Annotated in this window: 55 protein-coding genes; 4 read left to right on the top strand and 51 right to left on the bottom strand. The window is 29.6% G+C overall.

The features are described 5' to 3' along the window. The 6 genes from BM119_RS13260 to BM119_RS13235 all read right to left on the bottom strand — a co-directional run. A partial coding sequence (locus tag BM119_RS13260; RefSeq protein ID WP_090042174.1) for a transposase occupies nucleotides 1-254 on the bottom strand: 254 nt, incomplete at its 3' end. A gap of 225 nt (nucleotides 255-479) precedes the next feature. After that, a complete protein-coding gene (gene codY / locus BM119_RS13255; RefSeq protein ID WP_090042173.1) occupies nucleotides 480-1,256 on the bottom strand; it encodes a GTP-sensing pleiotropic transcriptional regulator CodY in 777 nt (258 codons plus the stop codon). A gap of 202 nt (nucleotides 1,257-1,458) precedes the next feature. After that, complete coding sequence (gene topA, locus BM119_RS13250) at nucleotides 1,459-3,561, bottom strand: type I DNA topoisomerase (protein ID WP_090042171.1); 2,103 nt, start codon at nucleotides 3,559-3,561, stop codon at nucleotides 1,459-1,461. 55 nt (nucleotides 3,562-3,616) lie between these two features. Continuing rightward, nucleotides 3,617-4,690 carry a DNA-processing protein DprA gene (gene dprA / locus BM119_RS13245; RefSeq protein WP_177199422.1) on the bottom strand — a complete coding sequence of 358 codons (1,074 nt, stop codon included), beginning with the start codon at nucleotides 4,688-4,690 and terminating at the stop codon, nucleotides 3,617-3,619. 188 nt (nucleotides 4,691-4,878) lie between these two features. After that, nucleotides 4,879-6,408 (bottom strand): YifB family Mg chelatase-like AAA ATPase, encoded by a 1,530-nt coding sequence (locus BM119_RS13240; protein WP_090042168.1) that lies wholly within the window; start codon nucleotides 6,406-6,408, stop codon nucleotides 4,879-4,881. 41 nt (nucleotides 6,409-6,449) lie between these two features. Then, nucleotides 6,450-7,691, bottom strand: a complete 1,242-nt coding sequence (locus tag BM119_RS13235) for an MFS transporter (RefSeq protein ID WP_090042167.1) — start codon at nucleotides 7,689-7,691, stop codon at nucleotides 6,450-6,452. A 127-nt stretch (nucleotides 7,692-7,818) separates the two neighbouring features. On the opposite strand from BM119_RS13235, the gene BM119_RS13230 reads away from it, so the two are divergent. Next, a complete protein-coding gene (locus BM119_RS13230; protein ID WP_090042165.1) occupies nucleotides 7,819-8,190 on the top strand; it encodes a YraN family protein in 372 nt (123 codons plus the stop codon). Here the strand turns inward: BM119_RS13230 and BM119_RS13225 are convergent. The 20 genes from BM119_RS13225 to pta form a co-directional block, all read right to left on the bottom strand. Further along, nucleotides 8,187-9,008 (bottom strand): ribonuclease HII, encoded by an 822-nt coding sequence (locus tag BM119_RS13225; RefSeq protein ID WP_090042164.1) that lies wholly within the window; start codon nucleotides 9,006-9,008, stop codon nucleotides 8,187-8,189. The genes BM119_RS13230 and BM119_RS13225 overlap by 4 nt on opposite strands. 13 nt (nucleotides 9,009-9,021) lie before the next feature. Next, the gene (gene ylqF / locus BM119_RS13220) at nucleotides 9,022-9,867 is read right to left on the bottom strand and encodes a ribosome biogenesis GTPase YlqF (protein ID WP_090042162.1); all 846 of its coding nucleotides are present in this window, start codon (nucleotides 9,865-9,867) and stop codon (nucleotides 9,022-9,024) included. 154 nt (nucleotides 9,868-10,021) lie between these two features. Then, nucleotides 10,022-10,366 carry a 50S ribosomal protein L19 gene (gene rplS / locus BM119_RS13215; RefSeq protein ID WP_090042160.1) on the bottom strand — a complete coding sequence of 115 codons (345 nt, stop codon included), beginning with the start codon at nucleotides 10,364-10,366 and terminating at the stop codon, nucleotides 10,022-10,024. A gap of 119 nt (nucleotides 10,367-10,485) precedes the next feature. After that, entirely contained in the window at nucleotides 10,486-11,196 is a 711-nt protein-coding gene (gene trmD, locus BM119_RS13210) for a tRNA (guanosine(37)-N1)-methyltransferase TrmD (protein ID WP_090042159.1), read from the bottom strand. Continuing rightward, nucleotides 11,186-11,686: a ribosome maturation factor RimM gene (rimM, locus tag BM119_RS13205; RefSeq protein WP_090042158.1), complete on the bottom strand. Its 501-nt coding sequence runs from the start codon at nucleotides 11,684-11,686 to the stop codon at nucleotides 11,186-11,188. Before rimM ends, trmD begins: the two co-directional genes overlap by 11 nt. A gap of 57 nt (nucleotides 11,687-11,743) precedes the next feature. Continuing rightward, nucleotides 11,744-11,974 (bottom strand): KH domain-containing protein, encoded by a 231-nt coding sequence (locus tag BM119_RS13200; RefSeq protein WP_090042156.1) that lies wholly within the window; start codon nucleotides 11,972-11,974, stop codon nucleotides 11,744-11,746. A 58-nt stretch (nucleotides 11,975-12,032) separates the two neighbouring features. Continuing rightward, the gene (gene rpsP, locus BM119_RS13195; protein WP_090042154.1) at nucleotides 12,033-12,278 is read right to left on the bottom strand and encodes a 30S ribosomal protein S16; all 246 of its coding nucleotides are present in this window, start codon (nucleotides 12,276-12,278) and stop codon (nucleotides 12,033-12,035) included. Between the two features lie 32 nt (nucleotides 12,279-12,310). Further along, nucleotides 12,311-13,663, bottom strand: a complete 1,353-nt coding sequence (ffh, locus tag BM119_RS13190; RefSeq protein ID WP_090042153.1) for a signal recognition particle protein — start codon at nucleotides 13,661-13,663, stop codon at nucleotides 12,311-12,313. Between the two features lie 20 nt (nucleotides 13,664-13,683). Beyond that, complete coding sequence (locus BM119_RS13185; protein ID WP_090042151.1) at nucleotides 13,684-14,031, bottom strand: putative DNA-binding protein; 348 nt, start codon at nucleotides 14,029-14,031, stop codon at nucleotides 13,684-13,686. Nucleotides 14,032-14,104: 73 nt separating this feature from the next. Continuing rightward, nucleotides 14,105-15,019 carry a signal recognition particle-docking protein FtsY gene (gene ftsY, locus BM119_RS13180; protein ID WP_090042150.1) on the bottom strand — a complete coding sequence of 305 codons (915 nt, stop codon included), beginning with the start codon at nucleotides 15,017-15,019 and terminating at the stop codon, nucleotides 14,105-14,107. Nucleotides 15,020-15,037: 18 nt separating this feature from the next. Beyond that, complete coding sequence (smc, locus tag BM119_RS13175) at nucleotides 15,038-18,595, bottom strand: chromosome segregation protein SMC (RefSeq protein WP_090042148.1); 3,558 nt, start codon at nucleotides 18,593-18,595, stop codon at nucleotides 15,038-15,040. Between the two features lie 264 nt (nucleotides 18,596-18,859). Continuing rightward, on the bottom strand, nucleotides 18,860-19,120 hold the full coding sequence (locus BM119_RS13170) for a stage V sporulation protein S (protein WP_090042147.1): 261 nt from the start codon (nucleotides 19,118-19,120) through the stop codon (nucleotides 18,860-18,862). Nucleotides 19,121-19,176: 56 nt separating this feature from the next. Then, on the bottom strand, nucleotides 19,177-20,292 hold the full coding sequence (locus BM119_RS13165) for an elongator complex protein 3 (RefSeq protein ID WP_090042145.1): 1,116 nt from the start codon (nucleotides 20,290-20,292) through the stop codon (nucleotides 19,177-19,179). Next, entirely contained in the window at nucleotides 20,282-20,986 is a 705-nt protein-coding gene (gene rnc / locus BM119_RS13160; protein WP_090042144.1) for a ribonuclease III, read from the bottom strand. Before rnc ends, BM119_RS13165 begins: the two co-directional genes overlap by 11 nt. A 110-nt stretch (nucleotides 20,987-21,096) precedes the next feature. Next, complete coding sequence (acpP, locus tag BM119_RS13155; protein ID WP_090042142.1) at nucleotides 21,097-21,330, bottom strand: acyl carrier protein; 234 nt, start codon at nucleotides 21,328-21,330, stop codon at nucleotides 21,097-21,099. A gap of 173 nt (nucleotides 21,331-21,503) precedes the next feature. Beyond that, the gene (gene plsX, locus BM119_RS13150; protein ID WP_090042140.1) at nucleotides 21,504-22,499 is read right to left on the bottom strand and encodes a phosphate acyltransferase PlsX; all 996 of its coding nucleotides are present in this window, start codon (nucleotides 22,497-22,499) and stop codon (nucleotides 21,504-21,506) included. A gap of 58 nt (nucleotides 22,500-22,557) precedes the next feature. Then, nucleotides 22,558-22,740: a 50S ribosomal protein L32 gene (gene rpmF / locus BM119_RS13145; protein ID WP_090042138.1), complete on the bottom strand. Its 183-nt coding sequence runs from the start codon at nucleotides 22,738-22,740 to the stop codon at nucleotides 22,558-22,560. Nucleotides 22,741-22,753: 13 nt separating this feature from the next. Then, nucleotides 22,754-23,251: a YceD family protein gene (locus BM119_RS13140; RefSeq protein WP_090042137.1), complete on the bottom strand. Its 498-nt coding sequence runs from the start codon at nucleotides 23,249-23,251 to the stop codon at nucleotides 22,754-22,756. Nucleotides 23,252-23,387: 136 nt separating this feature from the next. Next, the gene (locus BM119_RS13135) at nucleotides 23,388-24,581 is read right to left on the bottom strand and encodes an acetate/propionate family kinase (protein WP_090042135.1); all 1,194 of its coding nucleotides are present in this window, start codon (nucleotides 24,579-24,581) and stop codon (nucleotides 23,388-23,390) included. 55 nt (nucleotides 24,582-24,636) lie between these two features. Continuing rightward, the gene (pta, locus tag BM119_RS13130; RefSeq protein WP_090042134.1) at nucleotides 24,637-25,638 is read right to left on the bottom strand and encodes a phosphate acetyltransferase; all 1,002 of its coding nucleotides are present in this window, start codon (nucleotides 25,636-25,638) and stop codon (nucleotides 24,637-24,639) included. A 199-nt stretch (nucleotides 25,639-25,837) separates the two neighbouring features. Here pta and BM119_RS13125 point away from each other — a divergent pair, with 199 nt between their 5' ends. Both BM119_RS13125 and ylbJ read left to right on the top strand, forming a co-directional pair. Further along, nucleotides 25,838-27,058: a nucleotidyltransferase gene (locus BM119_RS13125; RefSeq protein ID WP_090042132.1), complete on the top strand. Its 1,221-nt coding sequence runs from the start codon at nucleotides 25,838-25,840 to the stop codon at nucleotides 27,056-27,058. A 429-nt stretch (nucleotides 27,059-27,487) separates the two neighbouring features. After that, the gene (gene ylbJ / locus BM119_RS13120; protein ID WP_090042131.1) at nucleotides 27,488-28,648 is read left to right on the top strand and encodes a sporulation integral membrane protein YlbJ; all 1,161 of its coding nucleotides are present in this window, start codon (nucleotides 27,488-27,490) and stop codon (nucleotides 28,646-28,648) included. Here the strand turns inward: ylbJ and BM119_RS13115 are convergent. The 6 genes from BM119_RS13115 to BM119_RS13090 form a co-directional block, all read right to left on the bottom strand. Beyond that, nucleotides 28,631-29,155 carry an ATPase gene (locus BM119_RS13115; RefSeq protein ID WP_090042130.1) on the bottom strand — a complete coding sequence of 175 codons (525 nt, stop codon included), beginning with the start codon at nucleotides 29,153-29,155 and terminating at the stop codon, nucleotides 28,631-28,633. The two genes, ylbJ and BM119_RS13115, sit on opposite strands and share 18 nt — an antisense overlap. Nucleotides 29,156-29,172: 17 nt before the next feature. Beyond that, nucleotides 29,173-29,652: a pantetheine-phosphate adenylyltransferase gene (gene coaD, locus BM119_RS13110; RefSeq protein ID WP_090042128.1), complete on the bottom strand. Its 480-nt coding sequence runs from the start codon at nucleotides 29,650-29,652 to the stop codon at nucleotides 29,173-29,175. A gap of 2 nt (nucleotides 29,653-29,654) precedes the next feature. Then, nucleotides 29,655-30,212, bottom strand: coding sequence for a 16S rRNA (guanine(966)-N(2))-methyltransferase RsmD (rsmD, locus tag BM119_RS13105; protein ID WP_090042127.1), 558 nt, complete (start codon nucleotides 30,210-30,212; stop codon nucleotides 29,655-29,657). Nucleotides 30,213-30,285: 73 nt separating this feature from the next. After that, nucleotides 30,286-32,319 carry an ATP-dependent DNA helicase RecG gene (gene recG / locus BM119_RS13100; RefSeq protein ID WP_090042125.1) on the bottom strand — a complete coding sequence of 678 codons (2,034 nt, stop codon included), beginning with the start codon at nucleotides 32,317-32,319 and terminating at the stop codon, nucleotides 30,286-30,288. 180 nt (nucleotides 32,320-32,499) lie between these two features. Beyond that, complete coding sequence (locus BM119_RS13095; protein ID WP_090042124.1) at nucleotides 32,500-34,143, bottom strand: DAK2 domain-containing protein; 1,644 nt, start codon at nucleotides 34,141-34,143, stop codon at nucleotides 32,500-32,502. 13 nt (nucleotides 34,144-34,156) lie between these two features. Further along, on the bottom strand, nucleotides 34,157-34,504 hold the full coding sequence (locus BM119_RS13090; protein ID WP_090042122.1) for an Asp23/Gls24 family envelope stress response protein: 348 nt from the start codon (nucleotides 34,502-34,504) through the stop codon (nucleotides 34,157-34,159). Between the two features lie 200 nt (nucleotides 34,505-34,704). Between BM119_RS13090 and rpmB the strand changes: the two genes are divergently transcribed. Continuing rightward, nucleotides 34,705-34,896 (top strand): 50S ribosomal protein L28, encoded by a 192-nt coding sequence (rpmB, locus tag BM119_RS13085; RefSeq protein ID WP_090042120.1) that lies wholly within the window; start codon nucleotides 34,705-34,707, stop codon nucleotides 34,894-34,896. 162 nt (nucleotides 34,897-35,058) lie between these two features. Here rpmB and BM119_RS19930 read toward each other — a convergent pair whose 3' ends face one another. The 19 genes from BM119_RS19930 to BM119_RS12990 all read right to left on the bottom strand — a co-directional run bounded on the left by BM119_RS19930 (nucleotide 35,059) and on the right by BM119_RS12990 (nucleotide 53,345). Next, nucleotides 35,059-35,223, bottom strand: a complete 165-nt coding sequence (locus tag BM119_RS19930) for a hypothetical protein (protein ID WP_090042119.1) — start codon at nucleotides 35,221-35,223, stop codon at nucleotides 35,059-35,061. Nucleotides 35,224-35,295: 72 nt separating this feature from the next. After that, nucleotides 35,296-35,934: a thiamine diphosphokinase gene (locus BM119_RS13075; protein WP_090042117.1), complete on the bottom strand. Its 639-nt coding sequence runs from the start codon at nucleotides 35,932-35,934 to the stop codon at nucleotides 35,296-35,298. Further along, a complete protein-coding gene (gene rpe, locus BM119_RS13070) occupies nucleotides 35,934-36,587 on the bottom strand; it encodes a ribulose-phosphate 3-epimerase (RefSeq protein ID WP_090042115.1) in 654 nt (217 codons plus the stop codon). Before rpe ends, BM119_RS13075 begins: the two co-directional genes overlap by 1 nt. Continuing rightward, complete coding sequence (gene rsgA, locus BM119_RS13065; RefSeq protein ID WP_090042114.1) at nucleotides 36,581-37,450, bottom strand: ribosome small subunit-dependent GTPase A; 870 nt, start codon at nucleotides 37,448-37,450, stop codon at nucleotides 36,581-36,583. The genes rpe and rsgA overlap by 7 nt, the downstream gene beginning before the upstream one ends. Nucleotides 37,451-37,479: 29 nt before the next feature. Then, nucleotides 37,480-39,486 (bottom strand): Stk1 family PASTA domain-containing Ser/Thr kinase, encoded by a 2,007-nt coding sequence (gene pknB, locus BM119_RS13060; RefSeq protein ID WP_090042112.1) that lies wholly within the window; start codon nucleotides 39,484-39,486, stop codon nucleotides 37,480-37,482. Further along, on the bottom strand, nucleotides 39,458-40,204 hold the full coding sequence (locus BM119_RS13055) for a Stp1/IreP family PP2C-type Ser/Thr phosphatase (protein ID WP_090042111.1): 747 nt from the start codon (nucleotides 40,202-40,204) through the stop codon (nucleotides 39,458-39,460). The genes pknB and BM119_RS13055 overlap by 29 nt, the downstream gene beginning before the upstream one ends. Before the next feature lie 19 nt (nucleotides 40,205-40,223). Continuing rightward, entirely contained in the window at nucleotides 40,224-41,255 is a 1,032-nt protein-coding gene (gene rlmN, locus BM119_RS13050; RefSeq protein WP_090042109.1) for a dual-specificity RNA methyltransferase RlmN, read from the bottom strand. Nucleotides 41,256-41,269: 14 nt separating this feature from the next. Continuing rightward, the gene (gene rsmB / locus BM119_RS13045; protein WP_090042107.1) at nucleotides 41,270-42,586 is read right to left on the bottom strand and encodes a 16S rRNA (cytosine(967)-C(5))-methyltransferase RsmB; all 1,317 of its coding nucleotides are present in this window, start codon (nucleotides 42,584-42,586) and stop codon (nucleotides 41,270-41,272) included. A 21-nt stretch (nucleotides 42,587-42,607) separates the two neighbouring features. Further along, on the bottom strand, nucleotides 42,608-43,288 hold the full coding sequence (locus BM119_RS13040; protein WP_090042106.1) for a zinc metallopeptidase: 681 nt from the start codon (nucleotides 43,286-43,288) through the stop codon (nucleotides 42,608-42,610). Nucleotides 43,289-43,299: 11 nt separating this feature from the next. Next, a complete protein-coding gene (fmt, locus tag BM119_RS13035) occupies nucleotides 43,300-44,226 on the bottom strand; it encodes a methionyl-tRNA formyltransferase (protein ID WP_090042105.1) in 927 nt (308 codons plus the stop codon). Between the two features lie 13 nt (nucleotides 44,227-44,239). Beyond that, the gene (def, locus tag BM119_RS13030) at nucleotides 44,240-44,683 is read right to left on the bottom strand and encodes a peptide deformylase (RefSeq protein ID WP_207647685.1); all 444 of its coding nucleotides are present in this window, start codon (nucleotides 44,681-44,683) and stop codon (nucleotides 44,240-44,242) included. Nucleotides 44,684-44,732: 49 nt separating this feature from the next. Beyond that, the gene (gene priA, locus BM119_RS13025) at nucleotides 44,733-46,940 is read right to left on the bottom strand and encodes a primosomal protein N' (RefSeq protein WP_090042102.1); all 2,208 of its coding nucleotides are present in this window, start codon (nucleotides 46,938-46,940) and stop codon (nucleotides 44,733-44,735) included. Between the two features lie 242 nt (nucleotides 46,941-47,182). Further along, nucleotides 47,183-48,373: a bifunctional phosphopantothenoylcysteine decarboxylase/phosphopantothenate--cysteine ligase CoaBC gene (coaBC, locus tag BM119_RS13020; protein ID WP_090042101.1), complete on the bottom strand. Its 1,191-nt coding sequence runs from the start codon at nucleotides 48,371-48,373 to the stop codon at nucleotides 47,183-47,185. A gap of 2 nt (nucleotides 48,374-48,375) precedes the next feature. Then, nucleotides 48,376-48,594 (bottom strand): DNA-directed RNA polymerase subunit omega, encoded by a 219-nt coding sequence (gene rpoZ / locus BM119_RS13015; RefSeq protein ID WP_090042099.1) that lies wholly within the window; start codon nucleotides 48,592-48,594, stop codon nucleotides 48,376-48,378. Continuing rightward, on the bottom strand, nucleotides 48,575-49,207 hold the full coding sequence (gene gmk / locus BM119_RS13010; RefSeq protein WP_177199421.1) for a guanylate kinase: 633 nt from the start codon (nucleotides 49,205-49,207) through the stop codon (nucleotides 48,575-48,577). The genes rpoZ and gmk overlap by 20 nt, the downstream gene beginning before the upstream one ends. Continuing rightward, the gene (gene remA / locus BM119_RS13005) at nucleotides 49,207-49,479 is read right to left on the bottom strand and encodes an extracellular matrix/biofilm regulator RemA (RefSeq protein ID WP_027634161.1); all 273 of its coding nucleotides are present in this window, start codon (nucleotides 49,477-49,479) and stop codon (nucleotides 49,207-49,209) included. Before remA ends, gmk begins: the two co-directional genes overlap by 1 nt. A gap of 18 nt (nucleotides 49,480-49,497) precedes the next feature. Continuing rightward, nucleotides 49,498-50,382: a YicC/YloC family endoribonuclease gene (locus BM119_RS13000; protein ID WP_090042095.1), complete on the bottom strand. Its 885-nt coding sequence runs from the start codon at nucleotides 50,380-50,382 to the stop codon at nucleotides 49,498-49,500. A gap of 119 nt (nucleotides 50,383-50,501) precedes the next feature. Beyond that, nucleotides 50,502-51,635: an aminotransferase class I/II-fold pyridoxal phosphate-dependent enzyme gene (locus BM119_RS12995; RefSeq protein WP_090042094.1), complete on the bottom strand. Its 1,134-nt coding sequence runs from the start codon at nucleotides 51,633-51,635 to the stop codon at nucleotides 50,502-50,504. Nucleotides 51,636-51,989: 354 nt separating this feature from the next. Then, complete coding sequence (locus tag BM119_RS12990; protein ID WP_090042093.1) at nucleotides 51,990-53,345, bottom strand: NCS2 family permease; 1,356 nt, start codon at nucleotides 53,343-53,345, stop codon at nucleotides 51,990-51,992. Between the last annotated feature and the right edge of the window lie 692 nt (nucleotides 53,346-54,037).

Here is a 54,037-nt window from a genome sequence, read left to right as displayed (position 1 = left end):
TCTTGGTCTTTAATCTTTTCAATAGCTTTTTTATACTCTTTTTTATAATTAGGTATTATTTCATTATTCTTAGGCTCTTTTGGCTCTAATGTTTGAGAATAACGACGATAATTATTAACCCATCTACTTAATAATTGGGGATTTAAGTCGTACCTTTTAGCAATTAAAATATTGCTTCCTGATTCTAAAACTTCCTTAACAAATGAAACTCTTTGATCTTCTGAAAACTTTCTTGTAAATCTTTTTTTCTCCATGCCTTAGACCTCCTAATCATCTTAAAACTATTTTACTTTGTTTGAGTAAACATTGTCCATTCTAATTAAGGGGCCTATAGGCTATAGGCTTGTCACTTACCACTTGCAACTTATAACTGTTTTAAAAATCTCTTTAGCCCTAAGTTTTATAAGTATTTTAGCATCAAAAATTCCTATACATAAATAAAAACATAGGATTACTTTAAAAGTAATCCTATGTTTTTATTATTTTATCTTTTTTAATTCATCTATTAATTTTTCATTTAATATTCTTATATGTGTACCCTTCATACCTAGTGATCTAGATTCTATAACTCCAGCACTCTCAAATTTTCTTAGTGCATTAACTATAACTGATCTAGTTATTCCAACTTTATCAGCTATTTTAGAAGCTACAAGTAATCCCTCTGGACCATCTAATTCATTAAATATATGTTCAACAGCTTCAAGTTCTGAATAAGATAGAGTTCCAATAGCAAGTTGAACTACCGCTTTCTTTCTTGCTTCCTCTTCTATTTGATCTTGTTTAGCTCTTAACATTTCCATTCCTACTATAGTAGCACTATATTCTACTATTACTAAATCTTCATCAGTAAATGGTTCTCCAAATCTAGCTAATAATAATGTACCTATTCTTTCCCTATTTCCAACTATAGGTACTATTGTTGATAACTTTCCTTGGGTATCACATTCTCCTTCCATTTCAAAAACACATTCGCCTTTGTTTGGAAGATTAGCTAATGTATCATTTACATTTAATAACTTAGAATTGTACTCTTCTGGAAATCTTCCTTCTGATAAAACCTTGTTTTTTACTACTTCGCACTCGAATCCATTTGAAAAATTATGTCCTAAGATCTTACCTTTTCTGCTTACTATATAACCGTTACAATTTAAAACTTCACTTAGTAATTTGCAGATGTCATCAAAAACCACTGGCTCTGTACCTGATTTTTGTAATATTTTATTTAACATTCTTGTTTTGTATAATAATGTGGACATTTTTTTTCCTCCTTGCTCTCCTTAGTTTTACGATTAATGCTGTTTCTAGCTGTATGTCATATGTGTACCTCAAATTAATACACAATTCCGAATCTTTAAAAATAATCAAATTTTTAGAATTGTTTTTCGCTCACCTAACTATGATAACATAACAACATTTCTATTTCAACTATATTTTTTTATTTTCGACAATTTATTTATATTAACTATTACTTTTTTTATCCTCACTATTATTTTCTAAAAATTCTTTGTTTTTACATTCACTATTTGCACACTCTAAGTACTCACCTTTTGCCTTGCTATATTTTTTCAACATATAAGTACCGCAAACTTCACATTTTTTTGTAGAAGGTTCTTGCCAACTTACAAAGTTGCATTCTGGATAATTAGAACATCCATAAAACTTTCTTCCCTTTTTACTTCTTTTTAAAACTACTTTACCATTGCATACTGGACAAGGAGCTTCTATTTCTTCTACTATAGGCTTAGTATTCTTACACTCTGGATAACCCGGACAAGCCAAGAATTCTCCAAACCTTCCTTTTTTTATAACCATAAGTTTTCCACATTTATCACATGGAACATCACTTACCTTATCTTCTATAGTAACTTTAGAAATTTCTTTTTCAGCAATCTCTAAATTAACTTTTAATGGAGTAAAGAACTCATTAACTACATTTTTCCATGTCTCATTTCCTTCTTCTATATGATCTAGTTTAAGTTCCATTCCAGCTGTAAATTCTACATCTACTATTTGTTTAAAATACTCTTCCATTATATTATTTACTATTTTCCCTAGTTCTGTAGGTATTAAAGTCTTCTTTTCTCTTTCTACATATCTTCTTTGTAACAATGTAGATATTGTAGGCACATAAGTACTTGGTCTACCTATTCCCTTTTCTTCTAAAAGTTTTACAAAACTAGCCTCTGAAAATCTTGCTGGTGGTTGAGTAAAGTGTTGTTTTTCTTCTATTTTGTTGCTCTTCAAGATTTCTTTTTCTTCTAATTGTGGTAGTTTCGTACTTTCTTCTTCCTCTTCATTAGCATAATCATATATTTTCATAAATCCTTCAAAATTTAATGTAGATCCACTAGCCTTAAACTTATATTCTCCATTCTGAACATCAATTCCATATGAGTTTAATGTTGCAGATGCCATTTGGCTTGCTATAAATCTATTCCAAATAAGGGTATATAATTTATATTGCTCATCCTTAAGACTAGCTTTAGCTATTGCTGGTGTAACCTCTATATAACTTGGTCTTATAGCTTCATGAGCATCTTGTATGTTCTTTTTTGCTTTATATACTCTAGGTTCTTTAGGTAAATATTCCTTACCATAATTATTTTCTATAAAATTCAAAGCATTATTTTGAGCTTCTTCTGATATTCTCACAGAATCTGTTCTCATGTATGTTATAAGTCCTAATGTACCATGCCCTTTTATGTCAACTCCTTCATAAAGTTGTTGAGCTACTGACATAGTTCTTTTAGTTTGAAAATTAAGCTTTTTATATGCATCCTGTTGAAGAGTACTAGTTGTAAATGGTGCTAAAGGATTTTTATTTTTTATTGATTTTCTTATTTTACTTACTTCAAAACTTTCATTTTCAAGTTCCTTAACAATAACCTTACTTTCTTCTTCATTATTAATCTCTATTTTTTTTCCACATTTGCTATGTAGCTTAACTTTAAATTTGCTTTTTCCCTTTTGAAGCTCACATTGTATAGTCCAATACTCTTTAGCTTCAAATTTTTCAATTTCCTCTTCTCTATCACATACAATCTTCAATGCAGCTGATTGAACTCTTCCAGCACTTAATCCCCATTTTACATTTTTCCATAATATAGGGCTTATTTCATATCCAACCAATCTATCTAATATTCTTCTGGCTTGTTGAGCATCAACTAAATTTTTATTAATTGTTCTTGGACTCTTTATAGAATTTTGTACTGCGTTTTTTGTTATTTCATTAAATTCTATTCTACAAGTGTCATCTTCATTTATCTTTAGTACATTTGCTAAATGCCATGAAATAGCCTCTCCCTCTCTATCAGGGTCAGTTGCCAAATAAATTTTTTCACTTTTTTTAGCAAGTTTTCTTAGTTTATCTAATAGTTCTCCTTTTCCTCTTATAGTTATATATTTAGGATTGTATTCATTTTCTATGTCAACTCCTAATTGGCTCTTAGGAAGATCTCTAACATGTCCCATTGAAGCTTCTACAACAAAATTTTTGCCTAAATACTTACTTATTGTTTTTGCCTTTGCTGGTGATTCTACTATTACAAGTTTTTGTCCCATAAACTACTCCGCTAAAATTTTTACGGAGTATTCACCCCCCTGTACGTCTTATTAACTAAATTGATTTCACGTAAAAATTTCCATTTATACACAAAATTTTTTCTTCAAATTGCAACTCAAATAATAACTCATATAATACCTTTATGTCAATATTAGCTATTTTAACTATTGAATCTATATGAAGAGGTTCATTATTTAGTATATTGTATATTTTGTTCTTTAATTCACTATTCTTATACTTTCTTTCAACATTGTCAAATAATTTTTCTTTTTTGGTTATTTTTAATAGTTGAAAAAGATCTTCTATTTCTGTAAATGGGTATGCGCCATCTCTTATTAATTTATTGCATCCCTTACTAAGATTTGAATATATAGGTCCTGGTACTGCCATTACATCTTTACCTTGGCTTAAGGCGTGGGATACTGTTGTTAACGTACCACTTTTTTCCCCACCTTCAATAACTATAACTATTTCACTTAATCCACTTATCAATCTATTCCTTCTTGGAAAATTATAACTGAATGGTTGGGTTCCAGGAGTAAATTCACTTATTAACACTCCATTATTAATTAAATTTTCAAATAATTTATTGTTTTCTTTAGGATATATAATATCTATCCCACATCCTAATATAGCTGTTGTAAACAATTTATTTCTAATACATTGTTCATGGCAAATTGTATCTATACCCCTTGCCCCACCACTTATTACGTTTATATTATAATCACCTAATTCATTAATTATATACCTACTAACTTCTTTTCCGTATTGAGTACAATTACGTGCCCCAACTATAGCTATGTTTTTCTTGCTGTATATTTCCTCTAAATTACCTTTGTAAAACAATATAAATGGTGGTTCATCTACATTATAAAATTCTTTAGGGTAATTTTCATCTCCATAAATAGTATATTTAATATTTTCTTTGTTAATCGTATAGATTATATCATCAATCTTTTTTTTGTTAAAGCTTTTCAATAATTTTTCTCTTTCTTTTTCTGTTACCAAATTGTTTTTATTATTTATAATATCATAACATAATTTTTCTTTATCTTCATAAGCATTGTATAAATGAATTTTTCTTGAATTATTTAAAAGTGTTAAAGCAAACCATAAATCTAAATTCACATTATACCTCCTAATTATATAAATATTTTTCATTTTTAAAATTTTACTGATGAATTATAGAATACCAGCTAAAGAAGATTCGTTTCATAAACCCATATTAATTAAAAATACATTAAAGCCCTTAAATTTTAAATTTAAGAACTTTATACTTAAGTTGTTTTAATTTTAATAATTTAAAGTTTATAAATTCAAATTATTTCTTTATTAATAAATCTTCGATATTGCAATGCTTCTATTACATGACTTCGATTTATACTTTTACTTTCATCTAAATCTGCAATAGTTCTACTTATTTTTAATATTCTATCATAAACCCTAGCACTTATATCAAATTTTTTATATATTTTATCTAATAGATTCAGTGCATCACTACTAATATTACACTTATCCATTATATCTCTATGACTCATTTGCCCGTTGCAGAAAATTCTTTTATCTTTAAATCTTTCTAACTGTATTCCTCTAGCCTTTTCAACTCTAATTTTTATCTCCTTAGAACTTTCACTTTGTAAATTTTTATTTTGTAAGTTTTCAAGGGGAACCGGGGGAACAAAAACAAATAAATCCATACGTTCTAAAAGTGGCCCTGATAATCTACTTAAATATCTTTTTTTCTCATTTTCACTACATTTACATTGCTTAAAATAAGAATTCGACATTAAATACCCACATGGACAAGGATTCATTGAAGCTATAAGCATAAAATTAGCTGGATACTCCACTGTTCCTGTATTTCTTGATATAATTATTTTCTTTTCTTCCAACGGTTGTCTTAATACTTCTAATACATCTTTTTTAAACTCTAAAATTTCATCTAGATATAACACTCCATTATGAGCTAATGTTATTTCCCCTGGTTTTAATTTTGAACCACCACCTGATAAAGTAACCGTTGATGCTGTGTGATGAGGACTCCTAAAGGGTCTTTCTTCCCTTATTCCTTCATTTTCTTTTAATCCACCACAAACACTATATATTTTTGTAACTTCTAAGGCCTCTTCATAGCTTAAAGTTGGTAATATAGTAGGAACTCTATTAGCAAGCATTGATTTTCCACACCCTGGTTCTCCATATAAAAGAACGCTATGTCCTCCTGCACATGCTACTTCTAATGCCCTCTTTACACTTTCTTGTGCCACTACATCTTTAAAATCTATACCATTATCAATACTCTTGCTTTTTTCTTCTTTACTGTATGGCATAACATCTTTATATGTTATAAAACAAACTACTTCTTTTAATGTAGAAAAAGCATAAACTTTGCTTTCCTTTATAATTGAGGTTTCTTCTGCATTTTTTAGTGGTACTATAAAATTTTTTATTCCATTATCCCTTGCCTCAATTACTATTGGTAAAATGCCATTCACTTCTCTTAGTTCTCCATTTAGAGATAATTCTCCTAAAACCACAAAATCGTTTATCTCGAAATTATTTATTTGCCCTGTTATAAGTAAAATAGCTAATGCTATAGGTAAATCAAAATAAGTTCCTTCTTTTTTTATGTTTCCAGGTGCTAAATTTACTACAACTCTCCCTAAAGGAAATTCAAAACCACTATTAACTATAGCGCTCCTAACTCTCTCTCTTGATTCTTTAACAGATGCATCAGGAAGACCTACTATGGAAAAGGAAGGTAAAGACTTTATAAGATCAACCTCAACTTTAACCATCACTCCATCAATTCCTCTTATAGTTGCACTGTTTAAACTAATAGACATCTAATCACCTCATTGTAATTATTGCCATTAAATTTACTTTTCTAATCATTATTTTTACATCTTACAACCACATTTACCATAGTCAATAAAAATATTGATAATATACCACTAAAGATAAAAGCTTTTTGAGGCCCAAAGTTATTACAAATGGCTCCTGTAAACAGGCTTCCTATTGGAGTTACCCCTGAGAACAACATACTATATACACTCATAACCCTTCCTCTATATTCATCTTTAGAATTTAATTGTACTCTAGAATTTGCATTTGTAGAAAACATTACGTTAAAAACACCTATTAAAGCAAGAAACATTGCTAAAGTATAATATGATTTCAATATGCCAATAATTATTAATAATATAGACACCATATAAGATACAAACTGGATAAACTTTTCTTTTGGAGCCCCTTTTCTTTTAGTGGCCATAGTTAAAGCCCCTATTAAAGAACCAGCTCCCAAAGAAGACATTAAAAATCCATAAGATTTACTATCTAGACCTAACACTTCTGTAGAAAAAATAGGAATTAATACATTGTAGTTAAATGCAAATATACCCATTATTGTTATAACAGCAAAAGTTCTAACAAGTATTTTATTTTTAGAAATATATCTTAATCCTTCTTTTACATCATTTAATATATTTCCCTTGAAATTTTTCTTTGTTACTTTTGCTTTTATTCCTTGCATTTTATATATACCATAAAGTACTGGTATAAAACTAAACGCATTTATAAAATAGCAATATGCTATACCAAAATATCCTATTAAAAGACCACCTATTCCCGGTCCAACAATTCTTGCAGCATTAAATACTGTAGAATTTAGAGCTATTCCATTCATAAGGTCTTCTTTACCAACAAGCTCTACAACAAAAGATTGTCTAGTTGGAAAATCTATAGAATTTAGGCATCCTACTAAAAAAGCTATTATCATTAAATGCCAATATCTTATAGCATTTGTTTTAACTAATACACCTTGAAGAATAGCCATAAGCATAAGTCCACTTTGTGTAAATAACAATAATTTCTTTTTACTAAATCTATCTACTATAACTCCTGAGAATAACGAAAATAACAATAAAGGCGTGAATTGTAAGGCACTGATTATGCCTAAAAGAAGTGACGCATTCTTTGATGTAATTTGAAGTACTAACCACCCTTGAGTAGTATTTTGAATCCATGTCCCAATTAAAGATAAACATTGCCCAAACCAAAAATATCTAAAGTTTTTATGGGTTAAGGCTGGAAAGCTTTTCTTTGCTCCTATAGATACATTTTCTAGCATGTAATTTCCACCTACCATTCATAATCTTTACATTTAAATATTACCATAAAATAGAGTGGTTTTTATTGTTTAATACTAAAAGTGATATGCGTAAATTAAAATCTGTATAGTAAAGGAGGTGATTTTTGTGAAACAACACTTTAATAAATCTATTGGCTTTTATGGAGAATCTTTAGCATGTACTATACTAAAGTCCAATGGATATAAACTTTTAGAAAGAAATTTTTCCTGTAAATTTGGTGAAATAGATATCATTGCTTTAAAAGATCATATACTTTGTTTTATAGAAGTTAAAACAAGAACTTCCTCTAAATATGGCTTTCCATGCGAATCAATTAACTACTATAAGCAAAAAAAACTTGGAAGACTAGCTCAATTTTATGTAATAAAAAAAGGGCTAACCAACCATTTTTTAAGGTTTGATGCCCTTGAAATTTTCTTAAATTCAATTGATAACAACTATGATTTTAATTTAATTGAAAATGCAATATACTTTTAACCTATATAGTCTATGTTTTTTAAAAAACTTTCTCTATGTATAGGTGTTATTCCGTGTTTTTTTATTGCTTCTATATGATTTTTAGTTCCATACCCTGCATTGTTATAAAAATCATATTCAGGGTATTTTTTATGATATTCTTTCATTAGATTATCTCTATATACTTTCGCTATTATTGATGCACATGCAATAGATGCACTATGAGCATCACCTTTGATAACAGACTTGTTATCTATATCAAATCCTTTTATTAAATAGCCATCTGATAATACTAAATTAGGTTTTATAGTTAAAGATTCACACGCATCTTTAAAAACCTTGTTATTACAATAAGCTATCCCCTGAGTATCTATTTCTTCATTTGTACACAATTTAATACTATAACTTAAAGCTTTTTCTTTTATTATAATACTTAATTCTTCTCTTTTTTTCTCATTTAAAACCTTTGAATCATTTATGTAAAGTATAATATCACTTAAATCAACATTAATATCCAATATAACAGCTGCTGCAACTATAGGCCCTGCTAAAGGTCCTCTCCCAACTTCATCCACTCCAGCAACCATTAAGCCCATTCCATAGCTCTTATCAAAATCATAAAGTTTTTTTACCCTATTAATCTCATTAATATGCTTTTGAAATGCTTTTTCTAGTTTCATTCCTAATGAAAGCACATTTTTCCTGCTATCTTCATTAATAGTTTTTATAATTTTATCTATATCCTGCTTTTCTATTATTTCTACATTAACTTTATCTACAGCTTCCTTTAAATCCTTAAATTTTATTCCTTCAGTTGTTGTTAAATTTAATAAATCCATGCTGTTCCCCGCCTTATTGTGGATTTTCTAAAGATATATTACCAATTTTTCCGCCTCTAAACTCATCCAAAAGTATATTAGCTAATCTATTATAATCTATTACTCCACCTGCCATTATTGTTCCTCTCTTTTTACCTATAGCATCAAGGTTTTCAAGAGTATCTTCACTTAATTCTGTCAATTTATATCTTTCCATTAACTGCTTAGGATAAGTACTTTGAAGTCTTTCTACCAATTTTAATGAAAGCTCCTCTATATCCATAATTTCATCCTTTATAGCTCCTGTGAAAGCTAAATTTAATCCAACTTCTTGATCCTCAAATTTAGGCCATAATATTCCCGGAGTATCCATAAGTTCTATTCCTATTTTAGTTTTTATCCATTGTTTACTCTTAGTAACTCCTGGTCTATCTCCTGTCTTTGCAATATTATTTTTTGCCATTTTATTTATAAAAGATGATTTTCCTACATTAGGTATACCAACAACCATAGCTCTTATTGTTATATTTTGTAGGCCTTTTGCTCTAAGTCTATCATGTTTTTCTTTTAATAATTCTTCCATCATAGGCTTTATACTTTTAAGACCTTCACCTTTTACACAATTTACTTCTATAGCTCTAACATCATTTTTTGTTAAAGAGTTTAACCATTTTCTTGTTGTGTTTTTATCACATAGATCACTCTTGTTTAAAAGTATTATTCTAGGTTTATCCTTACATAATTCTTCTATTTCAGGATTTGAACTAGATTTTGGTATTCTAGCATCTCTAATTTCTATAACAGTGTCAACTAATTTTAAATTTTCTTTTATCTCTCTTCTAGTTTTAACCATATGCCCTGGAAACCAGTTTATAGCCATGATATTTCACATCCTTTTTATCTTTTTATATGAATGAATATTCGTTCTATATCATATATACATAATATAATAATTTTTTTATTGAAAGCTAAATATTAAAAAAAGGGGTGTTAAAAACCCCTTTTCATAAACTTAACTATGTTAAATTTTTAAACTAGATTAATTCTTTAACCTTAGCAGCTTTTCCTACTCTGTTTCTTAAGTAGAATAACTTAGCTCTTCTTACTTTACCTCTTCTTGCTACTTCTATCTTCTCAACGATAGGAGCGTTTATAGGGAAAGTTCTTTCAACTCCAACACCGTAAGCTAATCTTCTTACTGTGAAAGTTTCTCTAACTCCACCGTTTTGTCTCTTTATAACAGTTCCTTCGAACATTTGAGTTCTTTCTCTGTTACCTTCTTTAATTTTTACGTATACTTTAACAGTATCTCCTATGTTAAAGCTTGCTAAATCACTTCTTAATTGTTCTGCTTCTATAGCTCTTATTAATTCGTTCATCGTGCATTCCCTCCTTGAATATAATAATTTGACGTTCATGCAGCTATCTACTGTAGAGGATCGCCCGTACTAGCACAAAGTTGATTATATCATATATTAAGTCAAAAGTTCAACATATTTTATTTATTTTGCAATAATTTCTTGTCTTCTTTTGTAAGTTCAACTTTTCTGTAAAGATCTGGTCTTTTTTCCTTTGTTATTTGTAAAGATTTAATTCTTCTCCATTTTCTTATATTCTCATGATGTCCAGAACAAAGCACCCTTGGTACTTCTGCTCCTTCAAAAACTTCTGGTCTTGTATATTGTGGGTATTCTAGTAATCCATTATAATAAGATTCTTCCTGAAAACTTTCCTCTTTTCCAAGTACTCCTGGTATTAATCTACATATACTATCAACTATAGGTATGCATGCCATTTCTCCCCCAGTAAGTATAAAATCTCCTAATGAAATTTCTAAATCAACATGTTCATAAACTCGTTCATCTATACCCTCATAATGACCACATAAAAATATAATTTCTTCCTCATTGCTTAATTGTTTGGCCATAGAATGATTAAAGGTCTTTCCTCTTGGTCCTAAAAACACAACCTTACCCTTATTATGTTTTTTTACTTCCCTGATACAGTCAACTATAGGTTGTGGTGTCATAACCATACCAGCTCCTCCACCATAAGGGTAATCATCCACCTTTTTATGCTTATTCAAAGAAAAATCTCTTATATTATATGTATCTATAAATACTGTATTATTTTCTTTAGCTCTTCCCATTATACTGTGGCCAAATATATCAAACATTTCAGGAAATAAAGTCAAAATACTAATCTTCATCTTGCCATTCCCCAACTGGTTTAATAGTAATTTTTTTGTTTTCTATATCTATATCATATACTATATCCTTAAGTACAGGGATTAAAACTTCTTTTTTACCATTTTTAACCCAGTATACATCATTGGCAGGTGTTTTTATTATGTCAAACACTTCTCCAATTTCTTTTTCTTCTGTATCATATACTTTACAACCTATTAAATCAACTACAAAGTGAGTATCTTTAGGAAGTTTTATAGCATCTTCTCTTTTTACCTTTAAATACTTATTTCTAAGTTTTTCTGCTTCATCCATAGTTTCTATACCTTCAAACTTTAATATTACTCTATCAGCTTGAAGTTTAAACCACACTACTTTAACTTCTTTATCTTCAATAAAAACAGTTTTTAGCTTTCTAAATCTTCTAACATCATCTGTCAAAGGGAATATCTTTACCTCTCCTTTAACACCATGTGGTTTAGTTATTTGACCTATTGTCATAAATTCCTTCATAATTATAACCTCCAGAATTTACTTAACTAAAAAGAGCTAGGCAAAACCTAACTCTGATTAATTCAGTATTTCTACTATAACTCTTTTATTTTCCTTTATGGCTGCTGCTTTCACAACAGTTCTAATAGCCTTAGCTATTCTTCCCTGTTTTCCTATAACTTTGCCCATATCATCCTGAGAAACTTTTAATTCTATTATTATAGATTGTTCCCCAGTTACTTCATTGACATCCACTAATTCGGGATTATCAACTAATGATTTAGCAATGATTTCAACCAATTCTTTCATTTCAAAACTCTTCCCCTAATACCTATGAGAAGATTTTAGGAGAATAAACCTCCTAAAATTACTCGTTTATACCAGCTCTACCGAAAAGTTTCTTAACGATATCTGTTGGTTGAGCTCCGTTTTGCATCCAAGCTTTAGCTCTTTCACCATCTATTTTTAATTCTTGTGGCTCAGCAACTGGATTGTAGTATCCTATTTCCTCGATGAATCTTCCATCTCTTGGGCTTCTAGAATCTGCAACAACAACTCTGTAGAAAGGAGCTTTTTTAGCACCCATTCTTCTTAATCTTATTTTTACTGCCATGTATTTCACCTCCTTTAAAAACTATATATCTATTACATGAAAGGAAGTTTATTTAAAAATCCCTTCTTAGCATTTTTCTGTAACCCCTTCATTTGCTTCGTCATCTTCCTCATCTGCTCAAAGCTTTTTAAAAGCTTGTTAACATCTTGAATAGTAGTTCCAGAACCTTTTGCAATTCTTTTCCTTCTAGAACCTGAAGAAGTGATTAAGTTAGGGTTACGTCTTTCCTTTACTGTCATGGAGTTTATTATCGCTTCGGTTTTTCCTAATTCTTTTTCACCTTTGCTTAAATCTACTCCTTGAAGTTCTTTAGCATTAACCCCTGGCATCATTTCCATCAATTTATTTAAAGGTCCTAATTTTTTCATCTGATTCATTGCCATAAGAAAATCTTCAAAGTTAAATCCTTGATTTAACAATTTATCTCCAAGTTCTTTAGCCTCTTTTTCATCAATAGCAGATTGAGCTTTTTCTATTAGGGATAATACATCCCCCATACCTAGTATTCTTGAAGCCATTCTATCTGGGTGGAAAACTTCAAGATCGCTCATTTTTTCACCTAAACCTACAAACTTTATAGGCTTTTGGGTCATTTCTCTTATTGATAATGCTGCTCCACCTCTAGTGTCACCATCAAGCTTAGTTAATATAACTCCTGTTATATCTAAAGCTTCATTAAACGTTTCTGCAACATTTACTGCATCTTGACCTGTCATTGAATCTACTACTAATAATATTTCATTAGGATCTATATTAGCTTTAACATCTTTTAATTCTTGCATAAGTTCTTCATCTATGTGAAGTCTACCAGCTGTATCAAATATAACTACATTCAATCCATTGCTTCTTGCATGTTCTAAACCTGCTTTTGCAATGTCAACTGGACTAACCTTATCTCCCATAGAGAACACTGGAACATCTATTTGCTTACCAACTGTTTGAAGTTGTTTTATAGCCGCTGGTCTGTAAACATCTCCTGCAACAAGTAAAGGCTTTTTGTTTCTCTTTCTTAATTGAAGAGCAAGCTTTCCTGCCATAGTTGTCTTACCAGCACCTTGAAGTCCTGCAAGCATTATAACTGTCAATCCCTTATCATCAAAATTTATCTTACTTTCACTAGTTCCCATAAGGGCTGTAAGTTCATCGTTAACTATTTTAATAACATGTTGTCCTGGTGTCAAGCTTTCTAGCACTTCTTTTCCAGAACACTTTTCACTAACAGATTTTATGAAGCTCTTTACGACTTTATAATTTACATCTGCTTCCAATAGAGCAAGCTTAACTTCTCTCATGGCTTCTTTTATGTCTTTTTCTGTTAGCTTTCCTTTTCCTTTTAACTTTTTTAACGTATCTTGAAGTTTAGTTGCTAATCCTTCAAAAGCCATGCGCAATACCTCCTAAAAAATCACATTGCTGTCTTAACAAGTTGCTCTATCTTTTTTATCCTCTGTTCATCAATAACTGCTTCACTTTGGTGATTTAGTTTATGAAGCTCTTCTAATATCTCATTTTTTATTTTTTTCTGCTCAAAACTTTTCTTCATAAGATTTAGTTTTTCTTCATAAGCTAAAAGCTGCTTGTAACATCGCTTGATTAAATCGTGTATCGCCTGCCTACTAATATTATTTAACTCAGCAATTTCTGCTAAAGATAAGTCTTCATTGTAATACATTTTCATTATATTTTTTTGCTTATCAGTTAAAAGTTCTCCATAGAAGTCAAGCAATATAGATATTTCTATTCTTTCTTCCATTTAAATCACCTAACTCACAAATGATATGATATCAAAGCATAAGCAACCTGTCAAGTATTTTTACTTAACACACCTAAAAAAGTGCTTCTGCAAAACTTTCCTCATCAAATTTTTGTAAATCTTCTATCCCTTCACCTACACCAATATATTTTACTGGTATATCAAGTTCTTGCTTTATTGAAATTACCACTCCACCTTTTGCTGTTCCATCAAGTTTTGTTAATATAATTCCATCAACAGGACATACTTCTTTAAATTGTTTAGCCTGCATTACAGCATTTTGCCCTGTTGTTCCATCTAAAACTAATAAAGTTTCTTTATTAGCTTCTGGATACTCTCTATCTATGATCCTATTTATTTTAGAAAGTTCATCCATTAAATTTTTTTTGTTATGAAGTCTTCCTGCTGTATCGCATATTAAAACATCAACATTTCTTGCTTTTGCTGCTGAAATAGCATCAAAAACCACGGCTGCTGGATCTGACCCCTCTTGATGTTTAACTATATCAACTGCAGCTCTTTGACTCCAAACTTCAAGTTGATCTATTGCTGCTGCTCTAAATGTATCTGCTGCTGCAAGTAACACTTTTTTACCTTGAGCCTTATATTGAGCTGATATTTTACCTATTGAAGTTGTTTTACCTGCCCCATTAACACCTATTATTAAAAGGACATTCTTCTTATTGCTATCATCTGATTCTTCTTTTTTTCCTTCTCTCAACATGTCAGTAATAACACTTTTCAAACAAGGCCTAACCTCTGAAACTTCATTTATTTTTTCTTCTCTTATTCTAGTTCTTAGTCTTTCAATTATTTCTACAGATGTATTTACACCAATATCTGAGGTAATTAAAATTTCTTCTAATTCCTCATAAAGATCTTCATCAATAGTAACAGCTAAGTTAAAAACTTCATTCATCTTATCTGTTAAATTATCTCTTGTTTTTGTAAGTCCAGTCTTTAGTTTTTCAAAAAATCCTCCAAACATATTCAATCCTCCTTAAAATTAAGCACTCAAGTCTACTGAGACAATCTTAGAAACGCCCTTTTCTTCCATTGTTACTCCATAAAGAACATCACTAGCCTCCATTGTACCTTTTCTATGAGTTATCACTATAAATTGTATATTATCAGCAAACTTATTTAAAAATTCTGCATATCTATAAACGTTAGCATCATCCAATGCTGCCTCTATTTCATCTAGTATACAGAATGGAGTGGGCTTCATCTTTAAAATAGCAAAAAGTAATGCAATTGCTGAAAGAACCTTCTCTCCTCCAGACATAAGATTTATATTCTGAAGTTTTTTTCCTGGTGGCTGTACATTTATTTCTATATTTGAGGATAACTCATCTCCATCTGCCAATATTAAATCTGCACTTCCCCCTTTAAATAACTCTTTAAATGTTTCGGTAAAGTTCTTTCTTAAAATCTCAAAATTTCCACTAAAAACTTTTTTCATTTTTAATATCATTTCATCAATTACACTGTTTAATTCATTTTTAGCATTTTCTAAATCATCCCTTTGGGTACTCATAAATCCATATTTATTTGTGACCTCTTCATACTCTTCAATAGCTTTAAGATTTACTGTTCCTAAAGATGATATCTTTCCTTTTAATATACTTATATTTCTTTTAAATTCTTCTAAGTCAGTTACTGGTTTACTTAAGTCCTGAGCTTCTGCTAAGGTAAGTTGCATATCATTATTTAATTTACTGAAATAAGATTGCATCTCCATTTCATACTTTGCTTTTGTTATATTTTTTTTGTTACTATTATCTTCTATTTTGTTTAATTCTTGATTTAATCCTTCTGCTCTATTAATATTTACTCTTATATCCTCTTTTAATTTTACTCTAATTGCCTCATATTTATCAAAGTCTTTTTTCATAATTTCTATAGTTTGTTGTAATTTAAGTATGATTTCTTTGTTATGCGTTATACTAGAATTGCTTTTTTCCATTATTTCTATATCTTTTGATATATCATTTTTAATATTATTAACTTTTAATAATAATTCCTCTATATCTCGTTCTAATCTATTTATTTCTTTAATTTCAGCAGTTAAAATTTCATCTATTTGAGCTTTATTTACCTTTAACTCTACTAACTCTTCTTTATAACTTGAAAGACTTTTTTCCCTTTCAAGTATTTTGTTATTTAAGTTGTTTCTTTCATCAAATAAATTTTTTTCTTTATTTTTTAAACTCTTTATATTATCTATTTTTTTCTTTAATTCCTGACTAAGGTCCTCTATTTTTTTATTTACAATTTCTTTTTCTTTTATTGATATATTTAAACTTTGAGTTAATCTTATCTTTTCATTATTTATATTAGATAACTCACCTTGAATTTTAGTTAGCTCTATATTGTTATAGTGTATTTCATCTCTTAGATTTAAACATTTATCATCTAGCAATTTAAATTGATCTTTATAACTTAAAAGTTCATTATTTAAATTAGTAAGATGTTTTTTTAAATTCTCTATGTTGTCCTTTAGTTCTTCCATTTCTCTTTTTCGCCCTATTATACTCACATTTTTATGATATACACTACCTCCAGTAAGAGCTCCACCTGGATTTATTACCTCTCCCTCAAGAGTTACAATTTTATATGAGTGTTGCGTTACCTTAGCAAAATTTAAAGCATTATCCATTGTATCACATATAAGGGTCCTACCTAACACATAGTTAATTGCAGGAGTAAACATAGAGTCGTAGCTTATAAGATCGCTGGCAATACCTATAAAGCCTTTTAGTCTTTTAAGATTATCATTAAGCATAATTCTTTTACCCTTTATTATAGTTAATGGTAAAAAAGTAGCTCTTCCAAGGTTATTTCTTTTCAAATGATTTATAAGAGTTTTAGCAGTAGAATCATCCTCAGTTATAATATGAGAAATCCCTCCACCAAGGGATATTTCTATTGCAGTTTCTAACTCTTTTTTCACCTCTATTATATCACCTAAAACATATGACTTACCCTTTATATTTTCAATTTTCCCCTCATCTATATGTTTCATTAAAATTTTTACACTTCTTGCATACCCTTCATATTGTTTTTCTAAATTATTTAACATTTGGTGGTTAGCTTCTAATTTGTTAAGATTAGCGTGATTACTTCTTAATTCCTTATCTTTTTCATTTATCTTATTTATTAATAAATTCATTTGTTTTTTACTATTCTTAATTTCTTCATTTAAATTTTCTATGTCAACGGATACTTTGTTTTTGTTATCTTGAAGAATTTTACCTGTTGTCAAATTTATTTTTATAGAGTTTTCTAAGTTTTCACAGGTGTTTTTCAACGATTCTATTTTATTATGTAAATTATTTATATCATTATTTAGGACTTCAACTTTATTTTCTTCATGAGATATACTTTTAGAAGTTTCTATTTCTTGGTTTCTTAAAGTCTCTATTTCTTTTTCAAGAATACTTAAATCCCCATTACTGCTTTGTATATAATCTTCTAAACTCTCTATTTTTTTATTAACACTTTTTTGACTTTCTGTGGTTTCCAATAGCTTTGATTCATTTTCTTGTTTTGATTTATAATAAAATGATATCTTTTCTTCTTGAATAGATAATTCTTTTTTATTTTTATCTATATTAAAGTTAATGTTTTTTATTCTCTCTTGTAGAAGTTGGATATCTCCTTCTAATTCTTTACATTTTTCCTTACTCTGATAATATATCACCTTATCTTCACTAGACTTTTTCTCTTGACTTTCTAATCTATTCTCTAATTCCTCAATTAATCTTTTATATTTATCTCTTTCTTCATTTAACCTATTTTTATCTTCATTTATTTTTCCTATTTCTTTAGATATATTATCTATGTTTTCCTGAACATTTTTTATAGAATCTACTATTAGAGATATCTCTAATGATTTAAGCTCATCTGATATTTCTATGAATTTTTTTGCTTTTTCATTGTCTATTCTTAGCGGTTCTAATCTTTCTTCATAAGTTGACAATATGTCATTTATTCTTATCAAATTTTGTTCTGTATTATTTAGTTTCTTTTCAGCCTCTTCTTTTCTAGTCTTAAACTTAACTATCCCTGCAGCTTCTTCTAGTAAAGCTCTTCTTTCTTCTGCTTTACCACTCAATATTGCATCTATTTTTCCCTGACCTATAATAGAATAGCCTTCTTTTCCTATACCAGTATCCATAAAAAGCTCGTGTATATCTTTTAACCTACAAGGGGTATTGTTTATAAAATATTCGCTTTCTCCTGACCTATATAATCTTCTTGATATTATTACATCATTGTACTCTATTGGAAGCTCATTTTCTGAATTATCTAAAGTCAAAGATACTTGTGCCAATCCTACAGGTTTCCTATATTGAGTGCCTGCAAATATTACATCTTCCATCTTACCACCTCTAAGACTTTTAGCACTTTGTTCTCCTAAAACCCATCTAATTGCATCTGATATATTACTTTTACCACTTCCATTAGGTCCAACTACTGCTGTTACCCCTTTCTTAAATGCTAGTTCTGTTTTATCTGCAAAAGATTTAAATCCTCTTATCTCTATGGTTTTTAAAAACATACTTATCTTCTCCTCATTTAGTACCCTAAGAATGCTACCGGTATTAAAGATAACATAAATACTAAAGCCATAAATATTACTAATGCTTTAGTTAATTTTTTTCTTGTTTTTGCTTTCATTCATAACACTCCTTAACAATTAATAATCTTTTTATTTAAAAATTACACATTACATATTAGTTTATATAAAATATATGAAAATATCAAGAATATAAAAGACCTTAGTATTCCTAAGGCCTAACAAAATTATTTATTCATTTAAAGATTATCTAGGTTCAACTATAAACTTAATTGCAGTACGCTCTTCTCCATCAATGTTTATTGCAGAAAAAGCAGGTATTACCACTAAGTCTATTCCATTAGGTGCAACAAATCCTCTGGTTATTGCAATAGCTTTTATAGCTTGATTTACAGCCCCCGCCCCCACAGCTTGAATCTCTGCGGTGGTTTTTTCTCTTAGTACTGCGGCTAAAGCACCTGCTACAGATTTTGGCTGAGATTGTGCTGATACTTTCAATATTCCCATAAAAATTCCTCCTAAAAATGCCCTAATTTCTTCAAATATATTCCTTTAGGTATATTCTATGAGAAAAGTTTTTTTCCTTCTTTTGTTATTTCCTTTAAATAAAAATCTATCGACACTTTGGTATCACTTTCACTATCCTTTACAAGAATAGTTCCTCTGTCTACAGAATTATCACCTATAACCTTAATATTTTTTGGTTTATTTTGTTCTATCATGTCATAAAAAAACTGTTTTTTATTTGCATATACTTTAGATACATCTCTTTGATTTACTCTAATTACTATATTCTCTCCTAGATTACTAATGTGTTTATTTATTGCACTATTATAAATTTTGCTTTCAACTAATTCTCTAAATGCTGGGTGAAATGGTCCATCTACTATGTCTCCATGATAATTTATGTTTTCAGTAGGCTGCAAGCCTATTCTAATAACATTTATATTGTTCTCTATATACATTGCATATAACACAGTACATACAGTCACAGCTTCGTTTAAAGTATATGGTTTATAATCACCTCTTGAATACATCTCTTCCATAGGAGTATCCTTTATAACAAGGGCAGGATATATTCTACATATATCAGGTTTCATTTTTATACTTTCACTACATGTATATATATCTTTTTCAAATGTATCTCCTGGTAATCCTAGCATTATTTGATGTCCTAAAGTAAAACCAAATTTCTTTATTAAGTCTGAAGCTAATTTTACATCTTCTACACTATGACCTCTACCCGATTTTTTTAAAACTTCATTATCCAGTGATTGTACTCCTAGCTCTATTATGTCTGCATCATAACTTTTAAGATGTTTTAATATTTCTTCGTTTATATAATCAGGTCTTGTAGACATTCTTATATAATCTATTTTCTTACTATCTTTATACTCCTTAGCTAACGCTAAAAGCTCTCTTTGCTTTTCCATAGGTATCCCAGTAAAAGTTCCTCCAAAAAAGGAAACTTCTATTATCGAATCATTTTTGTCAATAGTTTCTAAATATTCTTCTATTGTTTTTCTTGTGCTTTCTGCAGTTACTTCTTCGTCTGATTTAACTGCTATTTCTTTTAAGTTTTGTCCTGTTATTTTTCCTTGATTACAAAACACACAATTATGAGGGCACCCTATATGCGGTACAAATATTGGTATTATGTAATGCTTTTTACTTTTCATTTTTTTCCTCCAATATTCTTAGTGCTTCCTTTGCTGCATTCTGTTCTGATTCTTTCTTACTGTACCCATGTCCATTTCCCATAACCTTATCATTTATAGAAACTTCTGTAAAAAATTTTCTTCTATGAGGTGGACCTTCAAATTTAACAAGACTATAATCTATATTTACCTCACCGTTCTTCTGTAATATTTCCTGAAGTTTAGTCTTATAATCTAATACAATTTCATTTTTAATTGCTTTTTCCATTGTTTGCTTTAAGTTTTTTATTATGAAATTTTTAACAAATTCCATTCCTTTATCTAAGTATATAGCAGCGAATACTGCTTCTACACAATCTGCCTGTATTGATACCCTTTCTCTTCCTCCAGTAAGCTCCTCACCTTTGCTCATTTTAATATAATTTCCTAGACTCCATTTTTTTGCTATTTCATAAAGTGAGTTCTCGCATACAATAAGTGCTCTTGCTTTTGTAAGCTCTCCTTCTGTCTTATCTGTATAGTTGTTAAATAAATATTCTGTAACAGATAATTGCAAAACAGAATCCCCTAAAAACTCTAATCTCTCGTTAAACTTTACATCTTTATATTGATTTGCATATGAACTATGAGTTAAAGCAGTTTCTATGTAATGCCTGCTTTCAAAATTCACACCAATTTTTTTTTCCAATTCTAATATTAAATTATTAAATAACATATTGTTCCTCTCCCATTTGGAAGTTTATTCTTCAATTTGCAGACATACAAATTCAAGAATAAACTTTTATTCTTTATATATGATTAAAGCCCCGTAAAACGGGACTTTTATTATTCTTGAATATGCTCTTTTATATATTCTACAGCGTCTCCAACTGTGCCCATATTTTCAGCTTCTTCATCAGCTACTTCTATGTCAAACTCATCTTCTAAAGCCATTATTAATTCAACTATATCCAGAGAATCAGCACCTAGGTCATCAACAAATGATGTTTCCATTGCAACTTCACTTGCTTCCACGCTTAACTTGTCACATATTAGTTCTCTTACTTTTTCAAATATCATACTATTCACCTCCCTAATAAATTCTTTTAAAAATCAATATACTATACAAATTATATTTTCAATGCTTATAGCATAGAAATCCTTTTAATGAAATTTATTTTTCCAAATTCTCTAAATAGATAATATTACATATTATCTATGCAGTCAATAGAATTAATTAGAGAAATTATCCTTTATTCTTTATTTTGTTCTATTTTTTCTTTAATTTTTTCAACCACTCCATTATCATGGAATATTTTAGCTTGTTTTATAGCATTTTTTATAGCTTTAGCATCAGAACTTCCATGGGCTTTTATACAAATTCCATCTATACCCAAAAAAGCTGCTCCACCAACTTCTTTATAATCAAAATCTTTTTTAAACTTTTTAAAAATAGGCTTTAACATTAAAGCTCCTATCTTACCTCTAGTTGAAGATAGCATTCCATCTTTTAAAGTTGAAAAAAGGGTACTTGCAACTCCCTCATACATTTTAAGAACTGTATTCCCAACAAATCCATCACACACAAGAACTTTCGTATCTCCTCTTGGTATATCTCTTGGCTCTACATTTCCTTTAAAGTTCACTGGTGCTTCTTTTAGTAGTTTATGAGCCGCTTTAGTTAGTTCATTTCCCTTTTCCTCTTCAGATCCTATATTTATAAGTCCTACCGATGGATTTGACATACCCATTATATTTTCCATATATATTGAGCCCATTGTAGCAAATTGAACTAAATAAGGGGGCTTACATTCCGCATTAGCTCCACAATCTATTATCATAAAAGGACCGTTTTTCCCTGGCATTACTGGTGCTAAAGCTGGTCTATCTATACCTTTTATTCTTCCGACTATAAATGTTGCTCCAGCCATAAAAGCCCCAGTACTTCCTGCTGATATTACCGCATCAGCTTCTTTTTCTTTAACTAAATTTAATGCTTTAGCCAGAGATGAATTTTTCTTTCTTCTTATTGCTCTTACAGGCTCTTCATTGCATTCAATTACTTCTTCTGCATCTAATATCTCTATTTTACTAATATCATAATTATGTTTCTTTAGTTCTTCCTCTAACATATGTTTTTTACCTGTAATAACTATATTAACATCTAACTCATTTAAAGCTAATATACAGCCCTCTACTATAGCACTTGGAGAATTATCTCCTCCAAATCCATCAACAGCTATTTTCATAAACACCGCCCCTTAAAATACTTTTAGATATAAAGAAAAGAAAGTCATAAGACTTTCTTTATTTTTCAGTTGAAACAACTTCTTTTCCCTTATAGTAACCACAACTCTTACATACTCTGTGAGCAAGTTTCATTTCGTGGCATTGTGGACATTCTATTATTCCTGGTAAGCTTAACTTGAAAGTTTGAGCTCTTCTAGAATCTCTCTTTGCTTTATAAGTTTTTCTTGCTGGATTTCCCATTAATTACACCTCCTTAATTGCTTGTGAACAAGTCTTTTAGCTGAGCCAACCTTATGTCAACATCTACATAATTGCATTTGCAACTATTAATATTTAAGTTAGCACCACACTGTTGGCAAAGCCCTTTGCAACTTTCGCTACAAAGTCTCTTTATTGGCAATGCCATTATTATACTAGTTTTCACAATTTCAGTAATATCAATAATATCGTTATTAATATTAGTTATTTCCTCATCCTCCATAGGCATCTTTGAAAACTTTTCATTTATATCTACGGACACTGGATAAGAAAACTTTTCAAGACATCTAGAACATGTAAGTTCTAACTCACATTTAGCATTAATACTTAAAGTAATAATATTATCCTGTGATGAAATATCTCCATCTATAGTTATAGGAGTTAAAAATTTTAAAATTTCACCTTCAAAATCCACTTCACTAACTTGCAGTTGAAGATCTAAATGTCTTTTTGTAATTTTTCTTCCTGTTAATTCAGAAATATCTATTTTCATAGTTTCACCCCATATAAAGCTTTATTTTGTATTCCACCTTATACAGAGTATATTTTACTACTCAGAATAAAATATACCATGCGAACACAATTTATTATATAAACTTAAAAATTAAAAGTCAAGTTTATTTTGTAAATTATTTAACTAAAACTACTGTGTCTCTTGCAATCATTAACTCTTCGTTAGTTGGAACTACAAATACTTTAACCTTAGATCCATCTTTACTTATTTCTCTTACTTTTCCTCTTACGTTGTTCTTTTCTTTATCTATTTCTATTCCCAAGAATTCCAGACCCTTACATATTGTTTCTCTTGTTTCTATTGCATTTTCTCCAAGACCAGCTGTAAATACCACACAATCAACTCCACCCATAGAAGCTGCATAAGAACCTATGTATTGTCTTACTCTGTAATCAAACATATTTAATGCAAGTTTAGCTCTTTCATTTCCTTTTGATGATGCATCTTCTATATCTCTGAAGTCTGAAGAAACTCCTGACACACCAAGAACTCCTGATTTTTTATTTAATAATGTGTTAACTTCTTCTGCTGACATTTTTAATTCTGTCATTAAGAATGTTACTGCTGCTGCATCTATATTTCCACATCTAGTTCCCATTACTAATCCTTCTAATGGAGTGAATCCCATTGATGTATCAACACATTGTCCGTTCTTAACTGCAGCAACACTTGCTCCATTTCCTAAATGACAAGTTATTATCTTAAGATCTTTTATATCTTTACCCATTTCATCAGCAGCTACTGATGAAACATACTTATGAGAAGTTCCGTGGAAACCATATTTTCTTATTCCATGATTTTCATAAACCTCATAAGGTATTGCATACATGTACGCTTCTTGTGGCATTGTTTGATGGAAAGCAGTATCAAATACAACTGTCATAGGTGTATTTGGCATTAATTCCTTACAAGCATTTATTCCTATTATGTTTGGAGGGTTGTGAAGTGGTGCAAGCTTAGCGCACTCTTCTAATTCTTTCATAACCTCATCTGTAACTAAAACAGATTGAGCATATTTTTCTCCACCATGAACAACTCTGTGTCCAACAGAAGATATTTCATCCATGCTCTTTATAACTCCATTCTTTTCATCAACTAATGCTTTTAAAACTAATTCAATAGCATCTTTATGATCATTCATAGGAGTCTTTATTATATACTTATCTCTTCCATCAACCTTTTGAGTAAGTATTGATCCCTCTATTCCTATTCTTTCTACAAGACCTTGAGCAAGAGCAATCTCATTGCTCATATCTATTAATTGATATTTTAGTGAAGAACTTCCACAGTTTATAACTAGTACTTTCATTAAAATTTTCCCCTTTCAGATTAAATTTAAATTATATTATAAAGTGTCTTATGAACTATTTCATAGATTGCGCTTGAACTGCTGTTAATGCAACAACACTAACTATATCCTCTGCACTACATCCTCTTGATAAGTCATTTATAGGCTTAGCAAATCCTTGACAAACTGGTCCTATTGCTTCTGCTTTTGCAAATCTTTGAACTAATTTGTATCCTATATTTCCAGATTGTAGGTCTGGGAATATTAATACATTTGCTTTTCCTGCAACTTTACTATTTGGTGCTTTTTGCTTTGCAACTTTTTCAACTATAGCTGCATCTAATTGTAACTCACCATCTATATCTAAATCTGGTCTTAATTCTTTCGCTATTTCAGTAGCACGTCTTACCTTCTCAACTAATTCATGATCTGCACTTCCCATACTTGAGAATGAAAGCATAGCAACCTTTGGCTCTATTTTACAAAGATTTCTAGCAGTTTCTGCTGTTGCTATAGCTATAGATGCTAATTGTTCAGCTGTTGGGCTAGGATTAACTGCACAGTCTGAGAATATTAACATTCCATCTTCACCATATTCACAATCAGGTACAAGCATTATAAAGAAGCTTGATACAACTGATACCTTTGGAGCAGTTTTTACTATTTGTAAACCTGGTCTTAAAAGGTCTCCTGTTGTATGTATAGCACCTGATACCATTCCATCTGCATCATTACATTTTACCATCATTGTTCCAAAATAAAGAGGATCTCTAACTATTTTGTTTGCTTTTTCTATAGTCATCCCTTTATTTTTTCTTAATTCATAAAACTCTTGAACATATTTTTCTGTTTTCTCTGATGTTTCAGGGTCTACTATCTCTATTCCATCTAGATTTAAGCCTAATTGTTTAGCTTTGTTTTGTATTTTCTCTAAACCTCCAACTAATACAACATTGGCCAATCCTTGTTTTTTTATTTCCTCTGATGCTGTTAGTGTTCTTTCTTCTTCACCTTCTGGAAGAACTATTGTTTTCACATCATTTTTAGCATCTTCCCATATTTTCTTCATAAGATCCATGTTTAATTACTCCTTTCAAAAATAAGGCTGTCTATATATAATATACTCTTAATAGTATATACTTTTCAACAAAAAAATGATAAATATGTTACCTTTGGTTATTTTTCTAATTTTCTGAACAACTAAAAACCTATTTACATTTAATTTTATCCAAAAATCTTGTATAATATTATAATATTTAACCGAAAGGAGATTTTTTATGAATATCAGCGCAATAATTTCTGAGTATAATCCTTTTCACAATGGTCATTTATATCACATAAATAAAACTAAGGATTTATGCAATACTAATTACGTTATTGTTTTAATGAGTGGCAACTTTGCACAAAGGGGCATTCCTTGTGTAATAGATAAATGGAATCGAGCCGAAATGGCTTTATTGAATGGAGCTGACTTAGTTTTAGAACTTCCATCTGTATTTGCTTTATCCTCAGCTGAATTTTTTGCTAAAGGAAGTGTCTCTCTGTTAAATTCTTTGAATTGCGTAACTCATCTTTCTTTTGGTAGTGAATGTGGGGATATAGATCTTATACAAAAGATTGCAATGATTTTATCTCATGAACCAAAAGAGTATAAAGTCATCCTAAAAAATTTAATAGATAGCGGACTTCCCTTTGCTAAAGCTAGATTTTTAGCATTAAAAGAATACATTGAAAACACAGAAAATATTCCTAATTTATCTTCATTTTTAAGTTCATCTAATAATATTTTAGCTATAGAATACTGCAAAAGTCTTATTCAATTAAACAGTAATATAAAGCCTATTACAGTTCAACGTCTAGGTGGCGAATATAATGAAAATAGCTTAAATGAAATTTTCTCTAGTGCTACATCTTTAAGAAATCTTTTAAAGGAAAATATAGATTTTGACATCCTAAAAGACCATATGCCTACTACGGCATTTCATATATTAAAAAATTTAAAAGCTACAGACTATAAGTTCGTTTTTGATGAAGATATGTTTTCATTGTTGAAATATAAACTAACTTGTTGTGAAAATAATTTAAATCTAATACCAGATGCATCTGAGGGATTAGATAATAAGATTATTAAAGAAGTTATTAATTCAGATTCATTAAAAGAATTAATTCTTAATTCAAAAAGCAAACGTTACACTTATACAAGAATAAATAGAATTTTATGTCAATATTTTATAGGACTTGAAACTTTTGATCTAATTGATTTAAGAACTACCACTCCAAGTTATTGTAGAGTTTTAGGCTTTACTGAAAACGGCTCTAAAATATTAAAACTTATAAAAAACAATAGTAATATTGATATTATAACTAAGATCCCCAAAACAAGAAATGACATGCTTAATGCTGACATAAAATCAACTAAGGCATACAGTATTTTATGTAAAAACATAAAACCTAATAATGATTTTTTAAAATCTCCCATAATAATAAAAAACACCTAAAGGTGTTTTTTTGTTATTAGGTAATATTATGAATTTAATTTAATATAATTTCTATAAGGCACATGAAAGAATATAACAAGTCAAAGACGCCATGTATATTTTGTGCCAGAGAATAAAGGTGGCTGTGCCACGTTATAATTGAGAATTGACAGTTGTTGTTGAAAATCACAGATTTTCTTTAATAAGATTTTTTTTATTTTAGAAATCTTATTAAGAAGATTTCATCCAACATTGTCAATTGTAAATTGTAAATTCTTAATTTTCAATTTAAAAGCCCTTTAAACTAGATTTTATCAGCATTTTAGGATTAAATTTTTTCTATAATTTTCTATACATCAAAGCTGACGCAGTATGACACAAAATAGACTAGCATACTGACTTGTTATTTTTTTAAATGTTCCTAAATCAATTATTTTTATGGAGGTTTAATTGAATTATATTCTGCTTATAAGCCTTATAGGTATATTTATATTAATTCTATTATTATCTAAAGAATATAGAATTAACTATGTAGCTACTTTCCTATTAACTATTATAATAATATATTTTATAGCATTTCCAAATTTAATAATAGATTCTGCTAAAAATGGAGCTATATTATTTTTTAACAATCTGTTCCCCACCCTGTTTCCATTTTTAATAGTAACAGAATTACTAATACATTATGGCGGTGTAAATATTTATTCAAAACTTATAGGACCTTTTTTATGTAAACCACTAAAACTGCCAAAACAATGTAGTTTTACATTAGTTGTAAGTTTTTTATGTGGATATCCACTTGGCGCAAAATATTCTTGTCATTTATATGAAGAAAACTTAATAGAAACCTCTACTTTTAGAAGGCTTTTAAACATAGCTTCAAACGGAAGCCCTTTATTTATAATAGGGTCAGTCTCAACTTCAATGCTTAATCTTCCTTCTGCTGGAATATATCTTCTTTTATCTAATTATATATCTTGTATTTTAATGGCTTTTATTCTAAAACCTACTGATAGTAAAATCATTCAAGTAAAAGACTCTAGTTTTAAAACTGATAATTTTGGATCTATACTAAAAATATCTTTAGATAATTCTCTTTCCACAGCATTATCTGTAGGAAGTTATATAATTATGTTCTCAATTTTAATATCCATTTTAAAAAATACTTATATGTTTCAATGTATTATAAATTTTTTATGTAACATACTGTTTTTTCTTCCTAATGAAGCTGTTAAAGGTTTAACACTTGGAATGTTTGAAATGACTAATGGATGCTATATATTAAGTTCTGCATCAATATCTTTAAAATTAAAACTTTCAATGATAAGTTTTCTTTGTGCTTTTAGTGGATTATCTATAATATGCCAAATCCATTCTTTCGTTTATAAGTTTAAAGATATATCTATAGCAAGATATATCTTTAGAAAGTTTATTCAAGGAATTCTAAGTTTTCTTTTAACATACTGCACTTTATCATTGGTATCATTAGATGTATATACAATGAATTCCAGTATGTGTACTCCATATTGGGTTGCTTTTCTTCCCATATTAATATTAATTATTTTAAGTATAATCTTATCAAAACTATTTAATCTATTTCATATGTCTTAATTCTTTGATATTTTCTCTTATAAGTTTTGTTGAATTAGTCATATCCCTAGATATGGATGATAAATAATTATCCATATCTTTTTTCATACTTTCTAGAAGAATAGATCCCTTTTCCTCTATTTCCTTATCTAACTTACATAAAACTTCATCTGCATAATCTCTTGCACTAAGCATCATTTCCTTTGATTGTATCTGAGCTACCTTTATTATCTCCTGAGCCTTAATATTAGCCTCTCTCGTTATCTCGTGATTCTCTATTCTCTTTCTTCTAATTACCTCTGTCTCCTTAAGGATAGCATCACTTTGTGCTTTGGATTCTGATAACATTCTGTCTTTTTCTATTAATAACCATTGAGCTTTTTTGAGTTCATCAGGAAGATATGATACTATATCATCAAGAATAGCTGCTAATTCTTTTTTATCTAAAACAACCTTTCCAGACATAGGTACCTTTGGTGCTGTCTCTACAAGTTCGTGAAGATACTCTATTAACTCTATAACCTCCATATTCACCCTCCTACCTTCTACTCCATTATCTTATTCATAACATCCCCTAGTATTACGTCAGGAACTAATCCTTTAATACAGCCTCCAAACTTCGCAACTTGCTTAACTGAAGATGAACTTAAATAGGAATACTCAGCATTAGTCATCATAAATAATGTTTCTATTGATGAATCTAATTTATTATTCATTAAAGCCATTTGAAATTCATATTCAAAATCTGAAACTGCTCTTAATCCCTTTATAATAACTTTACTATCATTTTTTTTCATGAAATCTATAAGCAAACCATTAAACCCTGCTACCCTAACGTTAGCATATTGTACTATAGACTTTTCTATGAGTTTAACTCTCTCATCTACAGGAAATAATCCTTTTTTATCTACATTAACTAACACCACTACTATAACTTCATCGAATATTTTTGATGCTCTCTTTATAATATCTAGGTGTCCATTTGTAATAGGGTCAAAACTTCCTGGGTAAACCGCCCTTCTCATTTTTAATCCTCCTTATACTTATAGAAGCAAACCGTAGTATTACCGTACTTTCTAGAATTTTGTAAAACTATCCTTTCATTACCTTCATAAATCTCTTCACCTGTATCTATTTTGGTTACAATTAACCCATCTTTTTTTAATATTTCTCCTTCAGTTATGATTCCTACAGCTTTAGGAATCATATCTTTCATATATGGTGGATCTATAAATATTAAATCAAAAACTTTTTTATTCTTTACAAAATTTCTTAGGGCATCATAAGAATCCATATTCAAACAGGTACATTCATCCTGAAATTTTAAGTTTATAATATTTTCTTTTAATATAGGAAATGTTACTGGGCTTTTATCAACCAAATAACATTCTTTAGCTCCTCTACTAACAGCCTCTAACCCTAAACTTCCTGTACCAGCAAAAACATCTAATGCCACCGCATCAGGGACATAGTTTTGTATCATGTTAAATATATTTTCTTTAATTCTATCCAGTGTTGGTCTTGTCTCCATAGTAGCTGGCGACAAAATTTTCCTTCCTTTGGCGCGTCCTGCAATTATTCTCATGTTTTGTCCTCCTTCGATATGCTTTATATTCCATTTTATCATAAAGGAATATATTTTTACAAAATTTTTTTCTCTAATTAAAACAAATATATTTTGTAGTATTTTCTAAAGATTTCATTATTTCTATACAAAGTTTTATATCCTCTGCTTGTTCGCTCTCAACAACCTTTTTTGCTTCAGTGTTTGCAGCTTTCAAAATATGTATATCATTGGAAAGATCACTTAATATAAGTCCATTATCTCCATGCTGTCTAAATCCAAATAGTTCTCCGCTACCTCTTAGCTTTAAATCTTGTTCAGCAATAAAAAATCCATCATTGCTCTTAGTCATTATTTCCATTCTCTGTTTTGTTATTTTATTGTTAGCTTTTGCTATAAGAATACAATGTGATTTATATTTTCCTCTTCCAACTCTTCCTCTTAATTGATGTAACTGAGACAAACCAAATCTTTCTGCATTTTCAATTATCATAACACTTGCATTGGGAACATTTACTCCTACTTCAATAACAGTTGTTGATACAAGAACTTTAATTTCACCATTTTTAAATTTATTCATTATTTCATCTTTTTCTTTTGCTTTCATTCTTCCATGAAGCATTTCTGTTGATATCCCTCTGAAGTAGCTTGATGTGACTTCTTCGTAAATTTTTTCAACAGAATTAAGCTTCAACTCATCATTTTCCTCAATTAAGGGGCAAACAATATATACCTGTCTTCCTTGTTGTATTTCTTCTAAAGCTAATTCATAAGCTAGTTCTCTTTCATCCATTTTATAAAACTCTGTATCTATTTTTTGCCTTCCTGGAGGCAATTCATCGATTACAGATATATCCAAATCATTATATAAATAAAGGGATAATGTCCTAGGTATAGGGGTTGCAGTCATTACCAAAACATCTGCCTCTTCATTTTTATTTATCAATCTGCTTCTTTGATGAACCCCAAATCTATGTTGTTCATCTGTCACTATCATACCTAACTTATTAAACTCAACATTTTCTTCAATTAATGCATGAGTACCAATAACAATGCAAGGTTCTTCCATTTTAATTTTCTCTTTAATTCGTATTTTCTCTTTATTTTTAGTACTACCTGTTAATAATTCAACTGTTATATTGAAGTGTTCAAGGATTTTACTAACCTCTGAATAATGTTGATTTGCCAAAATTTCAGTTGGAGCCATTAAAATAGCCTTATATCCATTTTTAACAACATTAAACATAGCTATTATAGCTATTATAGTTTTTCCACTTCCAACATCTCCTTGAACCAATCTGTTCATTGGAGCATTTCTTTTTTCATCTAATAGTATTTCTCTTACCACTCTACTTTGTGCATTGGTAAGAGTGAATGGTAGTCTATCCTTTAATATTTTAAGCTCATTATCCATTGTAAAAGCAATACCATCTCTATTTCCCTTTATATGTGCCTTAAGTGCAAGTATTTTTATAGAGTAAGTGAATAATTCTTGAAATTTAAGCCTATCTTTTGCTTTTTGCAAATTCACTCCACTTTTCGGAAAATGTATTTCTCTTATAGCTTCATCTAAACTTATAAGTTTATACTTTTCAACCAAATCTTTAGGAAGATTTTCAGTTATGGTTATTTTATCCAGTACTTGATTAATTAATTTGCTTATAATTTTATTATTTAACATGCTATTTAAACTATATTTAGCTACTATTTCTGTCTTTTCTAACTCCTTGCAAGCATTCATAGGATTAACCACTTCTAGATGATTTTGCACCTTTTTATATTTACCCATGAGCTTATACTCATTTCCAATTTTAAAAGAATTCTTTATATATGGCTGATTAAACCATATTGCCTTTACCATAATTCCTTTATAAGTAAATTCAAGGCTAGTCAATCTCTTATTACTTTTAGTTCTTACATCCTTATTTACTTTTAATAAAGTGCAATCTAATGCTAGTTTATTTTTTTCATCAATTTCATCAAAATCTAAATTTATGTCAATATTTTCATAATCCCTTGGAAAATATAAGAGTAAATCTAGAATGTTATATATTGAAACTTTATTTAAAGCCTCTTGAGCTTTAGGACCTACACCTTTTAAATCAGTTATATCACTATAAATATTCAAAGATTCACCTCCCTAAAAGTAAAAAAAGCCCTAAGGCTTTTTTACTAAAATTTATCTGATGGCTACCAACTGTAACATTCCCATCCTCTTACAAGTTGGGAGATAACAGTTGCTACACCCCTAGATTAACTGATCTAACCTTAAGATGGTGAAAAAACACCATCTTAAGGAAGATTCATTCTATTCAACAGAAACCAAGAAGTAGTATAAAGGTTGTTCTCCCTTATAACATTGCACGTCTAAGTCTTCATAAAGTTCTTCTAATTGATTTGAAAGTTCATTTGCCTTATCTTCATCAATATCTTCCCCATAAAATATAGTAATTAAAGAACTATCTTCATCTACCATTCTTTCAATTACCTTCTTAGTGGTTTCAAGAACTTCTTCTCCAACCTCTTCTATTTTACTTTCTACTATTCCAAGTATATTGCCTTCTTTTATAGTCTTACCATCCATTTCGGTATCTCTAACAGCAAATGTTATTGATCCAGTCTTTACAGCTTCCATTGATTCTTTCATTGATTCAATGTTTTCCTCAACTTCACTTTCCGGATTAAACATTGTAATAGCTGTTATTCCTTGTGGAATTGTTTTTGTAGGTATAACTACTACTTTTTTATCTTCTGCTAAATCAGCTGCTTGATTTGCCGCCATTATTATATTTTTATTATTAGGTAATATAAATACATTTTCTGCATTTATAGAATCCACAGCCTTCATTATGTCTTCTGTACTTGGATTCATTGTCTGACCACCTTCTATTACGTAGTCAACACCTAAATCTTTAAATATATTAGATATTCCACTTCCCATGGCAACTGATACGAATGCATATTTTTTCTTTTCATTAGTATCATTTTCTGCTGCTGTCTCTATATTACCATACTTTTCATTTTCCACTAAAAGACTTCTATGTTCTTCTCTCATATTATCTATTTTTATTTTAGATAATTCTCCTAACATAACAGCCTTGCTTAAAACACGTCCTGGATCATTTGTATGAATATGAACTTTTATTACATCCTCATATCCTACAACTATCATAGAGTCTCCAAGAGCTTCTATCTCATTTTTAAATTTGTTAGCATTTTCAGCATTCCCTAAAATTATAAATTCTGTGCAATAACCAAACTTTATATCTTCAATATTTAAGTTATTAGCTGCTGATACTTTTTCTTCCGCTGGTTTAAACTCTTGTATAGTGGCCTCTATTTCATTTTCTAAGGCTTCACTCATACCTTTTAGTATAATTAAAAGTCCCATTCCACCTGAATCAACAACCTTTGCACTTTTAAGAACTGGTAACATTTCTGGAGTTTTGTTAAGCATATCTTGGCTTTTTTCACAAATTTCTTTCATAAGATCTTTTATGTCTAAGCTTTTAGAGTCTATAGCAGCCTCTCCTGCTGCCCTTATTATAGTTAGTATTGTTCCCTCTATAGGTCTCATAACTGCCTTATACGCAGCCTTAGCACCTTCTTGCATCGCTTGTGAAAATTCTTTAGAATTAACTTCTGTTTTGCCCTCTAATCCCTTAGAAATTCCTCTTAAGATTTGTGATAATATAACTCCTGAATTTCCTCTTGCTCCCATAAGGGCACCTTTTGCAAGCTTTTTTGAAACTTCTTCTATAGATGATGAATTCATGCTTTCTATTTCTTTGACAGCTGCCTTAAATGTCATAGACATATTAGTTCCAGTGTCTCCATCTGGAACTGGAAAAACATTTAATGAATTTACAAATTCCTTCTGCTCTTCTAACTTATTAGATGCATGAATAACCATGTTATAAAAGTGTTCACCATTTATTTTTGAGTACTTCATTATATGTGACCTCCTAGACTCTTACACCTTGTACATTCACTGTTACACTATTTACTTTTAATCCTGTATAATTTTCAACATTATATTTTACTTTTTGGATTATGTTATTTGCTATAACAGATATTTTTGTTCCATATTGAACAACAACAAACAATTCTATATTTAATTCATCATTTTTGCTATTTATTTTAACACCTTTGCTTAGATGCTCTGTTTTCATCAATTCCCAAAAGCCATCGCTTGCATTTTTTGATGCCATTCCAACAACCCCATAGCATTCCATAGTAGACAATCCTACTACATTAGCTATAACTTCTTCTGAATATCCAATATATCCACTTTCATTGGAAAAACCTATCATATCTCTACTCCTCCTCGAAAAATTCCATATAGTCTATTTTATATTAATTACATAATTAATTCAAGGAAATTAGAGCACTTAATTAATTATTTTTTATTTCAAAACAATATTTTACTTGCATTAACTTCAATATGTATGTTAAAATAATCTACGTTATGATTGAATATATATTTTTCTATATATAGAGGAGGTGTTTTACCATGTCAAGAAGATGCGAAGTTTGTAACAAAGGGGTTATATCTGGAGTTCAATATAGCCACTCTCACAGACAATCAAAGAGAAAGTGGGCGCCGAACGTTAAAAGAGTTAAGGCAATAGTAAACGGAACACCTAAAACTGTTCATGTTTGTACAAGATGCTTAAGATCCGGAAAGGTTCAACGTGCTATATAAAAAAGCAATAAAAAATGCAGTTGTTTAGAACAATTGCATTTTTTATTTTTTGTTTGAAATTATTTTTTTGTGCCTTTTTTCGTAAAAACCTTTATAATTCTTGATAAACATTTGGGAAGTTTAACTGCAATAATTTTCATATTACCCTCCTGTATAAATTAATCACCTGCGAAGACATTCTGCAATATACCAACCTGCATATACAACACCAGCCCCAATAACTAAAAGCCAACACCATGCAGGAATAATAATAGCAAGCAAAATCCCTATTCCTACAGCTCCTATAACCATACCTATAACTTTATTAAAACATATCTTTCTTGACAAAAAAATCACCGATAATAATTGCTTCAATTCCATTATATGAAACAAATAACTATTGGTGACTATTTTTCATTATTAATCCATAGAATACATAACCATGACTATTCCATTGTTAAATGTAATTTCTACATCTTTTTCATCTAAAAATTCATTTGATACACTTATTGTTTCTCCGAAATTCAAATCATAATCATGTAAATCATATTTTGCATTTCTTATATTAAAGTTTTTAACCTCTTCTCTAAATCCTTGAAAACTTATATAATTCATATTTTTTTTCTTTAATTTTGTAGATTTATTAACTAAAAATATTATATTATTATCATCCTTTATATAAGCTCTAGAACCATTTCCCAGACATTTGTAGAGTAGTCCTATGTTTCCTAGCACATGATCTAATCTAGAGCCTGTGCATCCTAATAAGGTAACCTCTTCTGGTTTGTACTCTAATGCTAAGTCAACAGCAATTTCACTATCAGTAAAGTCTTTTTCTGGTGGATATACTTTTATCTCTGAATTCTTAGCTCGTAATTTTTCTAGCACCTCTTTATTTATTGAATCAAAATCACCTAACAATATTGTTGGATTAAGATTTTCTTCAAACAAATATTGAGCTCCTCTGTCAGCAGCAATAACTATATCACTTTTTTCATATTCCTTTATTATAAGTTCAGAGGAAGGCTTAATCCCCCCTCCTACTATAAGTATTTTCACTATCTTAAAGCCGACCTTAAAACTTTAACATTTTCTTCTATATTATTATTTCTAAATATAGCTGATCCAGCTACTAATACATTTGCCCCTGATTCAACAATTTTTTTAATATTATTGCTATCTACTCCACCATCTACCTGTATCATCATATCCTTACCTATAGCTTCACACATCTTTTTAACTTCTTGTATTTTCAGTGATGTATATGGTATATATTTTTGTCCTCCAAACCCTGGATTAACAGACATTATTAAAACCATATCAACTATTGGCAATATATTTTTTATATTACTTACAGGCGTTGCTGGATTCAATGCTATTCCTGCCTTAATTCCAAAACTTTTTATATAATTTATAGTTCTATCTATATGTTTATCTGCTTCATAATGTATAGTAATAATATCTGCACCACTCTTTACAAAGTCCTCTATGTATCTTGAAGGGTCATCAATCATTAAATGTACATCAAATACTTTTTCTGTTAAGCTTCTTATAGATTTCATTATAGGTGCTCCAAATGATATATTAGGTACAAAGTTACCGTCCATTACATCTATATGAATCATTTCCACATCCACATTGTTTAATATTTTTATTTGTTCCCCTAAAGTAGCAAAATCTGCTGATAATATTGATGGTGATAATTTTACCATTTTCTTTTTTTCCCCCTTTGAATTTCTTCTAATGTTTTTATGTAAAAGTCGTATCTTAACTCACTTATTTTGTTGCCTTCAACTGCTTCTTTAACAGCACATTTCGGCTCTTTATTATGAACGCAACTTGAGAATTTACATTTTCCATTAAAATCTTTAAACTCTGGAAAACAGTTTTGAAGTTCATACTCATCTATAAATGTTATATCTATATTTGAAAAACCTGGTGTATCAACTATAAAACCATGCTCTATTTCAATAAGCTCACTATGTCTTGTAGTATGTTTACCTCTACCTACCTTTTTACTTACTTCTCCTGTCTCCATAAGAGTTTTTCCTGTTAATTTATTTAATAATGTTGATTTTCCTGCACCTGATGGTCCACACAAAACTGTAACATTATTTTTTAATTTTTGGTTTAATTTTTCTAATCCATAACCTTCTTTTGCATTAATAGGAATAAGTTCATAACCTATGTTATTAAGTCCTTCTTTAAATTTTCTTAGTTCTTCTTCACTACATAAGTCAATTTTATTTAAACATACATTTGCTTTTATATTATTATATTCACATAAAACCAAGAATCTATTTAATAGATCCTTGTTTATATCTGGATTTTTAGCTGCAAATACTACGAAAGCCTGAGTTACATTGGACACTAGAGGTCTTATAAGCTCTGAAGATCTTTCAAATATCTCTTCAATTACACCTTTTCCACCTTCTATAGATATTCTAACCCTATCTCCAACTATAGGGGTAAGTCCATCATATCTGAACTTACCCCTTGGTTTACATTCTATAGTCTCAATCTCAGTCTTTACGTAGTAGAAGCCACCTATACCTTTGATTATAGTTCCTTCCATAGAGCTCCTCCTAGTAAAAATATCGTATTTTACCTTCCATCACCAGTGCCATTGCCATTATTGTCACCGCCATTGTTTTCCCCACCGCCATTAGGTTTTGTTGCGGATGTTATTTTTATGGTAGATCCTTTAACAACCTGACCATTTGGAGAATAACCTTTAATTATAAAGTCATCTCCAAATCCACCTGTATCTAAAGTTAATCCTTTATCACTTAATATGCTTCTTGCCTCACCTACTGTTCTTCCTGAAAGGGGTGGCACATCAATTAATTGTGGTTTTGGCTCTTCATAAGTATAAACAACAATAGTTATATTAACAGCACTTTCTTCTTTTACTAATGCACCAGTTTCTAGACTTTGAGCAATTACTGTATTGTTTTTATTTAAATCATCCTTATTATTTGTTGTTTTTTGTTCTGTTTTAACATTTCCTAAGGATAGTTTGCTAGATTCTAATTGGTTTTTTGCATCCGATTCACTTCTTCCATATAAATTAGGTACCTTTGCAAATTTTGATTTTTCTCCCTTACTTACAACAATATCTATAGCATCACCTTTTTTAACTTCTGTATCAACACCTGGGTTTTGTCTTATAATATTACCTTTTTTCACCGTGTCACTATATTCCTCATCTTGTTTTCCAAGTACAAGATCAAAGGTATTTAGTATTTTTTCTGCAGCCTTAACATCATAGTCTTGTAGTAAATTTGGAACCTTTATTTTTGACTCTCCACCACTTACAACAACTCTAACCTCTTTATCTTTCTCTATTGTCTCTCCTTCTTTAGGAAAGCACTCTAATATAGTACCCTCAGGTTTATCACTTACTTTTGTTTCTACAATCTCCATTTTTAATCCCATAGAATCTAACATTTTTTTTGCATCTTCCTGAGTCATTCCTACGATTTTAGGTACTTTAACTTGATCTTTAGCAGCTGTATTAGGTTTAAACATAATCGCCGCTGATATTACCCCTAATGCCACTATTAAAATCCCTATCAAAGAAAATATAAGATATTTTTTTTTCTTACCACCAGAAGAAGGTTTGTCATCTTCATAATAATCATCATAGTCTTCTTCTTCCTCTTCTTCTTGTTTACGTTTTTCTTCTGCTTTATTTTTCCTTAGATTTTGTTTCAAATCCTCTTCTTTTATAGGAGTCATAACTCTTGTAAACTGATCTTCATCATTATTTGATGTTATTTGAACCTTTTCGTCCTTTTCAATTTTCACCAAATCATTGATTAATTCTTTAGAAGATTGATATCTTTTTACTGGTTCTTTCTCAATACTCTTCAATATTAAGCTATTAAAACTTTGAGGAATAGATGGATTTAATTCAATAGGTGGAACTGGTTGTTCTTGTATATGTTTTAATGCTACAGACACAGGGCTATCCGCGTCAAATGGAAGCTTTCCTGTAACCATCTCATACAATACAATACCTAGTGAATATATATCAGTCCTGTAATCAACATAGTTTCCCTTAGCCTGTTCAGGAGAAAAATAATGAGCTGATCCCAAAATTTTATTAGTATTAGTTATTGTACTTGAATCTGTTAATTTTGCTATTCCAAAATCCGTAACTTTTATTATGTTATCTTCAGTTACTAGTATATTTTGAGGCTTTACATCTCTATGTACTATATTATTCCTATGAGCACAATCTAAAGCCTTAGTTATTTGTATTCCATACTCAACAGCCTTCTTATAAGGTATTTCACCTTGTTCTCTGATTAAATCTTTTAATGTTTTTCCCTTAACATATTCCATAACAATATAGTTAACTCCATCTTGAGTACCAACATCTAAAACATTAACAATATTATTATCAGATAAATTTGCCACTGCTGTAGCTTCTCTTTTAAATTTTTCTACAACTTCTAAGTCAGAGGCAAATTCTTTTTTCAATATTTTGACAGCATCAAATCTATTTAACTTATGACATTTAGCCTTGTATACCTCAGCCATGCCACCTTCACCTATTTTTTCAATAAGCTCATACCTATCCCCTAGTATAGTTCCTATTCTCATAGTGCTCTCCTCCAACTATAATTAAAGATATGTTATCTCGTGCCCCTCTACTTTTAGCTAACTGTAAAACTTTTTTGCAAAACTCATTATAATTTTCACTTAAGTCTATTAAATGTATTAATTCTTCATTTGTTACATCATTAGTTAAACCATCTGAGCATAATAACATATGTTGAAATTCAGTTATACTTAATTCATAAATATCTGGTACAACTTCCTCTTTAGTACCAACTGCCCTAGTTATTATATTTTTATTTGGGTGATTTTTGGCCTCTGCTTCTGTTATAGTACCTTCATCTACTAACTCTTGTACTAAAGAATGATCTCTTGTTATTTTTCTTATTTGACCATCCTTTATTATAAAGCAACTACTATCACCTACATTAGCAACTAACACTTGTTCTTTATAAATCAAACAAGCAGTTATTGTAGTTCCCATTCCATTTAAATTATTACTTGTTAATGAATAATTATAAACTTTTTCATTTGCAAACTTAATTGATTCTATAAATACTCTATTAATATCATTGCTATTAAATTTTTCTTTTATATAAGATATCAAAGAGGTTGAAGCAAGTTTACTTGCAACCTCACCTGCATTGTGTCCACCCATGCCATCAGCAACTACATATATAGATTTTTCTCCATCTTCATAGAATTCAATACAATCTTCATTTAATTTCCTAACATTGCCTACATCGGTTATAAATCCCACCATACAAAACACCCCTTTTTTATTATTTTTGGGTCTCCATATAACTTCTTCTTAATTGTCCACACGCTGCATTTATGTCTGATCCCATTTCTCTTCTTACTGTGGTCTCAACTCCATATTCTTTAAGAATTTTAGCAAAAATTTTCACTTCTTCTGAATCTGTTTTTTTATAGGAGTTTTCTTTTATTTCATTTATAGGAATCAAATTTACATGACATAATATTCCTTTTAATAGTTTTCCTAAAGACTTAGCATCTTCTAAAGAATCATTTACCTCTTTAACCAATGAATATTCAAAACTAACTCTTCTTCCTGTTTTGTCTATATAATATTTACAAGCATCTAAAATTTCTTTTATAGAATACTTATTTGCTATAGGCATAATTTCTTTTCTTCTATCATCTGTAGTAGAATGAAGAGAAATTGCCAAAGTAATTTGCATATCTTCATCTGCAAAGTCTATTATTTTAGGCACTATACCACAAGTAGATAATGTTATATGCCTTTGCCCTATATTAAGACCATAATCAGCATTTACTATTTTTAAAAACTTTATAACATTATCATAATTATCAAAAGGCTCTCCACTTCCCATTAAAACTATATTAGATATTCTTTCTCCTAATACCTTTTGACCTACAATAACTTGTAAAAGTATTTCACCTGCTGTTAAATCCCTTACTCTTCCGTCTATGGTAGATGCACAAAATTTACAGCCCATTCTACATCCAACCTGAGTAGATACACATATTGAATTTCCATGATTATACTTCATAATAACACATTCTATTAAATTACCATCTTGTAAAGCTAGTAATAATTTTTTTGTTCCATCTAACCTTGACGTATATTCGTGTTCAACTTTTGGAAGTTCCATTGTAAAGTTGCTATTTAATTTTTCTTTAAGGGCTTTAGGTAAATTTTTCATATCATCAAAGTTTTTAATATCTTTATATAACCACTCTATGACTTGTTTACTTCTAAATTCACTCTCTTTATTCTCTTTCATCCATAACTTTAATTCATCTAAGGTTAAATCATAAATATTTTTCATGTAGCCACTCCTAATTACTTCTTTATCAACTTAGCTATAAAGAATCCATCCATATGTTTATTAGGAAGTATTGTAACATACCCTTCTTCATCATATATTATGTTTTCTGCATCACCTAAGTATATCTTTCCCAGTTCAAAATCTTTATGTTTTTCTAAGAATCCTTGAATGTTGCTTTGATTTTCTTCTTTATTCAAAGTACATGTAGAATATATAAGGGTTCCACCACTTTTTAAATATTGGGCAGCATTATCCATTATATGTCTCTGTATTCTTATTATTCCTCTTAAGTCACTAGCTGTTTTAGTCCATTTTATTTCTGGTTTTTTTCTTATTATTCCAAGACCTGAGCAAGGAACATCTATAAGAACTGCATCTGCATAGTTTATATACTTTGTATTTAATTTTGATGCATCTTCAAGAAATAATTTTATGTTGCTTATTGCAAGTCTATTGGCATTGTGCTTTATAAGATCTAATTTATGTTCATGAATATCAAATGCTATTACTTCACCTGTATTATTCATAAGTTCTGACATATGTGTAGTTTTACCACCTGGTGCACTACACAAGTCCATGGCAATAGAATTTTCTTTTAGATCCATTAGTGGAGCTACAAGCATAGCACTTTCATCTTGTACTGTTATCTTTCCTTCTTTAAATAGCTCATTTTCTTCTATACTTCTACCTTTTTTTATTATAATTGCTTCTGGACACATACATCCTTCTTCAGCATTATATCCTAATTCTTCTAGCTTTTCTAAAACCTCATCATATGCAGCTTTAGTTTCATTAACTCTTACTGTTAAGTAAGGAACCTCATTTAATCCTCTAAGTATACATTTTGTTATATATTCTCCATACTGATCTATGAACAACTCAACCATCCATTTAGGAAATGAATATTGAAATGCCATCTGTTCCTTAGGATTGCTAAAATGAATCTCCTTATTATTTCTTAAATGACTTCTAAGTACTCCATTAACAAACTTAGCTGCTCCCTCTGATTCTTTTTTAGCCATATCAACAGCTTCATTAACCGCAGCATAACTAGGTATTTTATCTAAATAATTCATTTGATAAATGGAGCTTCTTAATATATTTAAAAGGTTACTTTGTATTAAAGATAAATCCTTCTTTATATATTGTTTTAATATAGTATCTATAGAATATCTATATTTTATAGTTCCATAAACAATTTCGGTAACTAATGCCTTATCTTTCACATTTAAATCACTTTTCTTTAGTTCACTATTTAAAATTATATTAGAATAAGCATTATTGTTAAAAACTTCTTCTAATATATTAATTATTACTTCTCTAGCTTTCATACTTTACCTCTTCTCATTAATTTAGTCGTTTCTCTTACTTAATGCAATTAATCTTAAAAGTTGAGATATTGCCATTATTGTGGCTGCTACATATGTTAATGCAGCTGCATCTAAAACTTTTTTTGCTCCCTTAACTTCCTCATTGTAAAGTATTCCTCTACTTCCAAGTTCTTTAAGAGCCCTAGCTGAAGCATCAAATTCAACCGGTAATGTAACAAGTTGGAAAACTACTACTCCGGAAAAAAGTAGTATTCCTATGGTAATTAATGGTTGTATTGATAATATTAATCCTGCTATAAATAGTACCCACGACATACTAGATCCTAAATTAACTATAGGTACTATTGAATTTCTAAGTATTAGTGGTTTATATGCAGTTTTATGTTGTATTGCATGCCCAACTTCATGAGCTGCAACCCCTAAACTAGCTACTGAGTTTCCATAATACACATCATTAGAAAGCCTCAAAATCTGCCTAGTTGGATCATAATGGTCTGAAAGTTTACCACCTGTAACTTCTATAGGAACATTGTATAAACCATTATTATCCAAAAGCATTCTTGCCACTTCTGCACCACTAAGTCCTTTTGAACTATACACTTTTGAGTACTTCTCAAATGTAGCTGAAACCTTGAATTGAGCCCAAGCTGATATAATCATTGCTGGAATCAAAAGCAAATATGTGCTATCATAATAAAACATGTTTATCCCTCCTAAGCTAAAATTTCTTTTATATCAATAGAGTGCCCATTTATATATTGTTCTATTTTTAATGGTTTTCCATTAGGAAATTGTATTATTTTTATTAAAATAACACCGTCACCAGTTGCAACTTCTATCCCATCTTTATTAACATCTAGTATTGTTCCAGGTGCTTCTTTTGAACTTTTACTTAGTATACTGCTCTCATAAATTTTCATGCTTTGATCCTTATAAAAAGTATATGCTACTGGCCATGGATTTAAGCCTCTTACATGATTATGAATTTCCTTAGCACTTTTATTCCAATCAATCTTAGCCATCTCTTTATTTAGCAATGAAGCGTATGTACTTTCATCTCCTTGTTTAACTGGTACTATGTGACCCTTTGCATAATCTTCTAATGTCTTAACTAAAAGATCTCCACCTCTAGCCATTAATTTATCATGTAATTCTCCAGCTGTCATATTTTCATGTATATCACATTGGTCTTTCAAAAGTATATCTCCAGTATCCAAACCTATATCCATAAGCATTGTTGTATTACCGCTTACTTTTTCTCCCATCATTACTGCATAATTTATAGGAGCTGCTCCTCTAAATTTAGGAAGTAGTGATGCATGTAAATTTACACAACCATATTTAGGTATATCAAGAACTTCCTTTGATAATATTTGTCCAAATGCAACTACAACTATGTAATCAGGTTGTAAGTTTTTTAGAACATTTATGCATTCTTCGTCATTTTTAAGTTTTATAGGTTGATACACAGGTATATTGTGTTTCAATGCAATTTCCTTAACTTGAGATATTGCAAGCCTTTTGCCTCTTCCCTTTGGTCTATCCGGCTGAGTAAAAACTGCTTCCACGTTAAATTTTTCCACAAGTATCTCTAAAGATGGAACTGCAAATTCTGGTGTTCCCATAAATACTACTTTCATTAACAAATCACTCCTATTGGTTAATAACCTTATCTACAAACAAAACTCCATCTAAATGATCTAATTCATGACATACAGCTCTTGCAAATAGCTCTTCTGCATTATATTCTACTTTTTCACCTAGCTCATTCAATGCTCTAACTGTAAGCTTTAATGGTCTTTCAACTTCTCCTTGTTCTCCTGGGACACTTAAACAACCTTCTGTATCCATATAGCTTCCCTCTTTTTTTAATATTTCTGGATTTATTAAAACTACTGGACCTTCACCAACATCTATAACTACTATTCTTTTTAATATACCCACTTGTGGTGCAGCAAGACCTACTCCATCAGCCTCATACATAGTTTCTATCATATCTTTAACAAGAGTTCTTGTTCTATCATTTATTTCCTCAACTGATTTACATTTTTTTCTTAATACGTCGTCCCCTATAGTTCTTATATTTCTTATTGCCATAGTACATTTCTCCTTCATTCCACTTATTCTTATAATCTCTTCTTTTATATTATATTAGGCTATTAGGATTTATATCAATACTTATTCTTATATGTTTAGCCAATTCTTTCGTTATATTATACACTAAAACTCTCACTTTGTTTGCTAATTCCAAAGAAAAATCACCCTTTATTAATATTTGCCAACGATACATTTCTTTTATTTTACTTATTATACAAGGACTTGGTCCTAAAATATCTATATTAGTATTTTCCAACATTTTCTTTAAGTTTATACTTACTTTTCCTATATTACCAATCAAAATTTTTTCATTTTTAGAACTCATGTTTATAACCATTATTTTTGTAAAGGGAGGATACTCCATGGCTTTTCTTACTTCTAATTCTTTATTAAAAAATCCATCATAATCATTTTTTATAGAATAATTCAAACTATAATTATCTGGTGAATATGTTTGTATTATAACGGTTCCTTCTTTATTTCCTCTTCCAGCTCTTCCTGAAACTTGAGTTAATAATTGATAAGTTCTCTCTGGAGATCTATAATCTGGTAAATTCAAAGAAAGATCTGCAGCCAATACCCCTACTAAAGTAACATTTGGAAAGTCTAGACCTTTTGCTATCATTTGAGTACCTATTAAAACTTGAGCTTCACCATCTCTAAAACTTCTATATATACGTTCAAAAGAGTTTTTTTCTCTAGTTGTATCTAAATCCATCCTTAATGTTTTAACATCTCCAAATTCCTTTTTAAGAGATAATTCAACCTGTTCAGTTCCTACACCAAAGTATTTTACATAATTACTTTTACAATTAGGACATATGTGTGAAAGTCTTTCTTTATGGCCACAATAATGACAACTTAGAAAATTACCATTAGCATGATATGTCAATGTTATATCACAATTATTACATTTAAATACATATCCGCACTTTCTACATGACACGAATGTAGAAAACCCTCTTCTATTTAAAAATAGTATTGCTTGTTCTCCACTTTCAAGTACATCTTTTAGCTTTACTTTTAATGCATCACTAAACATAGATCTATTATTTTTTCGAAGTTCTTCTCTCATGTCTATAACTTCTATAGTAGGCATTTTTGCTCCATCTGCTCTAGTATTCAAAGTAAGTAACTTTATTTCTCTATTTTTAACTCTATAATATGTCTCTATACTTGGAGTAGCTGTTCCCATCAAAACCTTAAACCCTTTTAATTTCGCCATAAATTCAGCAACCTCTTTAGCATTATACTTAGGATTACTTTCTGATTTATAACTATTCTCATGTTCTTCATCTATTATTATTATACCTAAGTTGTCAAAAGGTAAAAACAAAGCCGATCTAGCACCTACAGCTAGCTTTACTTCACCATTTTTTACTCTAAACCATTCATCAAATCTTTCTCCATCTGAAAGTCTAGAATGAAAAACAGCAACTTCTTTTCCAAATCTACCCTTAAAACGTTCTACCATCTGAGGTGTTAAAGATATTTCTGGAACTAACAGTATAGCACTTTTTCCTCTTTCAAGCATTTTTTTGACTATATGCATATATACTTCTGTTTTTCCACTTCCCGTAACTCCTTTTAGAAGATATAAAGGGTTTATTCCATTCAATAGGTCTCTAACAACACTTTTTTGCTCTATTGTTAGATTTCTCTCTTTATACTCATCATACTCTTTGGAATTATATCTATTTATTATAGTATCCTCAGTTGTTAGATATCCATTTTTTATAAGAGTATTTATAGAACTTAATGAAATATTGTATTGCTTATTTAATTCACTTTTTGAGTAGGCACCTTGATTTTCCTCTATTATACTTATTATTTTCTTATAAGGTTCTTTATCGTATTTCGTTCCTTCTATGTCCCTTCTCAATGCATAAACCACTTGTTTTTCCTTATGTTTAGCACCTTTTATTACCCCTTTAGGTATAAATAATCTTATTATTTCTATATATGTACATAAGTATTTTTCTTTCATATATTCCATTACTATAAAATCCTTATAATTAAATAATGGTTCTTCATCACAAAGTGAATTAATACGTTTTATTCTTATTCCTTCTTCTCTTATATCATCATATAATTCTACTACAAACCCATCTGTAAGGTTTTTGCCCATGCCAAATGATACTTTAACTCTATGTCCAATCTGAATTTTGTCCTCTAATTCTTGTGGGATTTTATAAGTAAATTTTCTATCTACTTGTATTGAGTCATTATTTACTATTATTCCTGCAAATTTACTCATCAAATCACCTTTCTTACTGTAAAATTCTTTTTTAGGCACATGAAAGAAAATAATAGACCAAACATGCGTCGTATATTTTTTTGAATGTGCCTTAACAAGGATAGCATCTATGATTCCTATCCGATGATATATATCATAAATGCTATAGAATGTTTATTGTATACATAATATTAGAAAAACCTTTAAATAAATTTTCATATACTATAAGGTTTGTATTGTGCTATAGAATAAAAAAAGCGCAGTTAGCGCTTTTTATTATTTATAATATTAAATAATTCCCTTGCTACACTTTTTTTACACATTTTTTCTAAAGAAACAATAGATTTATCTTCACCTATAATTGTAACTTTATTATCATCAGTGGCAAAACCTGTATCATTAGATGTTATATCATTGGCTACTATGTAATCTAAATTTTTTCTTTTAAGTTTTTCTTTTGCATTTTCTAGTAAATCATTACTTTCAGCTGCAAAACCAACTAAAATTTGATTTGATTTATTATCTCCTAATGTTTTTAAAATATCACTATCTCTTTCAAAAACAATATTCAAATCACCTTCACCTTTTTTTATCTTTTTATTGCTATAATTTTTAGGCTTATAATCTGCAACAGCTGCAGATTTAATAACTATGTCACTATCATGAAAATTTTCTAAAACCACGTTTAGCATCTCTTCATTAGTATTTACATTTATTATATTTACTCCATAAGGCTTTTTCAAGGAAGTTGGTCCAGAGACTAACACAACATTAGCTCCTCTATCTCTAGCTTCCTCTGCTATAGCATAACCCATTTTACCCGTTGATCTATTTGTTATAAACCTAACTGGATCTAACTTTGCTATAGTTGGTCCTGCTGTAACAAGAACCTTTTTTCCTTTTAAATCCTTATTTTCATTAAGCCTACTTAAGATACACTCTGTTATTACTTCGGTATCTTCTAGTTTACCTCGTCCCGTGTCTCCACAGGCTAATCTTCCACTACAAGGTTCTATAAAATCATATCCAAAAGATTTTAATTTTTCTATGTTATTTTGTACTATAGGATTTTCGTACATGTTGGTATTCATAGCTGGTGCAAAAATAACAGGTGCTTTTGTAGCCATAATTGTTGTACTTAACATATCATCTGCTATTCCATTAGCAACCTTTCCTATAACATTAGCTGTTGCGGGAACTATAACCATTAAATCAGCTTTCTTAGCTAAAGATATATGTTGAATTTCCCAATACTTTGGTTCATTAAACATATCAACAACAACCTCATTAGCACTTAAAGACTGAAAACTTAATGGGGTAACAAACTTTGTAGCAGAATTTGTCATTATGACATCAACTTCTATATTTTGTTTTACAAGTCTACTTACTACATCTAAAGCTTTATAAGCAGCTATTCCTCCACATACGCCTAATACTACGGATTTTTTTGCCATAGTTATTTTATACCTTCTTTCACTGATTCGTATTCAACAATTCCTTCATTAACTTCATTTATTGCTACTGTTAATGGTTTTAATCCTTCTTCCTTTAATAATGCAGGATATCCCTCTATAAGCTGTCTTGCTCTTTTTGATGTAACTATAACTAATGAGTATCTGTTATCAACCTTTTCTAATAAGTCTAAAATTGGTGGATTAATCATAGAGTTGGTCATGTATTAAGCCCTCCTTTGAATCTAATATTTTTTCTTTCATTCTGTCAACTCTGCATTTTTCTGCAACTAATATACTTTCTATTTTTTCTACTGCGCTTTCCACAGTATCATTTACTACTGCATAATTATACTTTGACACATAATTTATTTCTTGATAAGCTGATTTAAATCTTGTCATTAAGGACTCTGGAGTTTCGCTTCCTCTTTTTATAATTCTTTGTTTTAATTCTTCCATTGATGGGGGTAATATAAATATAAATACTCCATCTGATACATTATCTTTAACCTTTAATGCACCTTGAATATCTATTTCAAGAATTACATCTTTTCCATCATCAAGCATTTGTTGAACTCCTGATTTAGGGGTTCCATAGAGATTTCCATATACTTCTGCATACTCTATAAAATCATTTTCTTCAACTTTGTTTAAAAACTCTTCTCTTGATAAAAAGAAATAGTTTTCCCCATGAACTTCCCCTTCTCTTGGAGTTCTAGTTGTAGCTGAAATTGATAGATGCAAATTGTGTTTTTTCAAAAGTTCCTTACAAATAGTACCTTTTCCTGCTCCTGATGGGCCTGATATTACTATTAATATTCCTTTTTTAGTAAACATTATTCATCAACCTCGTCTACATGCTCTTCTTCTTTAGAGGATAATCTATGTGCTACTGTTTCCGGCTGAACTGCTGATAATATGACATGATCTGAATCCGTTATTATAACAGCCCTTGTTCTTCTTCCATAAGTTGCATCAATAAGCATACCTCTATCTCTTGCCTCTTGAATAATTCTTTTTATTGGCGCGGACTCTGGACTAACAATCGCCACCAATCTGTTTGCAGAAACGATGTTTCCAAAGCCAATGTTTATAAGTTTTATGCTCATAGTTTTCCTCCTACAATCCTACTCTAAGTTTTGTACCTGTTCTCTTATTTTTTCTATTTCATTTTTAATATTTAAAACCATATTTGTAATCTCTAAATCTTGAGATTTTGAAGCTATGGTATTGGCTTCTCTATTCATCTCTTGTACTATAAAATCAAGTTTTCTACCTACAGGTTCTTGTAACGTCAAAGTGTTCTTAACCTGATTCAAATGAGAATTTAATCTTGTTATTTCTTCATCTATGCTTGCTTTATCAGCAAAAAAGGCAACTTCCATGCTTATTCTACTGTCATCTACGTCTAAGTTTTCAGTAAGATCTTTAATTCTTTCTTCCAACTTATTTTTATACTGAACAATTATGCCAGGAGATTTTTCTTCTATGCTATCCACTAAAGATTTTATTTTATCACACTTAGATATTATATCTAGTTTTAATTTTTCGCCCTCAATCTCTCTCATTTCAACTAACATAGAAAGAGCATCTTCTAAACAAAATTGAAGTCCTCCCCAAATTTCATCCATATTTTCTTCTTTTTCTTGTATTTTTACTACTTCTGGAAATTTAGCTATAAGTGATAAGGATATATCATCTTTTACATCTGAATATCTTGTTGTAAGATTTTTAAGACAATGATAATAACTATCTGCTAGCCCTTCATTTAGCATTGCAATTCCATCAAAGTCTCCATAGTTCTTATAAGTTATAAATATATCTACCTTACCCCTATTCAGCTTTTCTGATACCGTTTTTCTTATTTTTTCCTCTAATGATATCATGCTTTTAGGCATTCTTACATTTATATCTAAATATCTATGGTTTATACTTTTTAACTCGATGGAAAAGCTTCTACTACTTTCTGCTGCACTTGTAGCCCTTCCAAAGCCTGTCATACTTCTAATCATGGCCCGCCTCCTTTGGGTTGCTTCCAATTCATACTATTTATTATACATAAACTAATAGAAGAATTTCAAGGTTTATTTCGAAAAAGTTTGATTTTCTTCTAGTTTTCTCGCAAAACCTCCTAAATTCTTAAAAATGCTTTTTCTATTACATCCTTTTCTTTTGTCAATGCAACCCTAAAATAACCATATCCTTGATATCCAAATACATATCCAGGTGTAACAACTATACCTGATTTATACAATAACTCTTTACAAAACTCATCTGTAGAATAATTTTCTGGCACCTTACACCACATATAAAAGCTACCCTTTCCTTTAAAAAATTCAATTTTTTTAGCTAGCATTATATTTTCTAAACTCTCTCTTCTTTCTTTATACGTGATTAAACTTTTTTTAACTTCATCTAAAACACTTAAAGCTTTTATGCCACTTAATTGTATTGGTATAAATTGACCTGAATCCACATTAGATTTAATTTTTAATATTCTTTTTATAGCATCCCTGTCTCCCACAACATATGCTAACCTAAATCCAGTCATACTAAATGTTTTTGAAAAACTTCCAAATTCAATTACATTTTCTTTTCCATACATTAATAAAGATATATTATATTCTAGTTTATTAACTATTTCATTATATGCATTATCATTGCAAACAACAATATTATTTTTTTTTGAGAACTCTACTGTTTCCTTATAAAATTCTGGTGTAGCTATAGCACCTGTAGGATTATTAGGGTAATTTAGAATCATATACTTAGCTTTTTTCACTATAGCTTCAGGTATTAAATCATATTGTGGTAAATACTCTTTCTCTTTTTGAAGAGGCATTTTATAAGTTTTTACCCCCCACAATTTACTTGCGATAGTATAAACCGGATATCCCAAAGCTGGGACAATGCTAATATCACCTACATCACAAAATGCTGGAAAGCTATTACTAATCCCTTCTTTTGATCCAATTAATATTAGCACTTCATCTTTTTCCAATGAGATATTATAAGTTTTCTTGTAGTACTCTATTACTGATTTTTTTAACTCCTCACTACCCTCATATGGTGGGTATCTATTAAACCCTTGGTTTTTAAACCCTCTTACTATTTCTTGTACTATTTCTTCATTAGTTTTTATATCTGGCTCTCCTATACCAAAATCAAATATTTCTTTTCCTTCATTGATAAGTTTTTGTTTTATTGTTTCTATTGTTTTAAAATGATATTCCTCTATAGAATCTAACCTATTGTTTATCTTCATTCCCCTTCCTCCTATGAGTATTTTATTTTATACTATTCATATTCCAATTTAATGGATACAAAAATCCAAAATCTTAGGTCAAGATATAACAATTATTGTTTTAAATAATATTTATTAATTTTTATAATAAAAGTGTCTACGCTACACTTTTATTGAAAATTGTAAAATCTCAACTTGTAACTAAAAAGAATTTGTTACTGATTAAAGATATGTTTAACCCTAAGTTTCATCAGCATTTTATAATTAAAAATTTTTACACTTTCCTCTACATAAAAAACACCTAATAATAATGTCTTTCCATTATTATTAGGTGTTACTTATAAATTCATATCGTGGTCCTTTGATTTATTAAATTTAGCCTATACCTGCTACTACTAACTTAATTATAAATATTACAGCTAATCCATACATTATAGGTGATATATTTTTCTTTTCATCTTTTTTACTAAACACATTAACAATAAAATTTATTATTACATAAGATAAAATTCCTACTGTTAATCCATCTCCTATACTATATGTTAACGGCATAAGTATTATTGTAAGAAATGCTGGAACACCTTCCGTAAAATCATCAAACTTAATTTTACTTATGTTCTCTATCATAAAAAATCCAACTATTATCAATGCTGGTGCTGTTGCACATGCTGGAATAGCTATAAATAATGGTGATAAGAACATAGCTAGTAAGAAGAGAATTCCTGTTGTTAATGCAGTTAATCCTGTTCTTCCTCCTTCTGCAACACCTGCTGAACTTTCAACATAAACTGTAACTGCTGAAACACCTACAACTGAACCAACTGTTGTTCCAATTGCATCAACTAACAAAGCTTTTCCTGCTCTAGGCACTGTACCATTCTCGTCTAACATATTAGCCTTAGATGCAACACCTACTAGTGTTCCAACAGTATCAAAGAAATCTACAAATAAGAATGTAAATACAACAACTGCAAAACTCCAAATTTTAGATTGATCTAAGAAAACAGAGAAATCTAATTTAAACGCTATTGGTGCAACACTTTCATATTTAAATATACCCTCTGGAAGAAATATTTTATAATATGCTGCTACTTCTGGATTTATATATGCATACACCCATGCAACTATAGTACTTGTTGCAATTCCCCATAGTAATGCACCTTTTACATTTTTCTTTTCTAAAACAACAATTATTACTATTCCTATAGCTGCAACAATAACTGTTGGAGCTGTAAAGTTTCCCATAGAAACCATTGTTGAATCATTCTTTATTACTATTCCACTATTTACAAAACCTATAAAACTTATAAATAATCCTATCCCTGCTGTAACCGCATATTTTAAATTTAATGGTATTGTGTTAACAACTGCCTCCCTTAAATTCGTAAGGGATAATATAATAAATATAATTCCTTCTACAAATACAGCTGTTAATGCAACTTGCCATGAAACACCTAATCCAATTACAACGCCAAATGTAAAGAATGCATTCAAGCCCATACCTGATGCCAATCCAAATGGTAGATTTGCATAAAACCCCATAAATATAGTTGTTAATCCTGCTGTTAAACATGTGGCTGTAACCAATGCTCCTTTTGGCATACCAGCTCCACTTAATATATCTGGATTTACCGCAATTATATATGCCATTGTAAGAAAAGTAGTTATACCTGCTATTATTTCTGTTCTAACATTAGTGTTGTTTTCTTTTAATTTAAAAATCTTCTCCACGTATATCCCTCCAATTTGTTACTACGAATATTATTTTAAATTAAATCACATTCGTTTGTCAATATATAAATTATTTTTATGTATTTTATTTTATATTTCGTATATGCTTTATTTTATAAAGTATATATTTTTTCACCTAAAAATCCTTTATATCTTTATGTTTAATTTGTTATCATGTTAATTTATGGTTTGTATTAAGTGAATATTAATACGGATTATATATATTTATATACTTAAAAGATATGTACTTTTTTACTTTTTTATTTTTTCTATATAAATTTAAGGCATATGAAAAAATAACAGATCACAAATTCCTAATAGAGCAAAAGGCTGCGCCCTTTTTAAATTGACAATTTAGAATTGACGATTGACGATTATTGTTGAAAGTTATGGATAAAAATCACAGATTTTCTCTAAATTATATTTTTTAAATTTTAAAATCTTCCTTAGAAGATTTATCCTTGAATTGTCAATTGTCAATTTCTTAAACTCTTGCAACTTGCCACTTGTAATTTTTCACTCATTAAAGTTTTCAACTAAAAAATCTATATATTTTAATAGTTATCAAAGTTATCCACAGATTCGAAATTTTATAATATACTATAAATCAAAAAAAATAAGCCAAAGTTTGACTTATCTTTTTATATCCTATGATGTGTATAGGCTTTTCTCAAATATTTCTTTTATTTTTT

Source organism: Clostridium frigidicarnis (assembly GCF_900111985.1).
Lineage (GTDB): Bacteria > Bacillota > Clostridia > Clostridiales > Clostridiaceae > Clostridium_Z > Clostridium_Z frigidicarnis.
This window is presented reverse-complemented; position numbering and strand designations above follow the sequence as displayed.

What these genes read in the sequence shown, in the direction of transcription:
- BM119_RS13240 (WP_090042168.1), bottom strand. Translation starts at nt 6,408, where the DNA reads ATGTCTATTAGTTTAAACAGTGCAACTATAAGAGGAATTGATGGAGTG.
- BM119_RS13185 (WP_090042151.1), bottom strand. Translation starts at nt 14,031, where the DNA reads ATGGAAGAAAGAATAGAAATATCTATATTGCTTGACTTCTATGGAGAA.
- rsmB (WP_090042107.1), bottom strand. Translation starts at nt 42,586, where the DNA reads ATGAAAGCTAGAGAAGTAATAATTAATATATTAGAAGAAGTTTTTAAC.
- acpP (WP_090042142.1), bottom strand. Translation starts at nt 21,330, where the DNA reads ATGATATTTGAAAAAGTAAGAGAACTAATATGTGACAAGTTAAGCGTG.
- ylqF (WP_090042162.1), bottom strand. Translation starts at nt 9,867, where the DNA reads ATGGCTATAAACTGGTTTCCAGGGCATATGGTTAAAACTAGAAGAGAG.
- rpsP (WP_090042154.1), bottom strand. Translation starts at nt 12,278, where the DNA reads ATGGCAGTAAAAATAAGATTAAGAAGAATGGGTGCTAAAAAAGCTCCT.
- rpmF (WP_090042138.1), bottom strand. Translation starts at nt 22,740, where the DNA reads ATGGGAAATCCAGCAAGAAAAACTTATAAAGCAAAGAGAGATTCTAGA.
- BM119_RS13225 (WP_090042164.1), bottom strand. Translation starts at nt 9,008, where the DNA reads ATGGATTTATTAAATTTAACAACAACTGAAGGAATAAAATTTAAGGAT.
- coaD (WP_090042128.1), bottom strand. Translation starts at nt 29,652, where the DNA reads ATGAGAAGGGCGGTTTACCCAGGAAGTTTTGACCCTATTACAAATGGA.
- BM119_RS13170 (WP_090042147.1), bottom strand. Translation starts at nt 19,120, where the DNA reads ATGGGAATATTGAAAGTATCAGCACAATCTCAGCCAAAATCTGTAGCA.
- BM119_RS12995 (WP_090042094.1), bottom strand. Translation starts at nt 51,635, where the DNA reads ATGAAGATAAACAATAGGTTAGATTCTATAGAGGAATATCATTTTAAA.
- pta (WP_090042134.1), bottom strand. Translation starts at nt 25,638, where the DNA reads ATGGATCTTATGAAGAAAATATGGGAAGATGCTAAAAATGATGTGAAA.
- topA (WP_090042171.1), bottom strand. Translation starts at nt 3,561, where the DNA reads ATGGGACAAAAACTTGTAATAGTAGAATCACCAGCAAAGGCAAAAACA.
- BM119_RS13115 (WP_090042130.1), bottom strand. Translation starts at nt 29,155, where the DNA reads ATGGAGGTTATAGAGTTAATAGAGTATCTTCACGAACTTGTAGAGACA.
- pknB (WP_090042112.1), bottom strand. Translation starts at nt 39,486, where the DNA reads ATGAGAATAGGAACTATACTAGGGGATAGGTATGAGCTTATTGAAAAA.
- codY (WP_090042173.1), bottom strand. Translation starts at nt 1,256, where the DNA reads ATGTCCACATTATTATACAAAACAAGAATGTTAAATAAAATATTACAA.
- rpoZ (WP_090042099.1), bottom strand. Translation starts at nt 48,594, where the DNA reads ATGACCAACTCTATGATTAATCCACCAATTTTAGACTTATTAGAAAAG.
- BM119_RS13095 (WP_090042124.1), bottom strand. Translation starts at nt 34,143, where the DNA reads ATGAAGTACTCAAAAATAAATGGTGAACACTTTTATAACATGGTTATT.
- BM119_RS13140 (WP_090042137.1), bottom strand. Translation starts at nt 23,251, where the DNA reads ATGAAAATAGATATTTCTGAATTAACAGGAAGAAAAATTACAAAAAGA.
- smc (WP_090042148.1), bottom strand. Translation starts at nt 18,595, where the DNA reads ATGTTTTTAAAAACCATAGAGATAAGAGGATTTAAATCTTTTGCAGAT.
- priA (WP_090042102.1), bottom strand. Translation starts at nt 46,940, where the DNA reads ATGAGTAAATTTGCAGGAATAATAGTAAATAATGACTCAATACAAGTA.
- trmD (WP_090042159.1), bottom strand. Translation starts at nt 11,196, where the DNA reads ATGAAGATTAGTATTTTGACTTTATTTCCTGAAATGTTTGATATATTT.
- BM119_RS13125 (WP_090042132.1), top strand. Translation starts at nt 25,838, where the DNA reads ATGAATATCAGCGCAATAATTTCTGAGTATAATCCTTTTCACAATGGT.
- rplS (WP_090042160.1), bottom strand. Translation starts at nt 10,366, where the DNA reads ATGAACGAATTAATAAGAGCTATAGAAGCAGAACAATTAAGAAGTGAT.
- def (WP_207647685.1), bottom strand. Translation starts at nt 44,683, where the DNA reads ATGGCAATAAGAAATATAAGAACTATAGGGGACGACGTATTAAGAAAA.
- fmt (WP_090042105.1), bottom strand. Translation starts at nt 44,226, where the DNA reads ATGAAAGTAGTATTTATGGGAACACCAGAATTTGCAGTTCCATCTTTA.
- gmk (WP_177199421.1), bottom strand. Translation starts at nt 49,207, where the DNA reads ATGTTTACTAAAAAAGGAATATTAATAGTAATATCAGGCCCATCAGGA.
- BM119_RS13135 (WP_090042135.1), bottom strand. Translation starts at nt 24,581, where the DNA reads ATGAAAGTACTAGTTATAAACTGTGGAAGTTCTTCACTAAAATATCAA.
- rlmN (WP_090042109.1), bottom strand. Translation starts at nt 41,255, where the DNA reads ATGAAAAATATTTATGATTTAACCTTAGATGAATTAAAGTTATGGATG.
- rimM (WP_090042158.1), bottom strand. Translation starts at nt 11,686, where the DNA reads ATGAAGGAATTTATGACAATAGGTCAAATAACTAAACCACATGGTGTT.
- BM119_RS13055 (WP_090042111.1), bottom strand. Translation starts at nt 40,204, where the DNA reads ATGGTGGGATTTATAACCGATGTAGGCAATGTTAGGAAATTAAATGAA.
- coaBC (WP_090042101.1), bottom strand. Translation starts at nt 48,373, where the DNA reads ATGGCAAAAAAATCCGTAGTATTAGGCGTATGTGGAGGAATAGCTGCT.
- rpe (WP_090042115.1), bottom strand. Translation starts at nt 36,587, where the DNA reads ATGGTAAAATTATCACCATCAATATTATCAGCAGATTTTGCTACTTTA.
- ftsY (WP_090042150.1), bottom strand. Translation starts at nt 15,019, where the DNA reads ATGTTTGGAGGATTTTTTGAAAAACTAAAGACTGGACTTACAAAAACA.
- BM119_RS13165 (WP_090042145.1), bottom strand. Translation starts at nt 20,292, where the DNA reads ATGAAAAGTAAAAAGCATTACATAATACCAATATTTGTACCGCATATA.
- ffh (WP_090042153.1), bottom strand. Translation starts at nt 13,663, where the DNA reads ATGGCTTTTGAAGGATTAGCAACTAAACTTCAAGATACGTTAAAAAAG.
- BM119_RS13200 (WP_090042156.1), bottom strand. Translation starts at nt 11,974, where the DNA reads ATGAAAGAATTGGTTGAAATCATTGCTAAATCATTAGTTGATAATCCC.
- remA (WP_027634161.1), bottom strand. Translation starts at nt 49,479, where the DNA reads ATGAGCATAAAACTTATAAACATTGGCTTTGGAAACATCGTTTCTGCA.
- rsmD (WP_090042127.1), bottom strand. Translation starts at nt 30,212, where the DNA reads ATGAGAATAATTGCAGGACGCGCCAAAGGAAGGAAAATTTTGTCGCCA.
- rsgA (WP_090042114.1), bottom strand. Translation starts at nt 37,450, where the DNA reads ATGGAAGGAACTATAATCAAAGGTATAGGTGGCTTCTACTACGTAAAG.
- BM119_RS13040 (WP_090042106.1), bottom strand. Translation starts at nt 43,288, where the DNA reads ATGTTTTATTATGATAGCACATATTTGCTTTTGATTCCAGCAATGATT.
- rpmB (WP_090042120.1), top strand. Translation starts at nt 34,705, where the DNA reads ATGTCAAGAAGATGCGAAGTTTGTAACAAAGGGGTTATATCTGGAGTT.
- BM119_RS13090 (WP_090042122.1), bottom strand. Translation starts at nt 34,504, where the DNA reads ATGATAGGTTTTTCCAATGAAAGTGGATATATTGGATATTCAGAAGAA.
- plsX (WP_090042140.1), bottom strand. Translation starts at nt 22,499, where the DNA reads ATGAAAATAGCTGTTGATGGATTTGGAGGAGATAATTCTCCAAGTGCT.
- BM119_RS13235 (WP_090042167.1), bottom strand. Translation starts at nt 7,691, where the DNA reads ATGCTAGAAAATGTATCTATAGGAGCAAAGAAAAGCTTTCCAGCCTTA.
- BM119_RS13000 (WP_090042095.1), bottom strand. Translation starts at nt 50,382, where the DNA reads ATGATTAGAAGTATGACAGGCTTTGGAAGGGCTACAAGTGCAGCAGAA.
- rnc (WP_090042144.1), bottom strand. Translation starts at nt 20,986, where the DNA reads ATGTTATTTAATAATTTAATATTAGAATTGGAAAAAAAAATTGGTGTG.